The sequence below is a fragment of the Paenarthrobacter sp. YIM B13468 genome, from assembly GCF_042788025.1.
GTDB lineage: Bacteria > Actinomycetota > Actinomycetes > Actinomycetales > Micrococcaceae > Arthrobacter > Arthrobacter aromaticivorans.
In genome coordinates, this window is record NZ_JBHZPI010000025.1 from 1 (window position 1) to 57671 (window position 57671).

General features: G+C 61.8%; 52 protein-coding genes. 21 read left to right on the top strand and 31 right to left on the bottom strand.

Annotated features, from left to right (window positions below):
* Positions 1-12: 12 nt before the first annotated feature.
* Complete coding sequence (locus tag ACFX4T_RS20645; RefSeq protein WP_377653802.1) at positions 13-804, bottom strand: SDR family oxidoreductase; 792 nt, start codon at positions 802-804, stop codon at positions 13-15.
* A 125-nt stretch (positions 805-929) separates the two neighbouring features.
* Complete coding sequence (locus ACFX4T_RS20650) at positions 930-1655, bottom strand: beta-ketoacyl-ACP reductase (protein WP_223946041.1); 726 nt, start codon at positions 1653-1655, stop codon at positions 930-932.
* Between the two features lie 153 nt (positions 1656-1808).
* Between ACFX4T_RS20650 and ACFX4T_RS20655 the strand changes: the two genes are divergently transcribed.
* From ACFX4T_RS20655 to ACFX4T_RS20670, 4 genes are read left to right on the top strand one after another with little or no spacing between them, the layout of a single operon-like run.
* Positions 1809-2309, top strand: a complete 501-nt coding sequence (locus tag ACFX4T_RS20655; protein ID WP_223946042.1) for a DUF3099 domain-containing protein — start codon at positions 1809-1811, stop codon at positions 2307-2309.
* Entirely contained in the window at positions 2306-2581 is a 276-nt protein-coding gene (locus tag ACFX4T_RS20660) for a hypothetical protein (protein ID WP_216925759.1), read from the top strand. The genes ACFX4T_RS20655 and ACFX4T_RS20660 overlap by 4 nt, the downstream gene beginning before the upstream one ends.
* Positions 2582-3454: an SURF1 family protein gene (locus tag ACFX4T_RS20665; RefSeq protein WP_223946044.1), complete on the top strand. Its 873-nt coding sequence runs from the start codon at positions 2582-2584 to the stop codon at positions 3452-3454.
* Positions 3438-3923 carry a YbaK/EbsC family protein gene (locus tag ACFX4T_RS20670; protein WP_216925761.1) on the top strand — a complete coding sequence of 162 codons (486 nt, stop codon included), beginning with the start codon at positions 3438-3440 and terminating at the stop codon, positions 3921-3923. The genes ACFX4T_RS20665 and ACFX4T_RS20670 overlap by 17 nt, the downstream gene beginning before the upstream one ends.
* A 152-nt stretch (positions 3924-4075) precedes the next feature.
* Here the strand turns inward: ACFX4T_RS20670 and ACFX4T_RS20675 are convergent, their stop codons facing one another.
* Positions 4076-5674 (bottom strand): ABC-F family ATP-binding cassette domain-containing protein, encoded by a 1599-nt coding sequence (locus ACFX4T_RS20675; protein ID WP_377653805.1) that lies wholly within the window; start codon positions 5672-5674, stop codon positions 4076-4078.
* A gap of 278 nt (positions 5675-5952) precedes the next feature.
* Here ACFX4T_RS20675 and ACFX4T_RS20680 point away from each other — a divergent pair, with 278 nt between their 5' ends.
* Genes ACFX4T_RS20680 through ACFX4T_RS20690 form a run of 3 tightly spaced genes read left to right on the top strand, consistent with a single transcriptional unit; the run spans position 5953 to position 7979 of the window.
* Positions 5953-6567 carry a biotin transporter BioY gene (locus tag ACFX4T_RS20680; protein ID WP_216925763.1) on the top strand — a complete coding sequence of 205 codons (615 nt, stop codon included), beginning with the start codon at positions 5953-5955 and terminating at the stop codon, positions 6565-6567.
* A gap of 33 nt (positions 6568-6600) precedes the next feature.
* Complete coding sequence (locus ACFX4T_RS20685) at positions 6601-7353, top strand: energy-coupling factor ABC transporter ATP-binding protein (RefSeq protein WP_216925764.1); 753 nt, start codon at positions 6601-6603, stop codon at positions 7351-7353.
* The gene (locus ACFX4T_RS20690; RefSeq protein ID WP_216925765.1) at positions 7350-7979 is read left to right on the top strand and encodes an energy-coupling factor transporter transmembrane protein EcfT; all 630 of its coding nucleotides are present in this window, start codon (positions 7350-7352) and stop codon (positions 7977-7979) included. Before ACFX4T_RS20685 ends, ACFX4T_RS20690 begins: the two co-directional genes overlap by 4 nt.
* A gap of 57 nt (positions 7980-8036) precedes the next feature.
* Here the strand turns inward: ACFX4T_RS20690 and ACFX4T_RS20695 are convergent, their stop codons facing one another.
* Positions 8037-9257, bottom strand: a complete 1221-nt coding sequence (locus tag ACFX4T_RS20695) for a thiolase family protein (protein ID WP_216925766.1) — start codon at positions 9255-9257, stop codon at positions 8037-8039.
* A complete protein-coding gene (locus tag ACFX4T_RS20700; RefSeq protein WP_377653807.1) occupies positions 9229-10620 on the bottom strand; it encodes a class I adenylate-forming enzyme family protein in 1392 nt (463 codons plus the stop codon). Before ACFX4T_RS20700 ends, ACFX4T_RS20695 begins: the two co-directional genes overlap by 29 nt.
* 61 nt (positions 10621-10681) lie before the next feature.
* Here ACFX4T_RS20700 and ACFX4T_RS20705 point away from each other — a divergent pair, with 61 nt between their 5' ends.
* On the top strand, positions 10682-11581 hold the full coding sequence (locus ACFX4T_RS20705) for a neutral zinc metallopeptidase (protein WP_377653809.1): 900 nt from the start codon (positions 10682-10684) through the stop codon (positions 11579-11581).
* 91 nt (positions 11582-11672) lie between these two features.
* Here ACFX4T_RS20705 and ACFX4T_RS20710 read toward each other — a convergent pair whose 3' ends face one another.
* Genes ACFX4T_RS20710 through ACFX4T_RS20735 form a run of 6 tightly spaced genes read right to left on the bottom strand, consistent with a single transcriptional unit; the run spans position 11673 to position 16825 of the window.
* Positions 11673-12005 (bottom strand): metal-sulfur cluster assembly factor, encoded by a 333-nt coding sequence (locus tag ACFX4T_RS20710; protein WP_216925770.1) that lies wholly within the window; start codon positions 12003-12005, stop codon positions 11673-11675.
* 13 nt (positions 12006-12018) lie between these two features.
* A complete protein-coding gene (sufC, locus tag ACFX4T_RS20715) occupies positions 12019-12804 on the bottom strand; it encodes a Fe-S cluster assembly ATPase SufC (RefSeq protein ID WP_216925771.1) in 786 nt (261 codons plus the stop codon).
* A gap of 44 nt (positions 12805-12848) precedes the next feature.
* Positions 12849-13205: a non-heme iron oxygenase ferredoxin subunit gene (locus tag ACFX4T_RS20720; RefSeq protein WP_377653811.1), complete on the bottom strand. Its 357-nt coding sequence runs from the start codon at positions 13203-13205 to the stop codon at positions 12849-12851.
* Positions 13206-13224: 19 nt separating this feature from the next.
* On the bottom strand, positions 13225-14538 hold the full coding sequence (gene sufD / locus ACFX4T_RS20725) for a Fe-S cluster assembly protein SufD (RefSeq protein ID WP_377653813.1): 1314 nt from the start codon (positions 14536-14538) through the stop codon (positions 13225-13227).
* A 2-nt stretch (positions 14539-14540) separates the two neighbouring features.
* Positions 14541-16004: a Fe-S cluster assembly protein SufB gene (sufB, locus tag ACFX4T_RS20730; protein WP_223932865.1), complete on the bottom strand. Its 1464-nt coding sequence runs from the start codon at positions 16002-16004 to the stop codon at positions 14541-14543.
* Positions 16004-16825 carry a helix-turn-helix transcriptional regulator gene (locus tag ACFX4T_RS20735; protein ID WP_377653815.1) on the bottom strand — a complete coding sequence of 274 codons (822 nt, stop codon included), beginning with the start codon at positions 16823-16825 and terminating at the stop codon, positions 16004-16006. Before ACFX4T_RS20735 ends, sufB begins: the two co-directional genes overlap by 1 nt.
* 109 nt (positions 16826-16934) lie before the next feature.
* On the opposite strand from ACFX4T_RS20735, the gene ACFX4T_RS20740 reads away from it, so the two are divergent.
* The 3 genes from ACFX4T_RS20740 to ACFX4T_RS20750 are packed head-to-tail and all read left to right on the top strand — an operon-like array spanning position 16935 to position 19636.
* On the top strand, positions 16935-17900 hold the full coding sequence (locus tag ACFX4T_RS20740) for an ABC transporter ATP-binding protein (protein WP_377653817.1): 966 nt from the start codon (positions 16935-16937) through the stop codon (positions 17898-17900).
* Positions 17897-18661, top strand: coding sequence for an ABC transporter permease (locus tag ACFX4T_RS20745; RefSeq protein WP_216925777.1), 765 nt, complete (start codon positions 17897-17899; stop codon positions 18659-18661). The genes ACFX4T_RS20740 and ACFX4T_RS20745 overlap by 4 nt, the downstream gene beginning before the upstream one ends.
* A gap of 30 nt (positions 18662-18691) precedes the next feature.
* Complete coding sequence (locus ACFX4T_RS20750; RefSeq protein ID WP_377653820.1) at positions 18692-19636, top strand: heme A synthase; 945 nt, start codon at positions 18692-18694, stop codon at positions 19634-19636.
* A gap of 628 nt (positions 19637-20264) precedes the next feature.
* Here ACFX4T_RS20750 and ACFX4T_RS20755 read toward each other — a convergent pair.
* Positions 20265-21227 (bottom strand): heme o synthase, encoded by a 963-nt coding sequence (locus ACFX4T_RS20755; RefSeq protein ID WP_223946059.1) that lies wholly within the window; start codon positions 21225-21227, stop codon positions 20265-20267.
* 438 nt (positions 21228-21665) lie between these two features.
* Here ACFX4T_RS20755 and tkt point away from each other — a divergent pair, with 438 nt between their 5' ends.
* The 6 genes from tkt to pgl are packed head-to-tail and all read left to right on the top strand — an operon-like array spanning position 21666 to position 29880.
* Positions 21666-23783 carry a transketolase gene (gene tkt / locus ACFX4T_RS20760; RefSeq protein ID WP_377653892.1) on the top strand — a complete coding sequence of 706 codons (2118 nt, stop codon included), beginning with the start codon at positions 21666-21668 and terminating at the stop codon, positions 23781-23783.
* 22 nt (positions 23784-23805) lie between these two features.
* A complete protein-coding gene (gene tal, locus ACFX4T_RS20765) occupies positions 23806-24924 on the top strand; it encodes a transaldolase (RefSeq protein ID WP_223946062.1) in 1119 nt (372 codons plus the stop codon).
* A 6-nt stretch (positions 24925-24930) separates the two neighbouring features.
* Positions 24931-26562 (top strand): glucose-6-phosphate isomerase, encoded by a 1632-nt coding sequence (locus ACFX4T_RS20770; RefSeq protein WP_377653823.1) that lies wholly within the window; start codon positions 24931-24933, stop codon positions 26560-26562.
* A 15-nt stretch (positions 26563-26577) separates the two neighbouring features.
* A complete protein-coding gene (gene zwf, locus ACFX4T_RS20775; protein ID WP_216925782.1) occupies positions 26578-28134 on the top strand; it encodes a glucose-6-phosphate dehydrogenase in 1557 nt (518 codons plus the stop codon).
* Positions 28131-29072 (top strand): glucose-6-phosphate dehydrogenase assembly protein OpcA, encoded by a 942-nt coding sequence (locus ACFX4T_RS20780; protein WP_216925783.1) that lies wholly within the window; start codon positions 28131-28133, stop codon positions 29070-29072. The genes zwf and ACFX4T_RS20780 overlap by 4 nt, the downstream gene beginning before the upstream one ends.
* The gene (pgl, locus tag ACFX4T_RS20785) at positions 29062-29880 is read left to right on the top strand and encodes a 6-phosphogluconolactonase (RefSeq protein ID WP_216925784.1); all 819 of its coding nucleotides are present in this window, start codon (positions 29062-29064) and stop codon (positions 29878-29880) included. Before ACFX4T_RS20780 ends, pgl begins: the two co-directional genes overlap by 11 nt.
* Here the strand turns inward: pgl and ACFX4T_RS20790 are convergent.
* From ACFX4T_RS20790 to ACFX4T_RS20860, 15 genes are all read right to left on the bottom strand, one after another.
* A complete protein-coding gene (locus ACFX4T_RS20790; protein WP_216925785.1) occupies positions 29833-30228 on the bottom strand; it encodes an RNA polymerase-binding protein RbpA in 396 nt (131 codons plus the stop codon). The two genes, pgl and ACFX4T_RS20790, sit on opposite strands and share 48 nt — an antisense overlap.
* A 165-nt stretch (positions 30229-30393) precedes the next feature.
* The gene (gene secG / locus ACFX4T_RS20795; RefSeq protein WP_216925786.1) at positions 30394-30651 is read right to left on the bottom strand and encodes a preprotein translocase subunit SecG; all 258 of its coding nucleotides are present in this window, start codon (positions 30649-30651) and stop codon (positions 30394-30396) included.
* Between the two features lie 36 nt (positions 30652-30687).
* Positions 30688-31503 carry a triose-phosphate isomerase gene (gene tpiA / locus ACFX4T_RS20800; RefSeq protein WP_216925787.1) on the bottom strand — a complete coding sequence of 272 codons (816 nt, stop codon included), beginning with the start codon at positions 31501-31503 and terminating at the stop codon, positions 30688-30690.
* Positions 31504-31577: 74 nt separating this feature from the next.
* A complete protein-coding gene (locus ACFX4T_RS20805) occupies positions 31578-32804 on the bottom strand; it encodes a phosphoglycerate kinase (protein ID WP_223946065.1) in 1227 nt (408 codons plus the stop codon).
* A 9-nt stretch (positions 32805-32813) separates the two neighbouring features.
* A complete protein-coding gene (gene gap, locus ACFX4T_RS20810) occupies positions 32814-33824 on the bottom strand; it encodes a type I glyceraldehyde-3-phosphate dehydrogenase (RefSeq protein ID WP_224090226.1) in 1011 nt (336 codons plus the stop codon).
* Between the two features lie 270 nt (positions 33825-34094).
* A complete protein-coding gene (locus tag ACFX4T_RS20815) occupies positions 34095-34718 on the bottom strand; it encodes a superoxide dismutase (RefSeq protein WP_216925790.1) in 624 nt (207 codons plus the stop codon).
* A 173-nt stretch (positions 34719-34891) separates the two neighbouring features.
* The gene (gene whiA / locus ACFX4T_RS20820; RefSeq protein WP_377653827.1) at positions 34892-35872 is read right to left on the bottom strand and encodes a DNA-binding protein WhiA; all 981 of its coding nucleotides are present in this window, start codon (positions 35870-35872) and stop codon (positions 34892-34894) included.
* Positions 35873-35885: 13 nt separating this feature from the next.
* The gene (yvcK, locus tag ACFX4T_RS20825) at positions 35886-36902 is read right to left on the bottom strand and encodes a uridine diphosphate-N-acetylglucosamine-binding protein YvcK (protein WP_216925791.1); all 1017 of its coding nucleotides are present in this window, start codon (positions 36900-36902) and stop codon (positions 35886-35888) included.
* Positions 36903-37826 (bottom strand): RNase adapter RapZ, encoded by a 924-nt coding sequence (gene rapZ / locus ACFX4T_RS20830; RefSeq protein ID WP_216925792.1) that lies wholly within the window; start codon positions 37824-37826, stop codon positions 36903-36905. It lies immediately after the preceding gene.
* Between the two features lie 86 nt (positions 37827-37912).
* Positions 37913-39934, bottom strand: a complete 2022-nt coding sequence (gene uvrC / locus ACFX4T_RS20835; RefSeq protein ID WP_377653830.1) for an excinuclease ABC subunit UvrC — start codon at positions 39932-39934, stop codon at positions 37913-37915.
* Between the two features lie 44 nt (positions 39935-39978).
* Positions 39979-40647, bottom strand: coding sequence for a 1-acyl-sn-glycerol-3-phosphate acyltransferase (locus tag ACFX4T_RS20840; RefSeq protein ID WP_216925794.1), 669 nt, complete (start codon positions 40645-40647; stop codon positions 39979-39981).
* Positions 40634-41350 carry an HAD hydrolase-like protein gene (locus ACFX4T_RS20845; RefSeq protein WP_216925795.1) on the bottom strand — a complete coding sequence of 239 codons (717 nt, stop codon included), beginning with the start codon at positions 41348-41350 and terminating at the stop codon, positions 40634-40636. The genes ACFX4T_RS20840 and ACFX4T_RS20845 overlap by 14 nt, the downstream gene beginning before the upstream one ends.
* 112 nt (positions 41351-41462) lie before the next feature.
* Positions 41463-44390 carry an excinuclease ABC subunit UvrA gene (uvrA, locus tag ACFX4T_RS20850; protein ID WP_377653833.1) on the bottom strand — a complete coding sequence of 976 codons (2928 nt, stop codon included), beginning with the start codon at positions 44388-44390 and terminating at the stop codon, positions 41463-41465.
* 65 nt (positions 44391-44455) lie between these two features.
* Complete coding sequence (locus ACFX4T_RS20855) at positions 44456-44836, bottom strand: GntR family transcriptional regulator (protein WP_216925843.1); 381 nt, start codon at positions 44834-44836, stop codon at positions 44456-44458.
* 157 nt (positions 44837-44993) lie between these two features.
* Positions 44994-45773, bottom strand: coding sequence for a trans-aconitate 2-methyltransferase (locus ACFX4T_RS20860; protein WP_216925797.1), 780 nt, complete (start codon positions 45771-45773; stop codon positions 44994-44996).
* Positions 45774-45843: 70 nt separating this feature from the next.
* Between ACFX4T_RS20860 and ACFX4T_RS20865 the strand changes: the two genes are divergently transcribed.
* The 4 genes from ACFX4T_RS20865 to ACFX4T_RS20880 all read left to right on the top strand — a co-directional run bounded on the left by ACFX4T_RS20865 (position 45844) and on the right by ACFX4T_RS20880 (position 51713).
* Positions 45844-48378, top strand: a complete 2535-nt coding sequence (locus tag ACFX4T_RS20865) for a DEAD/DEAH box helicase (RefSeq protein WP_377653835.1) — start codon at positions 45844-45846, stop codon at positions 48376-48378.
* Positions 48379-48446: 68 nt separating this feature from the next.
* The gene (locus ACFX4T_RS20870) at positions 48447-49829 is read left to right on the top strand and encodes a CoA transferase (protein WP_377653837.1); all 1383 of its coding nucleotides are present in this window, start codon (positions 48447-48449) and stop codon (positions 49827-49829) included.
* Positions 49830-49858: 29 nt separating this feature from the next.
* On the top strand, positions 49859-50371 hold the full coding sequence (locus ACFX4T_RS20875; protein ID WP_216925800.1) for a GNAT family N-acetyltransferase: 513 nt from the start codon (positions 49859-49861) through the stop codon (positions 50369-50371).
* Entirely contained in the window at positions 50364-51713 is a 1350-nt protein-coding gene (locus ACFX4T_RS20880) for an alpha/beta fold hydrolase (protein WP_377653840.1), read from the top strand. Before ACFX4T_RS20875 ends, ACFX4T_RS20880 begins: the two co-directional genes overlap by 8 nt.
* 29 nt (positions 51714-51742) lie before the next feature.
* On the opposite strand, the gene ACFX4T_RS20885 is transcribed toward ACFX4T_RS20880, so the two are convergent.
* From ACFX4T_RS20885 to coaE, 4 genes are all read right to left on the bottom strand, one after another.
* On the bottom strand, positions 51743-53059 hold the full coding sequence (locus ACFX4T_RS20885; protein WP_377653842.1) for an MFS transporter: 1317 nt from the start codon (positions 53057-53059) through the stop codon (positions 51743-51745).
* A gap of 29 nt (positions 53060-53088) precedes the next feature.
* Complete coding sequence (locus tag ACFX4T_RS20890) at positions 53089-54117, bottom strand: TerC family protein (protein WP_216925803.1); 1029 nt, start codon at positions 54115-54117, stop codon at positions 53089-53091.
* Between the two features lie 166 nt (positions 54118-54283).
* The gene (gene uvrB, locus ACFX4T_RS20895) at positions 54284-56380 is read right to left on the bottom strand and encodes an excinuclease ABC subunit UvrB (protein ID WP_216925804.1); all 2097 of its coding nucleotides are present in this window, start codon (positions 56378-56380) and stop codon (positions 54284-54286) included.
* Between the two features lie 41 nt (positions 56381-56421).
* A complete protein-coding gene (gene coaE / locus ACFX4T_RS20900) occupies positions 56422-57651 on the bottom strand; it encodes a dephospho-CoA kinase (RefSeq protein ID WP_377653845.1) in 1230 nt (409 codons plus the stop codon).
* Between the last annotated feature and the right edge of the window lie 20 nt (positions 57652-57671).

The following is a 57671-nucleotide window of genomic DNA, read 5'->3' on the forward strand; positions in this document are numbered from 1 at the left end:
TGATGTCCGCCATCAGGTAATCCCGGGTGATGGGGTGCTGCAACGCTCCTGCCAGTTCCAGCGCGGCCTCGTGGGTGCTGCTCCGCCCACGTATTCGGTGTGGCCGGTTTCGACGTCGGCCGTCACCATCTTGGCGACCTCTGCCGCAAATTCTTCAACAGAATACAACTTGCCCGCTTCTGCACGGCGGGCCTCGATGGCGCCCGGGTTGGAGCGGTCAAGCAAGGTGGCCGTGACGGTGCCCTCGATCATGTCGCCGGAAACAACCACCAGCGAGATCCCTTTGTCAGCAAGGTTGGGCAGGAGTGCGCGCAATGCGTCCTCGCCGGCCCGCTTGCTCTTTGCCACGGGCTCGTATTCAGGCATGGTGGGAACGGTCTCCACGAAATGCGCCTGGTGGCTGGTCACGAAGACGACGCGCGAGCCTTCGCGCATGAGGGGAACAGCCGCATTGAGCATGTTGACCTGGGCGTCGCGGTTGAGCTTGAGGGCGTAACCCTCCTCCATTCCGGATTCCATGCCACCGGAAGCATTCAGTACCAGGACGTCCAGCGAACCGAACTGCTCCATGGCGGTGCTGGCAAGAGTGTGCACGCCTTCGTCGGTGGTGAGGTCTGCACCGACGGCCGCAGCGCGGCCGCCGGCTGCCTCGATTTCAGCAACTACCTTGTTGGCCCGCGGTGCCTTCTGACGGTAGTTGACGACGACGGCGGCGCCCTCACCCGCGAGGATCTTGGCGACTTCAGCACCGATGCCGCGGGAAGATCCCGTGACGATCGCGGTCTTGTTATCCAGCATTCCCATTCGTGCTCCTTTTGTTCACTTCGTCTAAAAATATGCGGGTCCGGGTTCCATCATGCCAGTGGTGGGAACGAACCCCTTTGTCGGGTGACGACAAAAACTGGCTGATAGCCTCAGTGCGTGCCGCTTTAGTGGCCCATCCCGAGACCGCCGTCAACGGGAATTACAGCGCCTGAAATGTAGGCGGCTTCATCGCTGGCTACCCAACGCACAACATTGGCTACCTCGGCAGCCTCGGCGAAACGACCTGCGGGCACGTTTGCCAGATACGACTTCTGGGTTTCCTCGGGCAGTTCTGCCGTCATGTCCGTGTTGATGAATCCGGGAGCTACCACGTTGGCCGTGATCCCCCGGCTGCCCAGTTCGCGGGTCAGTGAGCGTGCGATGCCCACCATGCCCGCCTTCGATGCGGAGTAGTTGATCTGACCCGGAGCTCCATACAGGCCGGACACGGATGAGATGAGGACCACGCGGCCCTTGCGGAGCCGGATCATGCCCTTGGAAGCACGCTTTATGACGCGGAACGCACCGGTGAGGTTTGTGTCCAGCACAGACGTGAAGTCGTCCTCGCTCATGCGCAGGAGCAGTGTGTCTTTAGTGATGCCCGCGTTGGCAACCAAAACCTCCACCGGGCCGTGCGCTTCCTCTACTGTCTTGAAAGCGGCATCAATCGAGGCTTCGTCAGTGACGTCGGCTTTGACTCCCAGGATGCCCTCAGGCAGTTCTGTTTCGCTTCGATAGGTCACTGCCACCTTGTCACCGTTTGCGAGGAAGGACTCGGCAATGGCCAGGCCGATGCCCCTGTTGCCGCCGGTAATGAGGACGCTACGGCCGGTGGATACTGTTTCAGACATACTTTCGCTCCAGGTTCTGCGGCATGGGTGTGCTGCGGTGAAGAGGGGATTTCCTGCCTCGATCTTATCGGGCACCTGCTCCAACCCGCGGGTAACCGGCCTGTCCCGCGGTTTGGGCGCCTACCGCCTTGGTGAGAGAATTGAGAGAAGCCTTTGGAGCGTGATGATTCAGCTGTGACACGAGAAAACAGTCCCCTGCAGCAGGTGCCCGGGGAACCGGACGCTTTCTCCGGCGACCCCGAAGTCCACAGCATCACCGATGCCGCAGCTGCCCACTCGGAGGACATGCGGGAGCGCATGATCAAGTACGCAGTGGCTATGGGTATTCGCATGGTCTGCATCATCCTGATCTTCGTGGTGGACGGCTGGTTGAAAATAATCGCCGTGGCGGGCGCAGTGTTCCTCCCTTGGATTGCCGTTGTCATAGCTAATGGCAGCGATAAGGCCGAGGACCACAGCGATTCCCTGCTGGACTACGTGGCATCAGCGGAAATCGAGGGCTCTTCGAACTCCACCGAAGACGAATCGACAGACAACGTCACGGTGCTGAAAGGCGAAGTGGTAGACGACGAGCCACCAGGTCAGGGAACAGAGCCTGACGAGACTCATACACCCAAGGCCGGCGATGCCGGCAACGAACGGGCGGCTTCATGAACATCTTTAACCTGGGCGGCGCCGGTTTGGGCAGCCAGGAGCCTGACCGCGCCACTGGCCCCGCTCTCTGCTCCCGTAAGGGATGCCGGGAGGGCGCAGCCTGGCAACTCCTGTGGAACAACCCGCGGATCCACACTCCTGAGCGGCGGAAAGTTTGGCTTTCGTGCAACGAGCACCGCGATTGGCTTGAGGACTACCTCCAGACCCGGGGCCTTTGGAAAGAGACCGTCCCTTTCGAGGCAGATGCCGCTGCCGTTGGCGAGGCCCGCTGAATGTATCGTTTCCTTTTCTCCAGCAAGTGGCTGGGCTATTTTGTTCTGGCCGTTATCTTCGCCACAGCATGCGTGTTCCTCGGCCGTTGGCAAATGGATCGGCGGGCAGAGACGCTGGCTGAGATCAACCGCGTAGTGAGCAATTACTCAGCGACACCGGTCCCTTTCGCTAACATCAAGGACCAGTTCCATACCATGGACCCCGAGCGGGAATGGACCCAGGTAGAGCTGCGCGGTAGCTACGACCTGAACGGCCAGCGCGTTGTGCGAAACCGTCCGTTGAATGGGCAGCCAGGTTACGACGTCGTGGTTCCTTTCCGCCTGAGCACCGGCGAAGCGGTGGTTATCGACCGCGGCTGGTTGCCAATTGGCAACAACACACCTGGCCGTCCCGACGTCGTTCCGGCACCTCCCGTGGGTGAGGTGACCGTGGTTGCCCGCCTCAAGCCAACGGAACCGAAGCTGGACCGCGGTGCGGTGGATGGACAGCTGCCATCCATTGACCTTGCCAGCTTTGCAAGCGAACTCCCCTACCCCATAGCGACGGGCGCCTATGGGCAGCTGGCAAGCGAGGATCCCGCGGTCCAGCCCATGCCGACGCCCTTCCCCAAACCAGCCACGGAAGAGGGCACGCACCTCTCCTACTCCCTTCAGTGGTTTGCCTTCGGCGTCCTGATGTTCATTGGCTTTGGTTACGCAGCCCGGCAGCAGGCGCGTAACGCTGCCATCGACGCGGAAGAGGACGAAGACGGCGAGGACGAAGTTATTGCCGTCAGTGGGCCGTCCAAGCGTCGTGTGCCTACAAGCCGAAAGAATAAGCGCCCCACGTCGGAAGAAGAGGAAGACGCAATCCTGGATGCCCAAGGTTACTGAAGCGATTCCGGACCCGGTGCTCAACGTGAAGTCGGCCCTCACGGCGGCAGGCGCCGAGGACACCGTCCGGATCTTCGAGGACAAAGTGCCCACCGCTGCAGCGGCCGCCTCGGTCCTTGGATGCGAGGTTGCGGCCATCACCAACAGCCTGATTTTCGAACTCGACGGCAAACCCTTGCTGATCCTCGCCAGCGGAGCCGCGAGAGTAGATACAACACTGGTAGCCAAACTACTGGGCACCGGAAAGATCCGCCGGGCGAAGCCTGATTTCGTGCTCAAACACACCGGCCAGGAAGTGGGAGGCGTCGCCCCTGTCGGTCACCCCAACCACATCCGCACCATTCTGGATATCTCGCTGAAGCAACACCCCGTCCTATGGGCCGGCGCCGGAGACCACAATTCAATGTTCTCCATCACCTACGGGGAGTTGGCTCACATCACTCACGCGGAGCCACTACAAGTCCGCTAACCGCCGTAATCGTGACGGGCCCCCGAGCGGCGCGACGCGGTTGAAGTGCGTAGCGTGCGTCTAAGCGAGGAACGAGCGAGCACGCGGCAAATCCGGCGCGCCGCGTAGCGAACGCAACCACGGCGCGCATCGGATGCAGAAGAGAACAGCCCCTACGCCAGCGTGATCAGGTCCAGGTAGTCCTCGTTCCAGTGATCTTCAACACCGTCCGGGAGCAGCACCACGCGTTCTGGATTCAGGGCCGAGACGGCGCCTTCATCGTGGCTGACCATGACGACAGCGCCACTGTAGTTTTTCAGTGCACCGAGGATTTCCGCACGGCTGGCTGGGTCCAGGTTGTTGGTGGGCTCGTCCAGGAGCAACACGTTGGCGCTGGATGCAACGATGGTTGCGAGGGCGAGCCGGGTCTTCTCGCCACCGGACAGAACACCGGCCGGCTTCTCGACGTCGTCACCTGAGAACAGGAATGACCCCAGAATGCCGCGAACTTCGACGTCCTTCATGTCCGGTGCGGAGGAACGCATGTTCTCAAGGACTGTGCGATCGTGGTCCAGGGTTTCGTGCTCCTGGGCGTAGTAGCCCACCTTCAATCCGTGTCCCGGGATGATGTCGCCGGTGTCCGGCTTGTCAACGCCTGCGAGCATTCGCAGGAGGGTGGTCTTGCCCGCACCGTTGAGGCCAAGGATGACCACCTTGGAGCCGCGGTCGATCGCCAAGTCCACGTCAGTGAAAATCTCCAGGGAGCCGTAGGACTTGCTGAGCCCTTCGGCGGTCAGTGGGGTCTTGCCGCAGGGTGACGGGTCCGGGAAGCGCAGTGCGGCGACGCGATCGTTTTCACGAACGGCTTCCAAACCGCCAAGGAGACGTTCTGCACGCTTTGCCATGTTCTGCGCTGCGACGGCTTTCGTTGCCTTTGCGCGCATCTTGTTGGCTTGGTCGATAAGGACCTGGGCCTTCTTTTCCGCATTGGCCCGTTCGCGCTTGCGGGCCCTTTCATCCGTTTCGCGCTGCTGGAGATAGCGCTTCCAACCCATGTTGTAGTAGTCGATCTGGGCCCTGTTGGCATCAAGGTGGTAGACCTTGTTGACTGTGGCCTCCAACAATTCAACATCGTGGCTGATCACGATCAACCCACCCTGGTGGTCCTTGAGGAAGTCGCGCAGCCAGGTGATGGAGTCGGCGTCAAGGTGGTTGGTGGGTTCGTCCAGGAGCAAGGTTTCTGCCGAGGAATAAAGAATGCGCGCGAGTTCCACGCGACGGCGCTGGCCACCGGAGAGGGTCTTCAGCGGCTGGTTAAGGATGCGTTCCGGGAGCGCAAGGTTGGAGGAGATCGCGGCCGCCTCAGCTTCAGCGGCGTATCCGCCGCCAGCCAGGAACTCAGATTCCAGGCGATCGTAGCGGTTCATGGCCTTGCGCTGTACAGCTTCGTCCTCGCTGGCCATCTCGGCCTGCGCCTTCTTCAGCTTCCCCACCACCACGTCCAAGCCACGTGCAGAAAGGATGCGATCACGGGCGAGCTGCTCCATGTCCGGGGTGCGGGGATCCTGGGGCAGATAGCCGATCTCACCGCTGCGGGTCACTTTGCCGCCTGCCGGAAGGCCTTCGCCGGCGAGGACGCGGGTCAAAGTGGTCTTGCCCGCGCCATTGCGTCCAACAAGGCCGATCTTGTCGCCTTTGTCCACCCTGAAGTTGACCTTGTCCATGAGCAGGCGTGCGCCGGCGCGGAGTTCGAGTTCCTGGACGGTAATCAATTCGGGTGATGCCTTTCAATGGGGAACGCCTGCTTGACCGGTTGGCCCGGTAGTAGCGGCGGGGACGGCCGTGAGAACAGCCTGTCCAAGTCTACCGGCACCCCGCCCTCCCCCGGACCTCACGTCGCCCGGGCGGCACGTTGTGCCATCCCACACAGAATTTTTACCCCCACTTGTTGAGAGGCTCCAAAAATGAGCCTTTCCAAGCTCCGTATCCTCACTATTGGGGGAATAAAACTTCGACCTCGCACCCACAGCATTTCCTGATAGGACCCGTCATGAGCCAAACCACCTCCGCCTCCGTGGAGCGCAACTCCTCGCGTAAGCGATGGACCGCCACAGACCTCGGCCTCATTGCCGTCTTCGCAGCCTTGGTGGCCGCGTCCGCGATCGTTCCCGGCATTCCGGTTGGCGCCCTTGGCGTGCCGATCACTTTGGTAACCCTCACTGTGATGCTTAGTGGCCTGGTGCTTGGCCCCGGGCGGGGATTCGCCGCCGTCGGACTCTATGTCCTCCTTGGCCTGGCCGGGTTGCCGATCTTCAGCGGGGGGCGCAGCGGACTGGGCATCCTCGCTACAGCTTCGGCAGGGTACATCATTGCCTTCCCCCTTGCGGCGGCGGCCACCGGCTATCTGGCGGCTTTGGTTATCCGCAAGACGGTAAGGAACCGTTCCCTGCTCCTGTTTGCTGCCGCGATGGTCAGCAGCATCGTCCTCATACACGGCCTGGGCGTTCTGGGCATGATGGTCAACGGCAAACTGGACTTCACCAAAGCCTTCATTGCTGATCTTGCGTTCTACCCCGGGGACATCCTCAAAAACGTCCTCGCCGTGATCATTGCCGTGGCTATTCACAAGGCCTTCCCGGATGTCCTGGTCCGCAGGGTCAAATAGCCTGCGTCACGCAAAGTCGGAAACAATATCTCTATGAACTCCATCAGCTTCAGCAGGGTCTCGGTTCGTGTAGCCATTGACGGCAGCAGCACGTCCAAGACCCTGCTGGAGGATGTTTCCTTGAGCCTTACAGAGCGGCGAATCGGCGTCATCGGAGCCAACGGTTCCGGAAAGTCCACGCTGTTGCGGCTGTTGAACGGATTGGTGGAGCCAAGCGAGGGAACCGTTGAAGTCCACGGCGATGACACAGTCAAAGCTGTGCGTAGGGTTCGTGCCAACGTCGGATTCGTCTTCACTGATCCTTTGTCGCAACTGGTGATGCCTACCGGCCGTGAAGACGTTGAACTCTCCCTGCGGCGCTCCATTAAGAACACCCGCGAACGAGCCGCACACGCGGAAGCAGTTCTTGACAGGTTTGGCCTGCTGCCCCTGGCAGACCAGAGCATCTATGAGCTCTCCGGCGGGGAGCGTCAGCTGCTCGCCTTGGCGGCAGTCATCGCCGTCAATCCCAAGGTGCTGGTCCTTGACGAGCCATCCACCCTCCTTGACCTGCGTAATCGCGAGCTACTCCGGCGCACCCTGACGGGCCTGGAACAGCAAGTCGTCATGTCCACCCACGACCTCGACCTCGCCCTGGAGATGGACCGCGTGCTGGTAGTGGAGTCGGGGCGGATAGTATTCGACGGCGATGCCGCCGAAGGTGTCGCCCGGTACCGGGAGCTGTGCGCAACTGCGCTCGACGAGGTTCCCGGCCTTGGCGAACGTCCGGGGAGAGGCCAGTCATGAGGGGCCACGGCTTCCTGATCGCAAACTATGTGCCGGGCAACTCGCTCATCCACCGAATCCCGTTGTGGCTGAAGTTCCTGGTGGTTGCAGCGTGCGGGACCGCGTCGTTCCTGATTGTCGACTGGCAAGTCTCGCTGTTGGTCTTCGCCATGATGTGCGGCTTGTTCTTGCTCAGCGGGGCCGGTTTGCGCCGCCTGACGCGGGCCATATGGACGGTTACGCCCGTCCTCGTGGTGATTGGATTGTTTCAATGGTGGCAATTGGGTGCCCCCACGGCTGCGCGCATCGTCCTGAATGTCCTGGTGTGCGTCGTCGCAGCCTCAGTCCTGACTGCCACCACACCCGTCCAGGACCTCTTGGACGGCGTTGTCTCCCTGGCCAAACCCTTCCAGCGCTTCGGTGCCGATCCTGAGCGTTTCGCGCTCACTATCGCCGTGATGCTCAGGAGTATCCCCTTCATTGCAGGAGCGTTTTCGGACGTCAGGGATGCGGCCCGCGCCCGTGGACTTGAACGCAACCCGAGGGCACTCATACTCCCGGTCTTTATCACGACGGTCGCTTATGCGCGCCAAACCGGCGACGCCTTGGCCGCCCGGGGACTCGGGGAACCGGACGTGCCCAACTAGGTCGCAGCTGAGCGCGTTTTGACGGCTCTAAACGCGCTCTAATGCGACGCAGTTGGGTCAGAGCCGGGCGTAGCGCAGGAGTGCTGCCGTGCCCATTCCCCCGGCAATGCTGATCATCGCCAAACCCAGCGGTGCGCCACCAGAGTTTTCGGATAGGTTTCGAGCCTGGGTGAGCAGGCGCGTCACCAAGACAGCCCCCGAAGCACCGTAGCCGTGGCCGAGCGCCAGCGCTCCGCCCTCTGCATTGGCTTTCCCAGGATCGATGCCCAGATGATCAAGGCAAGCGATGCTCTGGGAGGCAAAAGCTTCGTTGAATTCGATGAGCTCTACGTCCGTGGCAGCCACACCGTGCTGCGCCAACAACCGTTCCGCGGCGTGCGCCGCCCCGATGCCGAGCAACTCCGGATGCACTCCCGTTGTCTCACAACCCAAAACCAGCAAGCCGTCAACCGCGCCCATCTCCCGGGCACGCTTCAGGGAAGTAATAACGACGGCGGCAGCCGCGTCGGCGTCGAAACATGAGTTAGCTGCCGTGACAGTTCCGTCGGGGACGAAAACTGCCGGGAACCGTGACATCAGCGAAGCGCGCAACGAACGCTTGGGGCCGTCGTCGGCGTCGACGATCGTCCCGGCATTTTCAAGCGGCACGATTTCGCGCGCGAGCTTGCCCGCTGCAGCAGCCCCAAGAGCCCGACGATGGCTGCGGAGTGCGTACTCATCCTGCCGCTCACGGCTGATACCAAACGTGCGGGCCACATTTTCCGCGGCTACACCCATGTCGGGGTCACCAAACCCGGGTGGCACAAAGGTGGCCCGCGAATAAAAGTCCAGGCCGCCGTCGTCGGTCCTGTGGGCGCGCGCTGGAGCGGTACTGATGCTTTCCACCCCGCCAGCCAGATACAGCGGATCTCCACCGGCGCCAACCAGACGCGCGGCAAGTGCAATAGCATCCAGGCCGGAACCGCACTGCCGATCAACCGTGAGCCCGGGCACTGAGATGGGCAGGCCGGCCTGCAATGCGGCGAATCGCGCTACGTTTCCACCGCCACCAACAGCATTGCCCATGATGACGTCGTTCACACCGGCCGGGTCAATGCATGCCGACTCAATGAGGGAACGGATGACCGGCGCCAGGAGGTCCGGCGCCCGGAGATGCCTCAGCTGCCCGTTTGCACGGCAGATCGGAGTCCGCAGAGCCGCGATGATGACAGGCTGGCGGGACTCGTCCACTTCCGGCATGGAAGAGCCGCTACCCAAGGGGACGCGCCCGGGCATCATGGTTTTTGATCCAGTCGAGTAGCACCATCCGGCTGACCTTTCCGCGATCCGTAATGGGTAACTCGGACAGGACGTAGTACTGCAGCGGCCACTTGTCCCGCGCGAGCAGGCCGTCAAGGCCCGTGCGGAGCTGGGTCGCCGTGACTGCGCCATAGGCCGGAACGACGCCGGCAATCACCCTTTGACCCCGGATGTCATCCGGAGCGCCGGCCGCCACCGCAACTTCGATGCCTGGAACGGAGGCGAGGGCAAGCTCCACCTCGTGCGGGTACACGTTCTTTCCCGCGGTGATGATCATGTCCGAACGACGTCCCAGGATGTGCAGGGTCCCGTCGGCGAGATACCCTTGGTCCCCCACGGTGTACCAGCCGTCCAAGCAGCGGAGGGCCTGGCCGTCGTCTCCCCAAAGGTAGCCGTTGCTGACCATTCCACTGCGAACGCTGATGTTGCCGTGCTCCCCGTCCGGGAGGTTCTGGCCATTGTCGTCCAGGATTCGCAATTCCACACCAGGAAAAGGCCGGCCAATCCCCGTACCCCCGACGTCAAGGGGTTCTCCCGCAGCCAAGCGTGTGCCGGAGACGAAGCTCAATTCCGAGGCTCCGTAATACTCAAAGATGGCAGCATGCGGGGCCCAGCGGCGCGCCGCTTCCAACGTACGGCCATCGAGCTTGGAACCCGCGCAGATGATGCTGCGGATTCCGGAAGCATCCACGTCTCCCGCCAGGCCCCGTTCGCTCAGCAAACGAAGCATGGTGGGCGTAAGAACCAGTCTTGTGATGTTGTCATGGCTGATCGAAGCGTGGGCGTCGCCGACGTCGAAGGACTCCAGCGTGTGGAATGCAGAGCCCGCGTACAGGCACTCAGACAGGGCGTAGAGGTTCAAGCTGGAGGAGAGTGGACCTGCCGCCAGGGTCCGGTCTTCCTGCGAGAGCCCAAAGAACTCGATCGACGCCTCGAACGAAACCTGCCACGAACGGCGGGACCGCGTGAACGCCTTGGGCACTGAAGTGGTGCCGGAAGTGAGCCCAATCAGGAAGGTGGTGGAAAGGTCACCGTCAGTAAGTTCAAGGTGGGATGAGACGGTAGAGTCGGCGATTCGTGAGGTCACCTCTTCTACCATTGCTGCCGGCCACTGTGGGTCCAGCACCGCACAACGGCGCTCCCCCGCCACCGCCGCCGTGAACTTCGCGACGAAGTCAGTGGAGTTGGGTTCGGCAAGCACAGTGGTGGCCATCGCACGGCCAAGCAGGCCCGCCGCGGCGTCGCGGAGCTCGGCCCAGTTGAGCCGGTTGCGGCCCACAACGACGGCGGTGTCGTGGGGACGCTCATCGGCCCAGAGCTGAATTTTGTCCAGGAAAGGCATCCCCGCAATTTTACGGCAGTGTTCGCCCTCCGGCACCAATGGTGACGTCTATTCTGACTGTATGAGTTTCAATGACGGTGCGCAGCTTGACCCATCCCAAGTAGAAGACCGACGCGGCGGAGGCATGGGCCGCGGGACGAAAATAGGTGGCGGGATTGGTGGTGGCATCGTCGTGCTGCTTCTGGCCCTCTTCGGAATCAACCCCAACATCCTTGGTGACCTTACGGGCGGCGGAACCCAGCCGCCCGCCGTCGATGGCGGGAGCGGCGGTGTGCAGGAGTGCCAGACTGGCGCTGACGCGGACAAACGACTCGACTGCCGAATCACAGGCACTGTTAACAGCCTTAATGCCTTCTGGCCCGAATACCTGGCCCAGTACAACGTGCAGTACTCCCGGCCCGGAACGGTCATCTTCGACCAAGGAACCCAAACAGGATGTGGCCCTGCCACCACTGCTGTAGGACCCTTCTATTGTCCGGTGGACACCAAGGCATACTTCGACCCCGGGTTCTTCGATGAGCTCGTGACCCGTTTTGGTTCATCAGGGGGACCACTGGCGCAGGAGTACGTGGTGGCCCATGAATTCGGCCACCACATCCAGAACATCCTGGGCAATCTGGACCGGGCACAACAGGATCCCCAAGGGCCGCAGTCCGGTGCAGTCCGTGTCGAATTGCAGGCAGACTGCTATGCGGGACTCTGGGTTCGCCACGCAAGCACCCAGAAAGACCCGGCAACGGGCAAGCCGTTCCTTGACCCCATCACCGAGCAGGACCTGCAGGACGCGCTGTCCGCTGCGTCCGCCGTCGGCGATGACCGCATCCAGGAAGCCGCAACCGGACGGGTCTCACCGGAATCCTGGACCCATGGCTCCAGTGAACAGCGGCAGAAGTGGTTCTACCAGGGCTATTCCACGGGCGATATCAATAAATGCGACACCTTTGGTGTGGCAGCGCCCTGACCGCGTTTAACGTCGCCCGGTAAACGCAGAAATGGTTCCGGACCTAAGGTCCGGAACCATTTCTTTGCCCCTGGAGGGCGAAACCTGCTGATCAGATGTTGAAGCCCAGGGCCCGCATCTGGTCCTTGCCGTCGTCAGTGATCCGTTCGGGACCCCATGGCGGCATCCATACCCAGTTCAAGCGCCATTCATCCACTACGCCGTCGAGGGACTTGCCTACCTGCTCTTCCAGCACGTCCGTGAGCGGGCAAGCCGCCGTTGTCAGTGTCATGTCGATCAGGAGTGCGCCGTCCTCATCCGAGTACTTCAGGCCATAGAGGAGGCCCAAGTCCACGACGTTGACACCGAGCTCCGGGTCAATGACGTCCTTGAGCGCTTCCTCGACGTCCTCGAGGCTGGTGCGCGCCGCGTTGATTTCGGTCATGGAACGATCCTAACTAGCCCTGTACGGCAGGAGCAACGGCAACGCCTGCGCCTGCGGCGTAGCGGTCGTAGCCCTCTTCTTCAAGACGGTCGGCCAGCTCGGGGCCGCCCTCTTCAACAACCTTGCCGTCGACGAAGACGTGGACGAAGTCCGGCTTGATGTAGCGCAGGATGCGGGTGTAGTGGGTGATGAGCAACGTGCCCATGTTTCCCTCTGCATGTGCGCGGTTGACGCCTTCGGAAACTACCTTGAGGGCGTCGACGTCCAGGCCTGAGTCGGTCTCATCCAGAACGGCGAACTTCGGCTTGAAGAGCTCGAGCTGAAGGATCTCGACGCGCTTCTTCTCGCCACCGGAGAAGCCTTCGTTGACGTTGCGCTGTGCGAAGTCGGCGTCGATACGCAGCTGCTGCATGGCAGCCTTGACATCCTTGGTCCACGTGCGAAGGGCGGGTGCTTCGCCGTCGATGGCCGTCTTGGCGGTACGCAGGAAGTTCGTCATGGTGACGCCGGGAACCTCTACCGGGTACTGCATGGCGAGGAAGACGCCTGCACGGGCGCGCTCGTCAACGCTCATTTCGAGGACGTTTTCGCCATCGAGAGTGATGGTGCCGCTGGTCACCGTGTAGCGGGGGTGGCCGGCAATGGTGGAAGCGAGGGTGGACTTGCCCGAGCCGTTGGGGCCCATGATGGCGTGCGTTTCACCGGTCTTGATGGTGAGGCTGACGCCCTTCAGGATCTCCTTGGTGCCCTGCTCCGTCTCGATGCTGACGTGCAGGTCCTTGATCTCAAGAGTAGACATGCTCTTCTTTCTTTTCCGTTCGTAAGTCTGGTGATACTGGGCGCTCAGTAGTTGTCTACCGAAGCACCGTTCACAACGTTGGTCACGTCCACGTAGACGTCGTCACCATCGATGGTGACGGCGAAAACGGGAACGGGGTCGTAGGCAGGCAGCTGGAGAGGCTGTCCGCTGCGGAGGTCGAATTGGGAACCGTGGCCCCAGCACTCAATCGCACAGCCTTCAATCTCGCCTTCGGACAACGAGATGTCCGCGTGCGAGCAGGTATCGCCGATGGCATGGATCTCACCCATCGAGTCCCTCACGATGGCTACGGGGTAGTCATCGATCAGGACGCGCAGCGCCTGCTTGACCTGGATGTCATTGGCGTTGCATACCAGTTCGCCTTTGGTTTGTTCACTCATCGTTGTCCTGCCTGGTCTGCTAGTTGTCGGTCGCGGCGAGTTCGCGCTCAACAGCAGCGGTCAGGCGTTCTTCGATTGCCGGGACGTTGATCTGCTGGATGATCTCGTTGAGGAAGCCTCGAACCACCAGGCGGCGGGCAACCTTTTCCGGGATGCCGCGTGCCATGAGGTAGAAGAGGTGCTCGTCGTCGAAACGGCCGGTGGCGCTGGCGTGGCCGGCACCCTCGATGAGTCCCGTCTCGATTTCCAGGTTCGGCACAGAGTCCGCACGCGCGCCGTCCGTCAGGACCAGGTTGCGGTTGGCCTCATAGGTGTCGGTGCCTTCTGCTTCCTTACGGATCAGGACGTCGCCCACCCACACAGTGTGGGCATTGCGGCCCTGCAGCGCACCCTTGTACAGCACGCGCGACTTGCAGTTGGCCACTGCGTGGTCAACAAACAGGCGCTGCTCAAGGTGCTGACCGGCATCGGCGAAGTACAGGCCGAACATTTCGACGTCGGCACCAGGAGCGGTGAAGCGGGTGGACGGCGTAACGCGCACGACGTCACCGCCGAGGCTGACCACAATGTGCTTGAACTTCGCGTCGCGGCCGATCCTGGCCTGCTGCGCCGATGCGTGAACGGCGTCGTCTGCCCATTCCTGCAGGGACACGACAGTCAGCTCAGCGCCATCTTCGACGATAATTTCAACGTTCTCGGAAACAACAGCGGTGCCCTGGTGGTCCAGGACCACGACGGCCTTGGAGAATCGCTCTGCCACAATCACGATGTGCTGCGCGGACGGAGCGTCGCCGGAGCCGGTCACCAGGACGGAAACTTCGCTCTCGGCCTGCAGCTCAGCCGGAACCGTTACAACGGTAGCCTCGGCAAAGTTCTCCCAGCCGTTTGCGGACACGCGGTCCTCCGGGATGCCGGCCTGGCCGATGCGCTTGTCGTCGCGGCCAACGGTCTCGACGACGACGCCGGCCGGTGCGGTCACACTGACAGCCGGAGCTGCACCGTCAAGGACCTCGGTGTGGAGACCGCGCAAGCGCTTCAGCGGTGTGAAACGCCAGTCTTCTTCAAGGCCGGTCAGCGGCTTGAAGTCCTCCAGCTTGTAAGACGTGAGGCGGCCGGCGCGGGAGCTGTCCGGGATACCGACGCCGCCACCATGCGAGTGGCTCTTTACCGATGCGCCACCGAGCGGACCAGCAGCAGGCTGCTCCGACGTCGTGCTGGCGTTTGTTCCGGAGTTTAGAGGCGAAAGGTTTTCGCCTTCCTCGGTGAAGCCGTTGATAAACGGCTGGGCCGAGGGCGCGCCGATGCGCGCCTTTTCAGTAGTGATATCAGTCATTGTTAACCGACGGACCCTTCCATCTGCAGTTCAATCAAGCGGTTCAGCTCAAGGGCATATTCCATGGGCAGTTCACGGGCGATCGGCTCAATGAAGCCGCGCACGATCATGGCCATGGCCTCGTCCTCAGGCATGCCGCGGGACATCAGATAGAAGAGTTGCTCTTCGCTGACGCGGGAAACGGTGGCCTCGTGACCCATGACGACGTCGTCCTCGCGGATGTCGATGTACGGGTACGTGTCCGAGCGGGAAATGGTATCCACCAGAAGGGCATCGCAACGGACCGTGTTGGCCGAGTGCTTTGCACCTTCGCGGACCTGGACCAAGCCGCGGTAAGCCGCGCGGCCACCGCCGCGGGCCACGGACTTGGAAATGATGGAGCTCTTGGTGTTCGGTGCGATGTGCACCATCTTGGAGCCCGTGTCCTGGTGTTGGCCCTCGCCCGCAAAAGCGATGGAGAGGGTTTCACCCTTGGCGTGCTCGCCTACCAGGTAAACGGCCGGGTACTTCATGGTCACCTTGGAGCCGATGTTGCCATCGATCCATTCCATGGTGGCGCCCTCTTCGCAGATGGCACGCTTGGTGACGAGGTTGTACACGTTGTTGGACCAGTTCTGGATGGTCGTGTAGCGGACGCGGGCGCCCTTCTTCACGATGATCTCCACAACGGCGGAGTGCAGGGAGTCCGAGGTGTAGATCGGAGCCGTGCAACCTTCGATGTAGTGAACGTAGGAGTCCTCATCGGCGATGATCAGAGTGCGCTCGAACTGGCCCATGTTCTCCGTGTTGATACGGAAGTATGCCTGGAGCGGGATGTCGACGTGCACGCCCTTGGGCACGTACACGAACGATCCACCGGACCATACTGCCGTGTTCAGGGAGGCGAACTTGTTGTCGCCCACGGGGATGATGGTGCCGAAGTACTCCTGGAAGATCTCCGGGTGTTCGCGCAGGGCGGTGTCCGTGTCCAGGAAGATAACGCCCTGGGCTTCGAGGTCCTCGCGGATCTGGTGGTAGACAACTTCGGATTCGTACTGGGCTGCGACGCCTGAAACGAGCCGGCTGCGCTCAGCTTCCGGGATGCCGAGCTTTTCGTAGGTGTTCCGGATGTCTTCCGGCAGGTCTTCCCACGTTGCCGCCTGCTTCTCAGTGGAACGCACGAAGTACTTGATGTTGTCGAAGTCGATGCCCGAGAGGTCTGCGCCCCACGTAGGCATGGGCTTACGGTCGAAGTACTTCAGGCCCTTGAGGCGCAGATCGAGCATCCATTCGGGCTCGTTCTTCTTCGAGGAGATGTCGCGGACAACCTCCTCGTCGAGGCCACGACGGGCATTCGCGCCTACGTCGTTCTTGTCGGCCCAGCCGTACTCGTAGTTTCCGATACCGTGCAGTTCGGGATTCTTCTCCAGAATCTCCGAGATCACAGTGCCGTCAGCTACCGCTTTCTCTGCTAGTTGGTCCGTCATCACGGCCTTTCTTGCTGGTTGTTTGATTCCTGGTACGGGTTCCCGGACTGCTCTGCGATGCTGTGATGCACCGTGGCAGCTGGTCGCCCGGTAGGTATGTGGGTGGTGCAGACGTGCCCGCCTTGCGCCAGGGTTGAAAGACGCCGGACATCGACGCCCACCAAGCGGGAAAAGACTTTGGTTTCGCTGTCACAGAAAACAGGAAACTCTGCTGCGAGCTGCTGGATGGGGCAATGTCCCTGGCACAGCTGGACACTGGAAAATTCTGCTGGCAGTGGGGCTTTGGCCTCAATGGAATGGGCAGAGGCAACATAGCCGTCCCGGCTGAGGGCCTTGGACAAGGCCAAGGAGCGGGCCGCGATATCCTGCCCGGCGGCCGCAACTTCCGGCGCATAGCGGCGCTCCATTTCAGAGAAGCGCTCTTCAGCATATTCACGGACTGCATCCTCGCCGGCGATCTCCTGGAGTCGGCGGAGCGCGGAGCTGGCGATGTTCAAGTAGTCGTCGCCAAGCTTGGATTGCCCTTGCGAACTCAGGACATAGCGGCGCGCAGGGCGTCCCGCCCCGGCTCCCGCCTTGGCGACGCGCTTGACTTCAATTACGCCATTTCGCTCAAGGTGATCCAGGTGGCGGCGGACCGCTGCGGGCGTGAAACCAAGGAGGTCGCCCAGTTCGGCGGCACTTACGGGGCCGTTTTCCAACACTGCGCTCAGGACGCGGTCCCTGGTGCGGTCTTCCGCGTCCGGCAGCGCCGACGAAGGCGCGAAGGCCTCTGCCGCTGCGGCATGCCGCCTTGATGGCATGGAGATTGGACTCGTCATGGAATACACAACACAATCATGTCGTAATTTGTTTCATGCATCCAGTAAGGCAAGACTGACCTTAGCCACCCGCCAAATGCGACCGTACTACTTCCCGTAGAATACTCTGGTGCGATCCACCGATTCCCCTGTCCTCACTATAGACGGACTCATAAAGGATGTAGGCCCCCTGGCCTCCCTTGACGGCAAAATGCTCCGGGTTGTCAGTGGGCTGTCCATGACGGCCGGGCGGGGCCAGATTACGGCCCTTCTCGGGGCTAACGGTGCTGGCAAGACCACCACCTTGGAATGTGCCCAGGGCCTGCAGAAACGTACCGGGGGAACAATCTCCCTCCTGGGCGCAGACCCGGATACTGCGGGCGCAAACCTAAGGTCCCTGGTAGGTGTCATGCTTCAGGATGGCGGCCTCCCGCCGTCGGCCCGTCCAATCCCTTTGTTGCGTCATGTTGCCGGCATGTACCGCAATCCGATGGACGTCGACGCCCTCGTAGAGCGTCTTGGCATCGCCCAATTCAGCCGCACCAGTGTGCGGCGCTTATCAGGTGGCCAAAAGCAACGGGTGGCCTTGGCTGCCGCATTGATTGGCAACCCGGAGGTCCTCTTCCTCGACGAACCCAGCGCTGGACTGGATCCGCATTCGCGGCAGGTGGTTTTCGACCTTATTGCCGAACTGCGCGACGCCGGCATGGGCATCATCCTCACGACGCACCTGATGGATGACGCCGAGCGCTTGGCTGACTACGTCTACATCATCGACGGCGGACACAACGTCGCCGAGGGAACGGTCGCCGACCTTCTGCGGCACGATCATTCCACCGACACCGCAATCACTGACCGGACCCTCTTCTTCGATGCGCCGCCGGGACTCGAGTTCAAAGACGTCCTTGGCGCAGGTCTGCAGGTCCTGGAAACCCGGGCTGGCAGCTACTCGATCACCGGCGCACTGGGGCCCGACGACCTTGCCGCCCTGACCGCCTGGTGGGCCGCACGGAACATCATGCCGGCGTCACTCAGACTCGAGGCGCGGAGCCTCGAGGACGTTTTCCTGGACATTTCCGGAAGGGACCTCCGATGAGCAAGCTACTGTCCCCCAACGCCGGCCCCGCTTCCTTGCCTCGCCGTATTCTGCAGCAAGGCCGCTACGAGACCATCACAATGCTGCGGAACGGTGAGCAACTGATTCTTGCAGTCGTCCTGCCTCTGCTTGCTTTGGCCGGGCTGACTGTTACTCCGCTCCTCGATGGGCTCGGAGGCTCTCGTGTCGACGTGGCCACGCCGGGAATCCTCGCCCTGTGCGCAATGTCCACCGCTTTTACTGGCCAGGGCATTGCCACGGGATTTGACCGGCGTTACGGCGTTCTCCGCTTCCTCTCAACCACCCCCCTGGGACGTGGTGGCCTGATCGCCGGCAAGATACTCGCTGTGCTCGTCGTCCTCTTCCTTCAAGTGCTGGTGGTCGGGGTAGTCGCCGGACTCCTGGGCTGGCAGCCCCGGCCCGAAGCATGGCTTCCGGGCCTTGGGATCCTTGTCCTTGGTGCGGCATCGTTCACTGCGCTGGGACTCCTCGTTGCGGGAACGGTTCGGCCTGAAGCTACCCTGGCCATCACCAATCTTCTGTGGATCCTTCTCGGAGCGCTGGGCGGGATAGTTGTCCCGGCAGAAAGGCTTCCTGCCGTAGCCCAGGGCATCGTGCATTTCCTGCCCTCTGGCGCCCTCGGCCAGGCATTGCGGGATGCATTCCTGCTGGGCATTGTGCCCTTCCCCGCCGTCCTGGTCCTCCTGCTGTGGACATTGCTGGCCGGCGCCGCAGCCATTCGCTGGTTCAAGTGGAACTGACAACAAGCAGAACTGAGAGTTGAGCAAACTGTGAGCACGGCATCACGCCTCCCTAAATCCGTCCAGCGATTCACCGCCAAGCTGCCAACGGAGGTAAATCGCACTATCCAACGGCTATCGGTCCTCTCCCTGATCGGACAGACAGTGCTCGTGGTGACCGGTGGCGCAGTTCGCCTTACGGCGTCGGGCCTTGGTTGCCCCACGTGGCCGCGATGCACCGATAACTCCCTCGTCAACACGCCTGAAATGGGCATTCACGGTTTTATCGAGTTCGGAAACCGTATGCTCACGTTCGCGTTGGCGGCGGTTGCTGCACTCATGCTGGTCTACTTGTGGAATCTCCGCAAGGAACGTCGCGACCTCTTCATGCTCGCCCTTGGCCTGCTCGCGAGCATCCCTGCTCAGGCCATCATCGGCGGAATCACGGTTCTTTCCAACCTCAACCCCTGGGTTGTGGGCCTGCACTTCCTGGTATCCATGGCCTTGGTTGTCTTCGCGACTCTGCTCGTGAACCGTGCCTTCGGCCGCACCGGCCGATTCATGAAGCAGGTACTGCCTGCACTGCCTTCCGTTGCCCGCCCCGTTATGCTGGCCGTCGCCGTTTTCTCGGCAATAGCAGTCATGCTCGGCGTAGTAGTCACAGGCGCCGGTCCGCACGCAGGCGACGCAGACGCGCCGCGCAATGATCTGGACTGGGACCTTTTCTCACACATTCACGCCGTGCCCGCCTACCTGATCACAGCCGGGACACTATTGGCTGTATACCTTGTGGTCCGGCACAAGATTGGCGGCCCGTTCCGGACCGCTTCATTCCTGCTGCTCGCCGTGACGTTGCTCCAAGCCGTTATCGGGTTCACCCAGTACTACAACGGAATTCCTGCGCTTCTCGTGGGCGCACACATGCTTGGCGCAGCCCTGCTAATGAGCGCATCGACCAACGCGGCTGATATCGCCAAGTACAGCCCCGCCAAGTAGCCCCCTCTCACATCCCGACGGCTTAGGTCGGTTGCTCGATCACATCCCGACGATTCAGGGCGGTTGCTCGATCACATCCCGACGATTCAGGGCGGTTGCTCGATCACATCCCGACGGCTTAGGTCGGTTGCTCGCTCACATCCCCACGGCTTAGGTCGGTTGCTCGATCACTTTCGGACGACAAAGGCATTTGACCGCAAACGGGCCAACCGTGTCCGGACTCTATGCGACTCCCAGCACGCCTGGAGGTAGTTCGCGCCTTACCACGACAGCGGCGCGGGGATTGGGCGGGGCTATCTGGCCAGCGGCTCCCTTTGCTGGCCCTTTTACGCATTCTTCATCTGCTTCGAAGGAAGCGGTCATAGCATCCGTGCTGGCATCCACGGTCAAACGAACACCCCCGACCAGGTCAGTGGGATGTGAGCGAGCATCAGTGAAAACGCAGCGGGTTGTGCGCGAGCATCCGCCGAAAGCCCGGTGGGATGTGACAGAGCATCGAGGGGAAACGAAAGGCACGACGCCGGTACCCGGGGTGGGATGCGGCGTCGCGCCTTATTTGTGGTCGCGCCTTATTTGTGGTCGTGCCTTATTTGTGGTCGTGCCTTATTGGTGGAAGCGGCCGCGGAGGTTAGCCGCCGATGATCGGTGAGCCGATGAACGGGTCTACTGCCAGCGCGATGAAGAGTAGCGTCAGGTAGCTGATGGAGCCGTGGAAGACCTTCATGGCGCCCTTATTGGAGACGTCGCCACCCTGGGCTCGCTTGTAGAGGGCGTGGCTCTCGTACAGGAACCAGGCCCCAGCAGCGACAGCGGCAATTGTATAGACCCAGCCGGCGCCGCCAACGGGAATCATCAGGAGCGAGCAGGCAACCATTGCCCAGGCGTAAAGGACCACCTGGACGGACACAACTTTGGCCCCTGCAATTGCTCCGAGCATGGGCACCTTGGCGTTGCGGTAGTCCTCGCCGTAGCGCATGGACAGCGGCCAGTAGTGCGGGGGCGTCCATAGGAAGATAACCATGAACAGCACAATGGCAGGCCACTCAACGGTGTTGGTGACCGCGGCCCAGGCGATGAGCACCGGGAAGCAGCCGGCTGCCCCGCCCCAAACGATGTTCTGTGCGGTGCGGCGCTTCAGGATCATGGTGTAGATGACCACGTAGAAAACGATGGCACCCAAGCCAAGCCATGCGGACAACGGATTCGCGCCGAACCACAGGATGGCAATCGACGCGGCGCCGAGAATCCAGGCAAAAACCAAAGCCTCCCGTGGCGATACTTCGCCAGTAACCAGCGGCCGCTTCTCAGTGCGGTGCATCAATTTGTCGATGTCCCGGTCGATGTAGCAGTTGAACACGCCGGCGCTGCCTGCAGCGAAGGCACCCCCCACGAGAGTCGCCAGAATCAACCCGATGGATGGGAAGCCGCGCTGGGCAAAGATCATGGTGGGGAGGGTGCTGACCAGGAGCAGCTCGATGACACGGGGCTTGGTGAGAGCCAGATACGCCTTTAATTTACGGGACATTCCGATGCTTCCCCGGGCCGGGGACGCGTTGAGGGGCGTATCAGTTGTGCTCACGGCGGCAGTCACTCTGTTCTATGCTCTGGGGTTCTCGCAGCGGCTGCAGTCCGGGTTTCCGAGATGGAACCGCAGGCGCATGAACCGCTGGTGGCCTCCAGATATCATACCGTGGCTGGAAGTGCGTCCATGTCCGCAAAATACGCCAATGTTTCGGAAAGTTCACTCCGTGGCGGCGCCATCGTGATTCATATAAGGGAATTTCTGTCCAGTTAGTGGGATTCCCTGAGTCTCAGGACACGTTTGGGGCTAAGCTGTTGAGCAGATCAGCACACGTTGACAATCCGGGAAACCGTATTCTCGGAGGAGCCGTGCGTCTGGATGAAGGATCAACGTTTCAATGGTGAACGGCTGGTAGACACATTGCAGCGGGCGCCATCCTGTGCTTCCTGCGTGCCGTGTCCTACGCCTGCCGTCAGCACAGAGAGGGGCTCGGTTTTCGTGCCACATTTGGAAGAGCAAGAACTGTCATGGACCGATCTGGACCGGAAGGCTGTTGACACCGTTCGCGTGTTGGCTGCTGACGCTGTGGAGAAGGTTGGAAATGGCCACCCCGGCACGGCTATGAGCTTGGCGCCGGCAGCGTACCTGCTGTTCCAGAAGCTGATGCGCCATGACCCGAAGAACCCTGATTGGATTGGGCGTGACCGGTTCGTCCTGTCCCCCGGTCACACGTCACTGACTCTTTACATCCAGCTGTTCCTGTCCGGTTATGGACTGGAATTGAAGGACCTTGAGGCACTGCGTACCTGGGGTTCGCTAACCCCTGGCCACCCCGAGTACAAGCACACCGCTGGTGTGGAGATCACTACCGGCCCGTTGGGCCAGGGCTTGGCTTCGGCTGTTGGTTTCGCTTACTCCCAGCGCCGCCAGCGTGGATTGTTCGACGCCGATGCTCCCGCCGGTGAATCACCGTTTGACCACACGATCTGGGTTATCGCTTCCGACGGCGACCTGCAGGAAGGCGTGACGTCCGAGGCGTCCTCGCTGGCCGGCCATCAGGAACTGGGCAACCTCGTGGTGATCTACGACGAGAACCACATTTCCATTGAAGATGACACCGACGTCGCGTTCACGGAAGATGTCCTGGGCCGCTACGAAGCTTACGGCTGGCACACCCAGCGTGTGGACTGGACCAAGACCGGGGAGTACGTCGAGGACGTCCAGGAACTCTACACAGCATTGCTGGCCGCGAAGGCCGAGACGAACAAGCCGTCCATCATTTCGCTGCGGACCATCATCGGCTACCCGGCACCGAAGAAGCAGAACACGGGCAAGATCCACGGCTCGGCCCTGGGTGCCGAGGAAGTCGCAGCACTGAAGACCGTGCTCGGTTTCGATCCTGCAAAGTCCTTCGATGTTGACGAAGAGGTCCTGGCACACGCCCGCAAGGTCCTGGACCGTGGCGCCGAGTCCCGCGCTGCCTGGCAGTCCTCGTTCGAGTCCTGGCAGTCAGCCAACCCGGACGCTGCTGCCCTGTTGGAGCGCGTTGAGGCCAAGAAGCTCCCCGTGGGCATCGACGCGGCACTGCCGGTGTTCGAAGCCGGCAAGGATGTTTCCACCCGTGCAGCATCGGGCAAGGTCCTGAACGCCATCGGCCCGGTCCTTCCCGAGCTGTGGGGCGGTTCCGCCGACCTCGCCGAGTCCAACAACACCACGATTGAAGGCTCGCCCTCGTTCATTCCCACCTCGCGCTCCACCGACGCGTGGAAGGGCAATCCGTACGGACGGGTCCTGCACTTCGGTATCCGAGAGCACGCGGCTGCGTCGATCGTGAACGGCATCTCCCTGCACGGACGCACCCGTGCGTTCTCGGGCACGTTCCTGATCTTCTCGGATTACCAGCGCCCGGCCATCCGCCTCGGCGCGTTGATGGGTGTGCCGTCCCTGTACGTGTGGACGCACGACTCCATCGGCCTGGGCGAAGACGGTCCCACCCACCAGCCCGTGGAGCAACTCGCTTCGCTGCGCGCCATCCCGGGCCTGGACGTCGTCCGCCCCGGTGACGCGAACGAGGTCTCGGCAGCGTGGAAGACGATGCTGGAGAACCACGAGAACCCGGCCGGTATTGTCCTGACCCGCCAGAACATCCCCACCTACGCCCGCGGCGAAGGCACCGCAGAAGGTGACACCTTCGGTTCCACCGCTGGTGTGGCCAAGGGCGGTTACGTCCTGGCTGAGGCTTCCAAGGACGGCGAAACCGTTGACGCGCAGGTCATCCTGATCGGCACGGGCTCCGAGGTCCAGCTCGCCGTCGCGGCCCGCGAAGCGCTCCAGGCTGAAGGCATCGCCACCCGCGTTGTTTCCATGCCGTGCGTGGAATGGTTCAACAAGCAGGACGAGGCCTACCGTGAGTCCGTGCTCCCCGCCGAGGTGAAGGCACGCGTTTCCGTCGAAGCCGGCCTCGCCCTGGGATGGCGCGAATTCGTCGGTGACGCCGGACGTTCGGTCTCACTTGAGCACTTCGGTGCCTCGGCAGACTACAAGCGGTTGTTCCAGGAATTCGGCATCACTGCCGAAGCCGTCGCCGCCGCTGCAAAAGACTCCCTCGCAGGCCTGAGCGCCTGATACCTCTATCAAGGAGAAAACAATGACCAGCACCCCCACGCAGCAACTCTCCGACGCCGGCGTTTCCATCTGGCTCGATGACCTTTCCCGCAACCGCCTCCAAACGGGGACGTTGCAGAAGCTCATCGACGAAAAGAACGTCGTTGGTGTCACCACCAACCCCTCCATCTTCCACGCCGCCATCACCACCGGCACGGACTACGACGCCACCATCGCAGCCAAGGCCGAAGCCGGTGCCAGCGTCGAAGAGACCATCTTCGAGATCACCACCACGGACGTCGCCGACGCCTGCGACCTCTTCGCACCGATCGCTGCCGCGACCAACGGCGTGGACGGTCGCGTGTCCATCGAGGTGGATCCGCGCCTGGCATGGGACACCCAGGCCACGATCGCCGAGGCCAAGCACCTGCACGGCAAGGTCAACAAGGACAACGTCCACATCAAGATCCCGGCAACCCTGGAAGGCCTGGAAGCCATCACGGCAACCCTGGCCGAAGGCATCAGCGTCAACGTGACCCTGATCTTCTCCCTGGAGCGCTACCGCGCCGTCATCAACGCCTTCCAGTCCGGCCTGGAACAGGCCAAGGACAACGGCCACGACCTCTCCAAGATCCACTCCGTGGCATCCTTCTTCGTCTCCCGCGTGGACACCGAGATCGACAAGCGCCTGGATGCCATCGGCACCGACGAAGCCAAGGCCCTCAAGGGCAAGGCCGGCGTCGCCAACGCACGCCTGGCCTACCAGGTCTACGAAGAACTGTTCTCCACCGAACGCTGGGCCTTGCTCGCAGAAGCCGGCGCCCTCCCCCAGCGTCCGCTCTGGGCCTCCACCGGCGTCAAGGACCCGGCCTACCCCGACACCCTGTACGTCACCGAACTCGTCGCCCCCGGCGTGGTCAACACCATGCCGGAGAAAACCCTCGACGCAACGTTCGACCACGGCGTAGTCACCGGAGACACCATCACCGGCACCTACGCAGAAGCGAACCAGACCCTCGACGCACTCGAAGCACTCGGCGTTTCCTACAACGACGTCGTAGCCGTGCTTGAGTCCGAAGGTCTCGAGAAGTTCGTGGCCAGCTGGAAGGAACTCCTGGCCGACGTAGAAGGCGCCCTCGCCACCGCACGGAAGGCTTCCTAACCAACCATGAGCACAATCAGCTACGACGCCAGCGGTGCCGCGCAGCAGGCCATCGCCCAGAACATCACCAGCCTGGTAGACGACAAGGTCGCCACGAGGATTTTCGCCAAAGACCACACGCTGTGGGGTCCAGAAGCGGAGTCCGAGTCGGCCATCCGTCTGGGCTGGGTTGAGGCTGCCGCCGTATCGCAACCTTTGGTGGAGAGCATTCTCGAACTTCGCGATGCTCTCCGCGCCGAGGGCGTATCCCGTATTGTCCTCTGTGGCATGGGTGGCTCCTCCTTGGCTCCCGAGGTCATCGCCGGCACCGCCGGCGTCGAGCTGACTGTGCTGGACAGCACAGATCCTGAGCAGGTCAGCGCTGCTTTGACGGACCGGTTGGCGGCGACTGCAATCGTCGTGTCCTCCAAGTCCGGTTCAACTGTTGAGACCGATTCCCAGCGCAGGGTTTTCGAGAAAGCGTTCAACGACGCCGGTATCGATGCCAAGAGTCGAATCATTATCGTGACGGACCCGGGTTCTCCGCTGGACAAGGCATCCCGCGAAGCCGGCTACCGTGCGGTCTTCAACGCCGACCCGAACGTCGGCGGCCGGTTCTCCGCCCTTACCGCGTTCGGCCTGGTCCCGTGTGGCCTGGCCGGTGTGGATATCCAATCTTTCCTGGACGAGGCAGAGGAAGCGGCAGAAATCCTCAATGAGGATTCCGAGGACAACATTGGTCTTGCCTTGGGCATCGCCCTGGGCGGCACCAGTCCTCTGCGCAACAAGATCGTCATCGCCGAGGACGGTTCCGGCATTGTGGGCTTCGCTGATTGGGCCGAGCAGCTCATCGCGGAGTCCACGGGCAAGCTCGGCACGGGTGTGCTGCCTGTTGTCGCGGGCCCGGATTCCCCCGAGGCTCTTGGCGGCGCTGAGGACGTCCTGGTGGTCCGGCTGGTCAGTGCGGACGCCGACGTCGAACTTCGTGAAAACGAAGTCGCCATCGCAGGTGGCCTGGCTTCCCAGATGTTCCTTTGGGAATTCGCGACCGCCGTTGCAGGCCGGCTCCTGGGCATCAACCCGTTTGACCAGCCCGACGTCGAGGCTGCCAAAGTGGCCGCGCGCGGCCTGCTGGATGCCCGGCCTGAGCCCACTCCGGCCGCGTTCACCGACGGCGTCGTGGAAGTTCGCGGCGGCGATTGGCTCGGTAGTGCTTCCACGGCAGCCGAGGCCGTCCAGGCACTTCTGGCCCAGCTCGGCTCTGACGGCTACTTGAGCGTCCAGGCTTACCTGGACCGCATCTCCCATGCACCCCTTGAAGGCATCCGTGACGAACTCGCCGCTGTTTCCGACCGTCCGGTGACGTTCGGCTGGGGCCCTCGGTTCCTGCATTCCACGGGACAGTTCCACAAGGGCGGCCCGGCAATTGGTGTGTTCCTTCAGATCACCGCAGCATCGTCTTTGGACCTGGAAATTCCTGACCGCCCCTTCACGTTCGGGGAGCTCATTGCTGCACAGGCCTCGGGCGATGCCCAGGTCCTGGAAGGCCATGGCCGTCCCGTGTTGCGCCTGCACCTCACCGAACGTGCTGCCGGCGTAGCCCAGCTCAAGGAAGTCGTCGCTGCACTGGCCGGCCAGGCCAGCGCGCTCGAAAGCTAAGGCACAAAACCAAACATGCCAGAAACTGAAAACGGCAGGAAGAACGCCGGCCTGCGGAACCCCTTGCGGGATCCGCGGGACCGGCGCCTGAACCGCATCGCCGGGCCGTCCTCGTTGGTGTTCTTCGGAGTCACCGGCGACCTCGCCCGTAAGAAACTCATGCCGGCCGTCTATGACCTTGCCAACCGCGGCCTGCTTCCGCCCAGCTTTGCCCTGGTGGGATTCGGACGCCGTGAGTGGGACAACGCCGACTTCGCGGCGGAGGTGAAAGAGAACGTCAAGGCCCATGCGAGGACCAAGTTTGATGAGGCCGTCTGGGAACAGTTGGCTTCGGGTATTCGCTTTGTCCAGGGCGAGTTCGACGACGACGACGCCTTTGAGCGCCTCGGTGACGTCCTGGAGGAACTGGACGAGACCCGTGGCACGCGTGGCAACCACGGGTTCTACCTCTCTATCCCGCCCAAGGCGTTCGAGCAGGTGTGCCGCCAGCTGTCCAAGCATGGCCTGGCCCAGGCGAAGCCCGGGCAATGGCGCCGGGTGGTCATCGAAAAGCCGTTCGGTCACGACCTCGAGTCAGCCCGTCAGCTCAACGACATCGTCGAGTCAGTGTTCCCGCCGGATGCCGTGTTCCGGATTGACCATTACCTGGGCAAGGAAACGGTCCAGAACATCCTGGCCCTGCGCTTTGCAAACCAGCTGTTCGAACCTCTCTGGAATGCCAACTACGTTGACCACGTCCAGATCACCATGGCCGAGGACATCGGTACTGGCGGCCGTGCCGGCTATTACGACGGCGTGGGCGCGGCCCGTGACGTGATCCAGAACCACCTGTTGCAGCTCCTGGCCTTGACGGCAATGGAAGAGCCTATTTCCTTCAACGCCGATGACCTGCGTGCCGAGAAGGAAAAGGTCCTCGCGGCCGTCAAGCTGCCCGATGATTTGTCCACGCATTCCGCCCGGGGACAATTTACCGGTGGTTGGCAGGGCGGCGAGGAGGTACTCGGTTACCTGGACGAGGACGGCATTCCTGCTGATTCCAAGACCGAAACCTATGCCGCGATCCGTGTGGACATTAACACCCGCCGCTGGGCCGGGGTTCCGTTCTATCTGCGTGCCGGAAAGCGCCTGGGCCGCCGCGTGACCGAAATCGCGGTTGTCTTCAAGCGTGCACCCAACCTACTGTTCCGCGATCACAACGATGACGACTTCGGTCAGAACGCCGTAGTTATTCGTGTCCAGCCTGATGAGGGCGCCACGATCCGTTTCGGTTCCAAGGTGCCGGGCACGCAAATGGAGGTCCGCGACGTCACGATGGACTTCGGCTACGGCCACTCGTTTACCGAATCCAGCCCCGAAGCCTACGAACGGCTCATCCTGGACGTACTCCTGGGCGAACCGCCGCTCTTCCCGCGCCACCAGGAAGTTGAGCTGTCCTGGAAGATCCTGGACCCGTTCGAAGAGTACTGGGCGGGCCTGGAAGAACAACCGCAACCGTACGCACCCGGTAGCTGGGGACCGGCTTCTGCCGATGAACTCCTTGCCCGTGATGGACGAACCTGGAGAAGGCCATGATCGTAGATCTTCCCGACACAACCACCTCCAAGATCTCCAAGAAGATCATGTCGCTGCGGGAACAGGGCGGCGTGATCGCCCTGGGCCGGGTGCTGACCTTGGTGGTTGTCACGAAGTCCGGGCAGGAAGAAGACGCCATCGAGGCGGCCAACGAGGCCAGCCGCGAACACCCCTGCCGCATCATCGTGCTTGCCGATGCCGGGGCAGAAGCACCGGACCGCCTCGACGCGCAGATCCGCGTTGGCGGCGACGCCGGTGCTTCCGAAGTCATCGTCCTCCGGGGGTTCGGACACATGGCCCACGAAAGCGAGTCCCTGGTATCAGGCCTCCTGCTTCCGGACGCACCGATTGTGGCCTGGTGGCCCCACGGCGCACCGGAAAGCGCCTGCGAGACGTCCATCGGGCGTATTGCGCACCGTCGCATCACGGACTCCGCGAACGAGCCCGACCCCGCCCTGGCACTGGAGAACATTCGCCGGACTTACAAGGCAGGCGACACGGATCTCGCATGGACCCGTCTGACGAACTGGCGCATGCAGCTTGCTGCCGTGTTCGACCAGGTGGACGGGGACCCCGTCTCGGCCGTAGCGGTGGAAGGTGCTTCGGACTCTCCCAGCACTCTGCTCCTGGCAGCCTGGTTGAGCCTTGCCCTGCAAGCGCCTGTGACGATCGTTGCCGATCCGGCTGGTACCGGAATCCGCCGCGTCCGCATGACGCGTGCCAGCGGTGACGTCCAGCTTTTCCGCCCGGGATTGTCCGTGGCCGAGCTAACGCAGCCGGGTCAGCCTGCACAGCGCATCACCCTCCCCCGACGCAGCCTGAAGGATTGCCTCGCCGAAGAACTCCGTCGGCTGGACCCCGACGAAGTCTTCGGAGAAGTGATTACGATGGGACTGCCATTAACCAGTCAGAGGAGAGTCCAGACCAGTGCACGCTGATCCCAGAGTAAGTATCCACCCCGATTCCAAGGTGCTCATGGCGGCTATTGCGGCGCGCCTTATCACCAAGCTTGTGGATGTCCAGGACAAGCACGGTGAGGCCACGGTGGTCCTGACCGGAGGAACTGTCGGGATCGGTACCCTGAAGGCGGTGGCGGATTCTGCCGCGGCACCAGCTGTCGACTGGTCAAAGGTGAATTTCTGGTGGGGGGATGAGCGTTTTGTTGCAGCAGACAGCGATGACCGCAACACCCGCCAGGCACACCAGGCTTTGCTCGCCCACCTGCCGGTTGACCCTGCCCGGGTCCATGAGCCCGGTTCTTCGGACGAATTCGCATCGGCTGATGATGCTGCGGCTGACTATGCCGACAGGCTGAAGGCAGCAGCTGAGGCAGAGCATGCAGCTGACATGTCCGATACCCGTCCGGAGGAGCCCGGCGTCCTTCCGCGTTTCGACGTACTCCTGCTCGGTGTAGGTCCTGACGCGCACGTCGCTTCCCTCTTCCCGGAACAGGCCGCCATCAGGGAGAAGAACCGTACAGTGGTGGGTGTTGAAAACTCGCCCAAGCCGCCGCCGTCGCGCATCTCCTTGACTTTGCCTGCCATCAACACGGCGCAGGAAATCTGGATGGTGGTAGCGGGCGAAGACAAGGCCGGCGCTGTGGGCCTTGCCTTGGCAGGGGCCAACCCTGTTCAGGTTCCTGCAGCAGGCCCGGTTGGGCGTTCAAGGACCCTTTGGCTCATCGACGAAAACGCGGCGTCACGTGTCCCCCAGCAGTTGGTCCGGAAGGACCCCGCGGGCGCGTAACCGCTCCAACGCTCCGGCCAGGACGATTTCGGCATCCTGGCTGGAGCGTCTTTCTTTAACGTAATCCAAGTGCGACTTGAAGAGGTCATCTTCCGGCCGGGTTTCCGTAACCTGGCCTGGGTCTCTCGATGCAAGGAGGCCGCACTTGGGACAGTCCCAGTTCTTGGGTATTTGTTCGTCCGGCAGCTTAAGGAAAACAAGCCGCGTCTCGTGTCCCTTGGCGCACCAATACGGGACACGAATACGCGGCAGTTGTTCACCATCGCCGTGGTCGCTTTGATGTCGAGGAGCAGTTCCGAGTGCTACACCAACGCGGGTGCCCCGGTAACCAGGCGTGCCATGAACCATATTCGAACCCCTAGCGACTCGGTGGTTGGCCGTCACGGCCCGTAGGCCTTACGGCCAACAGGCCCAGTCTAATCCGAGGGGTACGACGGCGGCACTGGTGTTTGGTGCCGAATGGTTCCGAAATTCTGGGAAGGCTCCCTTGCAGGAGCCTTCCCGCGCGAACTATTAGGAATCGCCACCTGAGGTGAAGCGCATGATCAGGCCCAGGCCGATGATGACGACTCCCCACGTCACGCCAAGAATGATGGTGAAGCGGTTCAGGTTCCGCTCAGCGACGCCGGAAGAGCTCAATCCGGAGCTCATTCCTCCACCGAACATGTCGGACAAACCGCCTCCACGTCCTTTGTGGAGAAGAATGAGCAGCGTCAGCAGAAGGCTGGTTACGCCCAGCAGGATCTGCAGGATGACATGAAGAACGTCCACGACGGCCTTTCGAAGAAGCGGAAAACGGGAGCCGGACTAGTCCGTGACGAGGTGGCTCTCGAACCTGACAATGTTAGCAAACTCAGCTGGGTCCAAACTGGCGCCACCCACAAGCAGGCCATCAACGTCGTTTTCTGCCATGATGGCGGCAGCGTTGTTGGCCTTGACCGAGCCACCGTACAGAAGGCGCGTCTTTTCAGCCACGCCCTCGTCGAAGAGCTTGGCAAGTTCGGCGCGGATGGCAGCACACATTTCCTGTGCATCGTCCGGACCTGCAACTTCACCGGTTCCGATAGCCCACACGGGCTCATAGGCGACAACGAGCTCAGCGGCCTGTTCCGGAGTGAGGCCTTCGACACCGGCGCGCAACTGGGCCAGCGTGTGCTCCACGTGCGTGCCTGCCTGACGAATTTCGAGGCCCTCACCCACACAAAGGACCGGTGTGACACCGTGGCGGAACGCGGCTTTGACCTTTGCATTCAGGACATCGTCGGACTCGTTGTGAATGGTCCGGCGTTCACTGTGCCCTACCAAAACGTATGCGCAGCCCAGCTTGCTCAGGAACTGGCCGGAGATGTCACCGGTATAGGCGCCAGAGTCGAACTGGGACAGGTCCTGGCCACCGTAAACAACGTCGAGTTCGTCGCCCTGTACGAGCGTCTGCACCCCGCGGAGATCGGTAAACGGCGGAAAGACGGCAACCTCTACGCGGTTGTAATCGTGCTTTGCGTCCGAGAGGGTCCAGACGAGCTTCTGTAGCAAAGTGATGCCCTGGACGTGGTCCATGTTCATCTTCCAGTTGCCTGCGATGAAGGGCTTTCGGACAAAGTTGCCGTTGGCAGAGGTAGTCACATGAACTCCAAGAATGCGTTGATAAATGGAACAGCCGGCAGGACGCGTGGGCGTCCTGCCGGCCGGATTGCTGTTTAGCGGTCCAGGACGCTGAGGCCCGGAAGTTCCTTGCCTTCAAGATATTCCAGGCTGGCCCCACCACCGGTGGAGATGTGGCCAAACTGGGAATCCTCGAAGCCGAGGGTCCTTACTGCTGCGGCCGAGTCGCCGCCACCGACAACCGTGAAGGCCACAGTGTCAGTCAGGGCCTGCGCGATGGCCCGCGTGCCGCTGGAGAATGCCTCGAATTCGAAGACGCCCATGGGGCCATTCCAGAAGACGGTCTTGGCTCCTTCGATCTGCGCCGCAAAAGCAGACGCCGATTCGGGCCCAATGTCCAAGCCAATGCCGGAGGCACCAAAGGAGCTTTCCTCGATGGCATCCGCGCGGACAACTTCATGCTCGGCATCCGCTGCGAAGCGGCTGGCGACCACGACGTCCGTGGGAATCACGAAGGATGTACCGGCGTCCGCAGCACGCTTCAGGTAGTCCTGCACTACGGGAATCTGATCTTCTTCCAAGAGGCTGCCAGCTACCTTGTGGCCTTCGGCGGCAAGGAAAGTGAACAGCATGCCGCCACCAACCAGGATGGTGTCTGCCTTGCCAAGGAGGTTGTCGATGACTGCCAGCTTGTCCGAAACTTTGGAACCGCCCAAGACAACGACGTAAGGCCGCTGCGTGTCTGCGGTGAGCTTCCGGAGAACTTCCACCTCGGTGTGCACGAGGTCGCCGAGGTAAGAGGGCAGCCGCGTGGCGACGTCGTAGACGCTGGCGTGCTTGCGGTGGACTGCGCCGAAGGCGTCGTCCACGAACGCGCCGTTGTCACCCGTCAGGGCAACCAGTTCGTCAGCGAATGCGCCACGCTCGGCGTCGTTCTTGCTGGTCTCGCGGGCATCGAAACGCACGTTTTCCAGGATGAGTACTTCGCCATCCTGCAAAGCAGCTGCCAGTTCCTTGGCGGAGTCGCCAACCGTATCAGCGGCCAATTGGACGTTGAAGTCCGCAAGTTCCGCCAGGCGGGTGGCTGCGGGCTTCAATGAGTACTTTTCCTCAGGGGCGCCCTTGGGGCGGCCGAGGTGGGCGGTTACGAGCACACGGGCACCGGCGTCCGAGAGCTTCTTAAGGACCGGGAGCGAGGCCTTGATGCGGCCGTCGTCGGTCACTGTAGAGCCGTCGAGCGGCACATTAAGGTCACTTCTGACCAGAATGTACCGCCCGCGGACACCTTCAGCGATGAGTTCGTTGAGGGTGTGAGATGTCATGTGTCTACCCTAGCCCAGCTTGGATGCGACGAGCTCCGTGAGGTCGACGAGGCGGTTCGAGTAGCCCCACTCGTTGTCATACCAGGAAACAACCTTGACCTGGTTGCCGATCACCTTGGTCAGGCCGGAGTCGAAGATCGACGAAGCGGGGTCGCCAACGATATCCGAGGAGACGATGGGAGCATCGGTGTAGCTCAGGATTCCGGCAAACTGATCGGACTCAGCAGCGGCCTTGACCGCGGCATTGACTTCCTGGACCGTAACTTCGCGGGAAACAGTGACCGTGAGGTCCGTTGCGGAACCGGTGGGGACGGGGACGCGGATTGCATAGCCATCCAGCTTGCCCTTGAGCTCCGGCAGGACCAGGCCGATGGCCTTTGCGGCACCGGTGGAGGTGGGGACCATGTTGATAGCGGCAGCGCGGGCACGGCGGAGGTCTCCGTGGGGGCCGTCCTGCAGGTTCTGGTCAGCCGTGTAGGCGTGAACCGTGGTCATCAGGCCACGCTCGATGCCGAAGGCGTCGTTGACAACCTTGGCCAGCGGGCCCAGGCAGTTGGTGGTGCAGGATGCGTTGGAAATGATGTGGTGCGCCGCGGGATCGTAGAGCTCGTGGTTCACACCCATGACGATGGTGATGTCTTCGTCGCTGGCAGGAGCCGAGATGAGGACCTTCTTGGCGCCGGCGTCGATGTGCTTCTGCGCTGCTGCTGCCTTGGTGAAGAACCCGGTGGACTCGATGACGATGTCCACACCAAGCTCGCCCCAGGGAAGGTTTGCGGGATCGCGTTCAGCAAGGACCGTGATGGACTCGCCGTTAACAACCAGGTTGCCCTCTTTGACTTCCACGGACTGGGTCAGACGGCCACCGACGGAGTCGTACTTCAGGAGGTGGGCGAGAGTCTCAGGGCTGGTGAGGTCGTTCACTGCGACGATCTCAAGGTCTGCGCCCTGGGCCAGTGCTGCGCGGAAGTAGTTACGGCCGATGCGGCCGAAGCCGTTGATACCAATACGGGTGGTCACTATGTGTCAATCTCCTTGGTGCTCTTGCAAGCACGCCTAGTGAGTCGGATCAATATTTCCAACTAACAGACCCCGCACGTCATTGGGCAGAGGTGATTATCAGATCGGAGGGCGACCAGCCACGTTGCTGAAGGCTAACCGCCTTCCGTGACCCATCTTACGTTTAACTAAGCCTGCCCCCGCAACTGCGGGGGCAGGCTTTCCAGTATTTGGTCCCATTTCAGCGTTAATGTGACTTTTGTTACATCAACGTGAATCGGGCCTCACCAGCTACAGGACGATGAGGCCCGTAGCGTTGGCGCGGGCTGCTTCGAAGCGCTTGGCGACATCTGCCCAGTTGGCGATGTTCCAGAACGCCTTGACGTAGTCAGCCTTGACGTTGACGTAGTCCAGGTAGAACGCGTGCTCCCACATGTCCAGCATGAGCAGCGGAGTGGTGCCAACGGCGACGTTGCCCTGCTGATCGTAGAGCTGCTCGATGACCAGGTTGCCACCGATGGGCTCGTACGCCAGGAAGGCCCAACCGGAACCCTGCAGACCCAGTGCGGCAGCGGTGAACTGGGCACGGAAAGCGTCAAAGGACCCGAAAGCGTCCTCGATGGCGGCTGCGAGTTCGCCTTCAGGCTTGTCGCCGCCGTCCGGGGAGATGTTGTTCCAGAACACGGAGTGGTTGATGTGGCCGCCGGTGTGGAACGCGAGGTCCTTGGAGAGGCGGTTGATGTTGGCGAAGTCACCCGATTCGCGGGCCTCAGCGAGTTGCTTGAGGGCGTTGTTGGCGCCTGCAACGTAAGCAGCGTGGTGCTTGCTGTGATGCAGTTCCATGATCTTCGCTGAAATGTGCGGCTCAAGCGCTGCGTAGTCGTAGCCGAGCTCGGGCAGAACGTACTCTGTCACGAAATCCTCCAATGTAATGGACCGAAGTCCGGTTTGGTAACTCTCGTTGTGTTCATCCGGCCGGCAGGCCAGCCGGAAATCCTTGGGGAGGAAGCTTGCTCCTGCCGCCAACGGGAACAACCCGCGGCGACCTCGCAGTATTTCCTCCGCGCTCTCGATTCTATGGGCGGGAACTACTCGTCCATCATTTCCGGAGTCACATTTGCTTCAGTACCCGGAATTCCCAGATCCAGCGCGCGTTTATCGGCCATCGCGAGCAAGCGGCGGATCCGGCCGGCAATAGCGTCCTTGGTCATGGGGGGATCGGCAAGGCGGCCCAATTCATCCAGGCTTGCCTGCTTGTGGGCGACCCGGAGTTCCCCTGCATACTTCAGGTGATCCGGAACATCATCGCCCAGGATCTCAAGTGCGCGGTCCACCCTGGCGCCGGCGGCTACGGCAGCCTGCGCCGAGCGGCGCAGGTTGGCGTCATCAAAGTTGGCCAGCCTGTTGGCAGTAGCCCGGACTTCCTTGCGCATGCGCCGCTCCTCCCAGACCATCAAGGCGTCATGTGCGCCCATCCTGGTAAGGAGCGCGGCGATCGTGTCACCGTCACGGATAACCACGCGGTCAACACCGCGGACTTCGCGGGCCTTGGCCTGTATGCCCAGCCGGCGGGCGGCACCCACCAGTGCCAGCGCGGACTCCGGCCCGGGACAGGTTACTTCCAGGGACGAGGAACGTCCTGGTTCGGTCAGGGATCCATGGGCCAGGAAAGCTCCGCGCCAGACGGCTTCCGCATCGGCCGCAGACCCATTGACGACGACAGAAGGCAGGCCGCGTACCGGGCGGCCGCGACCGTCCAGGAGTCCTGTTTGGCGGGCCAAGGCCTCGCCGTCGCGGACAACGCGCACCACGTAGCGGCTACCGCGGCGCAGGCCGCCACCCGAAACCACGATGATCTCGCTCTGGTGTCCGTAAACCTCGGCAATCGCGGCGCGCAGACGCCGCGCCGTGGAGGCCAGGTCCACCTCAGCTTCGATGACGATTTGTCCCGAAATAATATGCAAGCCCCCTGCAAAGCGGAGCATCGCCGAAACCTCAGCTTTACGGACTGAAGATTTCTTGATGTCCAGCCGGGACAGTTCGTCCTTGACCGACGCGGTAAGTGCCATCGCGTGTGTATTCCTAACTGTTCCCGAAAATATCGTGGTACGCCGCTGCCAAGAGCAGTGGATCATGGACGGGGCGGCGCCTCGAAGCCCCTACTCTACCCAACACCACTTCCGCGCCGATCATCCCCGCAGCTTTCTCAAAAGCCTTCAGGTCCTGGATCGCGGCGGGGTCGGCGAGGACGACGTCGACGCTGAACTCCGGCGCGTAGCGTCGCAGGACATCCAAATGGTCGGCAGCCGTCATGCCGGACGTTTCCTTGGTTTCGACGTCAAGATTCATGGTGAGGCAGCGTTTGGCCGCAGTATCGCCAAGGGCCTGCCGAAGCTCGGGGAGCAACAAATGGGGCAATACCGAGGTGTACCAGGACCCTGGTCCGAGGATGACCCAATCGGCGAGCTCGATCGCAGTGAGCGCCTCAGTGCAGGCTCGGGCGTCCTCGGGCAGCAGCCGCACTTCCTCGAGTTTTCCGGCAACCGCGCACTTCGCCTGTCCGCTGACGGTCTGCAGTTCATGTCCGCCGCCAGGCAGTTCCACCCGGGCTTGGCCCTCGATGGTCAAAGGAACACTGGACATCGGCAGTACCTGACCCCGCGCGCCCAGCAATGCCCCGGCCCATTTGAGGCCGGCCACGGTATCCCCCAGCAGCTCCCAGAGCGTGACGATGAGCAGGTTGCCCATCGCGTGATGGTCCAGGGAACCACCTTTGGCGGTTCCCGCAGCGAAGCGGTGCTGCATGACGTCCCGCCATGTCCGCCCCCAGTCGGTGTCGTCGCACAGCGCACTCAACGCCATCCGCAGGTCACCGGGCGGGAGGACGCCGTACTCGTCCCGTAGGCGCCCGGAGGAGCCGCCGTCGTCAGCTACCGTGACGATCGCCGTCAGCTCCGACGTCAACAAACGAAGTGCCGAGAGCGAAGCCGCCAGGCCGTGCCCGCCGCCGAGGGCAACTACTGAAGGACTCTTGTGTTGCTGGCTGCCCGGAACGCCTTTCGGCGGGATGAGGGGCAACGGTCCTGTAAGGACTCCCATTTACTCACGCCCCAGGTCGCGGTGCGTCGTTGTGACGGTTACGCGCGGATATTGCGCGAGGCGTTTGGAGAGCTCGACGGCGACTGCCACCGAACGGTGCTTGCCACCGGTGCACCCCACAGCCAGGGTGGCGTAATGCTTGTTCTCTTGCCGGTAGCCGTCCAGGACAGGCTCCAAGGCCTTGACGTAACGGTCGACAAACTCCTGGACCCCATCAGCGGAGAGCACGTAGTCGCTGACGTCCTCGTCCAGCCCTGTGTGGGGACGAAGCTGCGGCACCCAGTGGGGGTTGGGAATGAAGCGGGCGTCGGCCACGAAGTTGGCGTCTACGGGCAAGCCATATTTGAATCCAAAACTCATGACATTCAGCCGAAGCGTCACGGGTCCGGTGTCGCTGAACAACTCAGTGATGGCTGTTGCCAGGCCGTGCACATTGAACTCACTGGTGTCCAGGACGACGTCAGCATGCTCCCGCAGTTCGCGCAGGACCTCGCGCTCTATGCCGATTCCGTCCAGGATCCGGCCGCCGCCCTGAAGTGGATGCGGACGCCGGCCTTGTTCGAACCGGCGGACCAGGACTTCATCGCTGGCATCAAGGAACAGTACCCGGAACGTGATGCCAGTGGCGCTCAAGGCGCCCAGGGCAGTCTGGATGTCAGTAAAGAGGTCCTTGCTTCGGACATCCACCACTACGGCCAGTTTGGGGATGGATTTAGGCGCGTGCGAGACGATTTCCGCCAAGGTGCCAAGCATCTGGGGAGGAAGGTTGTCCACAACGTACCAACCGTGGTCCTCCAAGGCGTCCGAAGCGGTACTGCGGCCTGCCCCCGACATGCCGGTAACCACCAGCAGTTCCGCCTCCGCCGGCTTGACGGGCGTTAGTCCGTCCTGCTCCGCGCCGGCTCCTGCCGTTGCCTCATCCATCAGTGGTCCCCGTTTCCTTGGAAGTGGTTGTTACAGCTTGACCGGCGGCATCGCAGTTGCGGCCACCGGTCAAGTTCTTACCCTAGCTAAGATTCGAGGATTTCGCCGGTCGTCATGTTCACCGCAGGAGCGGCTTCACCTGCGTCTTCGCTGGAACCCAGGTGCAGCACGACGGCAGCTGCCAACGCCGGACCGATACCCTTGGCGGAGGTGAGTTCCTCCACACTGGCCGCCCTGATCTTCTTGAGGGAGCCAAAGTGTGCCACCAAAGCCTTGCGTTTGGCTTCCCCCAGGCCCGGAACGCCGTCCAGGGCAGAGACCGTCATGGCCTTGCCGCGCTTTTGCCGATGGAAGGTGATGGCGAAGCGGTGGGCTTCGTCGCGGATGCGCTGGAGCAGGTACAAGCCCTGCGACGTCCGGGGAAGGATCACCGGGAAGTCGCTGTTGGGAAGCCAGACTTCTTCAAGGCGCTTCGCCAGGCCGACCACGTAGACGTCGTCGATGCCCAACTCAGCCAAAGCACGCGCTGCAGCATTGACCTGCGGCTGCCCGCCGTCCACAACCACCAGGTTGGGCGGGTACGCGAACTTGGCTTTGGGAGCCGGCATGGTGGGGTCCGACGGCGTCGCTTCAGTTCCGTGCGTAGCCGCGGCGGTGCCCGCACGGGTTGGATTGATGATTTCGCCGGAGACGGGCACCTGGGCGGCCTTATCGGTGAGGTAGTGGCGGAAGCGGCGCGTCAAGACATCATGCATGGCGGCGGTATCGTCGGCTGCCGCCGCCCCCGTGATGGAGAACTTACGGTAATCGGACTTCTTGGGCAAACCGTCTTCCACCACCACCATGGACGCCACCACGTTGGTTCCTTGGACGTGCGAGATATCGAAGCATTCGATCCGAAGGAGCGGAACCGGAAGCTCAAGGGCCTCCTGAAGCTCCTGAAGGGCAAGCGAGCGGACGGTGATGTCCCCGGCGCGGCGGGTCTTGTGCAGCTTTAGCGCCTGCTCGGCATTCTCCCGGACCGTCGACATCAGCGCAGCCTTGTCACCTCGCTGGGGCACACGGATATCCACCTTTGCCCCGCGGAGCCCGCCCAGCCATTCACTCAGCTCGGCATGGTTGCTCGGATTCTCCGGAACGAGTACTTCCCGCGGGATCCGGCCCTGGACCTCGCTGTCTTCCCCGTAGACCTGTTGCAGTAGGTGCTCGATGAGTTCCGGCGTCGTGGCGTCTTCAACTTTCTCCACGACCCAGCCACGCTGTCCACGGACCCGGCCGCCGCGGACGTGGAACACCTGCACGGACGCCTCGAGCTCGTCTTCATGCAGCGCAAAGACGTCGGCGTCCGTATCCTCAGCGAGGACTACGGCGTTGCGTTCGAAGACCTTTCGCAAAGCGATGATGTCGTCCCTGAGCCGTGCTGCGCGCTCATAGTCGAGTTCCGCGACGGCGGCCGACATTTCCTTTTCAAGCCGGTTGATGAAGCGCTTGGCTTCCCCGCCCATGAAGGCACAGAAGTCCTCCGCAAGTTGCCGGTGCTCCTCCGGCGTCACCCGGCCGACACAGGGTGCTGCGCATTTGTCGATGTAGCCAAGAAGGCAAGGCCGCCCACTGGCTTGTGCGCGCTTGAAGACGCCCGCGCTGCAGCTGCGGACCGGGAACACGCGAAGGAGGGTATCCATGGTTTCGCGGATAGCGCCCGCCGTGTAGGGGCCAAAATACCTGGTGCCCTTCTTGCGTTCGCCACGCATGACCTGCACCCTGGGGTACTTCTCCCCCATGGTGACGGCCAGATAGGGATAAGTCTTGTCGTCCCGGAAGACCACGTTGAAACGCGGCTTGAATTCCTTGATCCAGGTGTACTCCAGCTGTAGCGACTCCAGCTCGCTGGCCACAACGGTCCACTCCACGCTGCTCGCGGCATGGACCATGGCATGCGTCTTGGGTGGAAGCCCGGACGGGTTCGCAAAGTAGGAATTCAGCCTGGAACGGAGGTTCTTGGCCTTGCCCACGTAAATAACGCGGCCGTGCGGGTCGCGGAAACGGTAGACGCCCGGGGTGGTGGGAATTTCACCCGTCTGGGGCCGGTAACTTGCTGGATGTGCCACGATTCCAGTCTAGTGAACAGGACCGACAGCCTACGCCACGTGGCTCAGTCCACCGACTTGCTTTGGTTGTAGCTTGAGGACCGTTCCTGTCCGCTGAGGGCAGCTATGGCGTCCATGATCTTGTCCGTCACCTGGCGGCGTGCGGGAAGGGAATGGTCCGGGCCTGTCTTGTCGAAGTAGAGCGGCTCGCCGACCTTCATGGTGAAGTGCTGGGGGCGGACGGCGTTCTTGTCCGCCGGCTGCAGTTTCTCCGTGCCTATCAGTCCCACGGGAATGACGGGTGCGCCCGTGGTGAGCGCCAACCAACCGACGCCGGTGCGGCCGCGATAAAGGATGCCGTCGCGGGACCGGGTGCCCTCCGGGTAAATTCCAATGCCCTTGCCGGACTCCAGGATGTCCAGCAGGGTCTTCAGAGCCTGCACGCTGGCGGCCTGTTCACCGCGTTCCACGGGGATGGAACCGACGGCTTCGAAGAAGGACTTCATCACAGCGCCCTTAACACCTTTGGTGGTGAAGTACTCCGCCTTGGCGAAGAACGCTACTGGACGAGGCATCAGTGCCTGGACAATCACGCTGTCCAGGAAAGAGAGGTGGTTCGGCGCCACGATGAACGGGCCTTCTTTGGGCACGTTCTCCAGTCCAATGACCGTGGGCCGGCACGTGGTGGAGATCAGTCCACGCGTAGTCCAGCGGATCGCATCAAAGACTGCCATCGTTTTGTACCTCGCTCAGGGCCGCCGCGCGGACAGCGTCAAGTTCTTCAATTTTGGTTCGCAACTCAAGGGCGGTGCCGACCACGGCGACCGCACCGGCTTCCTCCAGCTCGCCGTCCGGAGCGAAGCCCCAGCGAACACCAATGCAATCCAAGCCGTTGGCCATTGCTCCGGCGACGTCCTGGTGCCGGTCCCCCACCATCACAGCAGGCTGGGAGTGCAGATCCGCCAAGGCTGCGCCAACAATCCCGATCTTGCCAGGCGCGGAATTGGCCGCCAGCGATTCGTCGTCGGCAGATCCCCTAATCGACACAAAGAAATCCGCAATACCGTGATGCTCGAGGACAATTCGGGCAATACCTTGAGGCTTCTGGGTTGCAACGGCAACGGCCCGCCCCGTTTCGGCAAAGAATTCAAGGAGATCGAAGATTCCCGGATACAACTTGCTCTGGCCAATACCGGTTTCCCTGTAATGCCGCCGGTAACGGGAAATGGTTTCATCTACCAATTCGGCCGGAACATTCGCTAAATGCAGGAGTGCATCGCTGAGCTTGGGGCCAACCATGGCATTCAGCACGGCCTGTTCCGGAACCGGGAGGTCCATTTCGCGCAGGGCCGCGGATATTCCTCCTGTGATACCGCCGGCTGGATCGACAAGGGTGCCGTCCAGATCGAAAATTACGGGCACCGTTGTTTGAGTCACCGGGTTAGTTTCTCATGAGTAGCGGCATGCCTGAAACTCGCATGCCGCTAACGGAATACTTCTGCCGTGCTGAGGATATTCTTTAGACATCCGGCGAGGCAGCTCGGGACTCTTAGCGCAGAATTTCCGCAAGGAAGGTTGCGGTGTGGCTGTCAGTGGACTTGGCTACCTGCTCAGGTGTGCCTGTTGCGACGATCTTGCCTCCACCTGAACCACCGTTCGGCCCGAGGTCCACGATCCAGTCCGCGGACTTGATGACGTCCAGGTTGTGCTCAATGGTGATCACCGTGTTGCCCTTGTCCACCAGCCCCTGGAGGACCATGAGCAGCTTGCGGATGTCCTCGAAGTGCAGGCCGGTGGTGGGTTCGTCCAGAACGTAGATGCTGCGGCCGTTGGACCTCTTCTGGAGTTCTGCTGCCAACTTCACGCGCTGGGCTTCACCACCGGAGAGGGTTGTGGCCGGCTGGCCCAGCCTGACATAGCCCAGGCCCACGTCCACCAAGGTATTCAGATGCCGCGCGATGGGAGTGAAGGCAGCAAAGAATTCAGCGCCTTCCTCAATGGGCATGTTAAGGACATCGGCAATCGTCTTTCCCTTGTAATGCACTTCAAGGGTTTCACGGTTATACCGGGCGCCGTGGCATACCTCACAGGGAACGTAGACGTCGGGCAGGAAGTTCATTTCGATCTTCAACGTGCCGTCTCCAGAGCATGCTTCGCAGCGGCCACCCTTGACGTTGAACGAGAACCGGCCGGGCTGGTAACCGCGGACCTTTGCTTCGGTGGTTTCAGCAAACAGTTTCCGGATGTTGTCGAACACGCCTGTGTACGTTGCCGGGTTGGAGCGCGGTGTGCGCCCGATGGGGCTCTGATCGACGTGGACCACCTTATCCAGGTGCTCCAGTCCATTCACGCTCCGGTGCCGCCCGGCAACCTGCTTGGCGCCATTGAGCTTGTTGGCGAGGACCTTGTAGAGGATCTCGTTCACCAGCGTTGACTTGCCCGAACCGCTGACACCAGTCACTGCCGTAAAGAGCCCCAGCGGGAACGTGGCATCCACATTGTCCAGGTTGTTTTCCCTGGCGCCCACAACCTTCAACTCACGTTTTTTGTCGTACTTGCGGCGCTTGGCCGGGATATCGATCTTGCGGCGGCCTGACAGGTAGTCGCCTGTCAAGGACTCCTTGTTCTCCAGCAGTTCCTTGTATGTACCTGAATGCACCACTTGTCCGCCGTGCTCGCCGGCGCCAGGTCCAATGTCAACCACCCAGTCCGCTTCATGGATGGTGTCCTCGTCATGCTCCACCACGATCAGTGTGTTGCCGAGGTCCCGCAGGCGGGTCAGCGTCTCGATCAAGCGGCGGTTATCGCGCTGGTGCAGGCCGATGGATGGCTCGTCCAGGACGTAGAGGACGCCCACGAGGCCGGAACCAATTTGCGTGGCCAGGCGGATGCGCTGGGCTTCACCGCCGGACAAGGTCCCGGAAGGACGTTCCAGGTTCAAGTATTCAAGTCCCACGTCCAAAAGGAACGTCAAGCGGGCCTGGATTTCCTTCAGGACCTGGTGGGCAATCTGTGCCTCGCGATCGGTCAGGGTCAGGCTACCCAGGAACGACGCACATTCACGCATGGGTAGGGCCGCGACTTCAGCGATCGACTTGCCATTGATCAACACTGACAATGAGGCAGGGTTGAGCCGCGCACCGTTGCACTCGGGGCAGGGAATCTGGCGCATGTACTCTTCGTACCTGTCCCGCGCCCAATCCGAGTCAGTTTCGCCGTGCTTGCGGTGAACATATTGGATGGCGCCCTCAAAGCCGGTGCTGTACTTGCGTTCCCGGCCGAACCGGTTCCGGTACTGGACCACAACCTTGTGGTCCTTGCCATGCAGCACGGTGTTCCGGACATCCTTGGGGAGCTTTTCCCACGAGGTGTCCATGGAGAAGCCGAGCTCGTGGGCCAGGCCCTCCAGGAGGCGGTTCCAGTACTCGGTGGTGGCGGTGCCCAGGGACCAGGGAGCGATGGCGCCCTGTGCCAGGGAAAGCTCCGGGTTGGGAACAATCAGTTCCTCGTCCACTTCAAGCCTGGTTCCGATGCCACTGCACGCTGAGCAGGCGCCAAAGGGGTTGTTGAACGAGAAAGAGCGTGGCTCGATTTCATCGATGGCCAGGGGGTGCTCGTTGGGGCAAGCGAGGTTCTCGGAGAAAGCACGGATACGTGCGGGGTCCCCGGCCTCAAGGTCCACGAATTCAATCAGCACCCGGCCTTCTGCCAGGCCCAGGGCAGTTTCAATTGAATCGGTGAGCCGCTGGCTGATGTCTTCCTTGACCACCAAACGGTCCACGACCACCTCGATGGTGTGCTTGAACTGCTTGCCAAGCTTGGGCGGCTCGCTGAGCTGTACGAGTTCACCGTCCACCCGGGCGCGCGAATAGCCTTTGGCCGTCAGTTCCTTGAAGAGGTCAACGAATTCACCCTTGCGCCCGCGAACCACCGGAGCGAGAACCTGGAATCGTGTGCCCTTTTCCAGTTCCAACAGCTGGTCAACGATCTGCTGCGGGGTTTGCCGGGCGATGGGCTCGCCACAAACCGGACAGTGCGGACGGCCTACGCGCGCCCAGAGCAGACGCATGTAGTCGTAGATTTCCGTGATGGTGCCTACGGTGGAGCGAGGGTTCTTGCTGGTGGATTTCTGGTCGATCGACACCGCCGGCGACAGGCCCTCAATGAAGTCCACATCCGGCTTGTCCACCTGGCCCAGGAACTGGCGGGCATAGGCGGACAACGATTCCACGTAGCGCCGCTGTCCCTCGGCAAAGATCGTATCGAAAGCCAAGGAGGACTTGCCCGAACCTGAGAGGCCCGTGAACACGATCATCGCATCCCGGGGGAGGTCCAGATCTACATTGCGCAGGTTGTGTTCCCGCGCGCCCTTGACTACCAGCCGGGACAGGTCCGGCCGGGTGGGCTTGATATCGGAGACGACGGCTACGCTCTTCAGGGCATCGATGGCTGCATCTTCAGCTAAGGCTTTGGGCACCTACCAATGCTAATCGAAAACTTCTTCGAATTTCCATGTCGTGCCTCACATGCTACTGATCAGTATCAATCAGCGTCATATGCGGCCGCAAGAAGCTGTACAGCTTCCGCGAACGACGCTCCTTGGGCCTTGGCCGCAGCAGCGTACTGGGCGGCAACTTCAGCAAGCGCGCCCCAGCGGTCATCCCGGGCACACACGATGGTGCCGTTGCGTCCCCTGGTAGCGACGACGCCGGCAGCCTCGAGTTCCTTATAGGCGCGGGCCACCGTATGTGGGGCCACATCCAACACTCCCGCCAGGTTGCGCACCGGCGGGAGCTTCGCTCCAACTGCGAGGACGCCGGAGTCTGCGAGTTCGATGATGCGCAGCCTCAGCTGCTCAAAAAGGGCAACTCCGCTGCTGGTGTTGGGCCTCCAGTTCCCTGGAAAGCCGTCCATGGCAGTCATCGCGAACACCGGCCAGGTACCGGAAGCCATCCGGGCGATTGCTGCTCAATGAAGCGTCTATGGTCCATGCCGAGAATTAGACCAGCGACGCGGAAAGGGTACAAGCCACCGACGGTTTGAAATTGAATTGCTACGCCCGGCAACAGGTCCTGCCGGCTCATGCGTCTTTCCGGGCCACGGCGAAGATGCGCCGGAACGGGAACACCGTCCCGTGGCTTGTGGCCGGATATGCCTCGCGCAGCAAAGCAGAATATTCTTGCTCGAAGTCGGCGGCATCGCCAGGAGACAGGACTGCCAGCACCGGCCGAAGTCCCGTGCCCCTCACCCATTGAAGGACCGGGTCCTTGCCCGGCAGCAGCTGCTGGTAGGTGGTTTCCCAAGCGTCAGCTGCACACCCGGCGTCGAGCATAATACCCAGGTAGTCCGCGGGACTGCCCACGACGCCATCATGCCGAAGAACGCCGCCAAGGCGGGAGGACCACTTGGGTGACTCGGCGAGCTCCCTCATGAGCGCGTGCGAAGGGGATGTGAAGTTTCCCGGCACCTGAAGGGCGAACCAGGCACCCGGTTTCAGTGCACCTAGCCAGTGACCGAGCATGGCTTGGTGCCCGGGAACCCACTGGAGCGCGGCATTGGATACCACGACGTCGGTCTCCTGGTCAGGCTGCCAGTCAGCAATATCTGCCTGCTCGAATTCCAAGTTGGCGAATTTCCGGGCCTGTCCAGCTGCCTTCGCCAGCATCTCGCCAGAGGAATCGAGGCCGATTACGCGGGCATCTGGCCAGCGGACAGCCAGTGTGGATGTGAGATTACCGGGGCCGCATCCAAGATCCACCACTTTCCGCGGCGACGCAGCTTGGATTCTGGCCACCAAGTCATGGAACGGCCTGTCCCTGTGATTGCCGAACTCCACATACTTGGACGGATCCCACTTCATATAAGCCTCCTGGCGTTTGGCAACAGTCCTGGGGCGAGCCTAAACCGTCCGGGGACTAAGCTGGAAACCAATGAAACTTCTTGAGCAGCTCCCTGGTTCCACCCCCTCCAACCCGTTGGGTCCGGACGAGATCTATACCCGTTTCGTTGAGTGGACAGAAGGCCGCGGCTTGCAGTTGTACGCTGCTCAGGACGAGGCCATCATGGAGCTCGCCTCCGGCGCCAACGTCATCCTGGCTACACCCACTGGCTCGGGTAAATCGCTTGTCGCCATTGCAGCCCACTTCGAGGCCATGGCCCGTGGCCAACGCAGTTACTACACCGCTCCCATCAAGGCTTTGGTCTCGGAGAAGTTCTTCGCGCTGTGCGACATCTTCGGCGCCGAAAACGTTGGCATGATTACGGGTGACTCCGGCGTAAACCAAGATGCGCCGATTATTTGCTGCACCGCTGAGATCCTGGCCAATATTGCCCTCCGCGAGGGAGCTTCCGCGGAACTTGGCGCTGTGATCATGGATGAATTCCACTTCTACTCCGATCCCCAGCGCGGATGGGCCTGGCAGGTTCCCCTCCTTGAACTTCCCCAGGCCCAGTTCCTGCTCATGTCCGCGACACTGGGCGACGTCAGCCGTTTCGAAGCCGGCCTCACTGAACTCACCGGGCGGCCTACCACTACCGTTAGCTCTGCCGAGCGTCCGATTCCCCTGCATTACTACTATCACCTCACTCCGGTCCACGAGACCCTGGAAGAACTGCTCTCCACCAAGCAGGTCCCCGTGTACGTTGTGCACTTCAGCCAGGCAGAAGCGATCGAGCGTGCCCAGAACCTGATGAGCATCAACATGTGCAGCCGGGAGGAAAAGGACCGCATTGCAGAGCTCATCGCAGGCTTCCGGTTCGCCGCGGGCTTCGGAAAGACACTCAACCGGCTGGTCCGCCATGGCATCGGCGTCCATCACGCCGGCATGCTGCCCAAGTACCGCCGCTTGGTGGAGCAACTCGCACAAGCCGGGCTCCTGAAGGTCATCTGCGGCACCGATACCCTGGGTGTAGGCATCAACGTGCCCATCCGGACGGTTCTGTTGACGGCCTTGAGCAAATACGACGGCGTACGCACACGGGTGCTCAACCCGCGTGAGTTCCATCAGATTGCCGGACGTGCTGGTCGCGCTGGGTACGACACCGCCGGCACCGTGGTGGTCCAGGCTCCGGATCACGTAGTGGAGAATACCAAGGCCATGGCAAAGGCCACGGCAAAGTTCGGCGACGACCAGAAGAAGCTTCGCCAAGTGGTAAAGAAGAAGCCACCGGAAGGTTTCGTTTCCTGGGGCGAATCAACCTTCAAGCGGCTGGTGGAGTCGGTCCCGGAGCCCCTGACTTCAAGCTTTACGGTCACCCACGCGATGCTCCTTAATCTCATGGAGCGCCCGGGAGATCCTTTCCATGCAACCCGGCGCTTGCTCAGTGAAAACCACGAGAACCGCCCGGCGCAGTTGAAACTCATGAAGAAGGCGTTGGGCATCTACCGCGAACTGCTGGCCGCGGGTGTGGTTGAACGCATTCCCGAAGATGAACAAGAAACCGAAGGCCGTTCTGTCCGCTTGACGGTCCACTTGCAGGCCAACTTCGCCCTCAACCAACCGCTTTCGCCGTTTGCGCTTGCCGCGCTGGAACTGTTGGATCCAGAGTCGCCGTCGTATGCGCTGGACGTTGTTTCAGTGATTGAGGCCACGCTGGAGAAGCCGCGCCAGATTCTCTCTGCGCAGCAGAAGAAAGCCCGTGGCGAGGCGGTTGCCGCCATGAAGGCTGACGGCATCGAATATGAGCAGCGCATGGCCATGCTCGACGACGTCACGTACCCGATGCCCTTGGCGGAGATTCTCGGCGAAGCCTTCGAGGTGTACCGAAAAGCTGCCCCATGGGTGGGCGACTTCGAGCTTGCGCCCAAATCAATCATCCGCGACATGTATGAACGTGCCATGAACTTCGGAGAGTTCGTGCAGTTCTACGGACTGGCCCGCTCCGAAGGCATCGTCCTGCGCTACTTGGCGGATGGATTCCGTGCACTCAGGCAGACGGTGCCCCAGGACTTGCTGCGCGAGGACCTTGAAGACCTCACCGCCTGGCTGGGTGAACTTGTCCGGCAAGTGGACTCCAGCCTCCTTGATGAGTGGGAGGAGCTCACCTCAGGGCTAATGCCGACACCACATGACGCTCCCCCGCCACCGCCTCCGCTTCTGACCTCGAACATCAGGGCGTTCCGGGTCATGGTCCGGAACGAAATGTTCCGCAGGGTGGAGCTCTTTGCGGACGAAGACTCTGCCGCCCTGGGTGAGCTGGACGCCGACGCCGGCTGGGACGCCGAGCGCTGGGAAGAGGTTCTGGACGACTACTTCGATGAACACGACGACATCGGCACGGGACCCGATGCCCGGGGCCCCGGATTGCTCATAATCACCGAAGAACTCGGCACGTGGCGGGTACGCCAGATCTTCGATGACCCCGCCGGAAACCACGATTGGGGAATCTCCGCCGATGTGGATCTAGCGGCTTCCGATGAGACAGGCACCGCTGTGGTCCGCGTGACGAACGTCAACCGGCTCTAGGCCAACCGGCTCCCAAGTCCGGGTCAACCGGCCCCCAAGTCCAGCTCCACCGGCTTAAAGGAAGTCCCATGGAATCCGTCCCCGATCTCGGCAGCAGCTTGCGGGCGCTGGAGGTAATGAGCGCACAACCCACGGCTTCTTGGACCGGATCGCGACGATGGTGGGGCTCCCCAGATGGCATTCCTGCATTGGACGTGGAAGGGCTGGCTTTGGGCGCGGTACAGGCTGCGGCTACGGCTCTGAACGCCTTGACGGGAACGATGCATAGGTATTCTGTCGCCGCCGGGCCCACTGCAGCTGCGTTCGATTCCCTGGGGCACCTGCGCATAGGTGGCCAGAAACCTGAAGGTTTCGCTCCCTTGTCCGGTTTTCGAAGAACCGCTGATGGCTGGATCCGCCTCCACGCCAACTACCCGCACCACGCGGCCCGACTGATGGAAGCGGTCTCGGCCAGCGAACCTGCCGACGTGGACCGCGCGTTACTGGCTATGACGTCTTTGGAAGCCGAACACCTAATTACTGGCAACAACGGCGTAGCTGCCGCCGTCCGTACCAGGGAAGAGTGGACAGACTCCCCTATGTTTGAAGCGGCCAGTGAGGGGCCGTGGATCAGTTTCGATCACCTTGGACCGTCCACGAAAGCAACCCGACGGTCGTCGTGGGTTCCTTCCGCGGTTCCAGACCGCCCCTTGACAGGTCTGAAAGTCCTTGACCTGACCCGGGTCATTGCCGGCCCTGTGGCAACCCGGCTACTTGGCGCGCTGGGCGCGGACGTCCTCCGGATAGACCCTCCGCACCTCCCGGAGCTGACAGACGCCTTCATTGACTCGGGCTTTGACAAGCGCAGCGCTGAAGCAGACTTCCGGAATCCGGATGATCTGACCGCGGTCATGGGTCTCCTGGAGACGGCAGACGTCGTGGTCATGGGGTATCGCGACGGCGGTCTGGATCGTTTTGGATTGACGCCTGGTGCGCTGCTGCTGCGCCGCGCCGACCTCGTAGTAGTGACCTTGAGCGCATGGGGCCACGCAGGTCCCTGGCAGGGACGACGTGGTTTTGACAGCCTGGTGCAGGCAGCATGCGGCATAGCTGATCGATATGGCCATTTCGACGACGGCGGGTGGAGGCCTGGCGCGCTACCGGTGCAGGCGCTGGATCACGCCACGGGTTACGGCCTGGCGGCGGCAGTGTTCGCTTTGCTGGCCCAGCGACTCGGTACGGGACGTGGTGGAACTGCCCGGCTTTCACTGGCCCGGACAGCGGAAGAGCTACTTCTCCTTTCGACGGTCAGCGCGACTGACGTCGACCTGCCCGAGCCCGAGTACCACGAGGTAGACAGCCCCTACGGCCGTCTCCGGTACGTCGGCCCGCCCATCACGGTGGACGGCGTCCCCGTTGGTTATCAAGAACCGCCCGTCACGTACGGTTCCTCCGCACTACGTTGGCGGTAGGCGGTCCAGCCCCTAGTAAGCTCGGAAGCATGAGTGTAATCCGCCCTGCCACCGTTGAAGACGTTCCCACAATACTGCGCATGATCCACGATCTTGCGATCTACGAAAAGGAACCCGACGCCGTCAGGAATACCCCCGAACTGCTGACCGAGGCACTGTTCGGAGAAAATCCGCGGGTATTCGCGAACATGGCCTCCAATGACGCTGGTACGGTGCAGGGCTTTGCCCTGTGGTTTCTGAATTACTCAACGTGGGAAGGTGTTCACGGCATCTACCTGGAAGACCTCTACGTGGTTCCGGACGCGCGTGGCGAGGGTCACGGCAAGGCGCTCCTGCAGCATCTGGCTGCGACCGCCGTCGAACGCGGCTATGCCCGGGTGGAATGGAGCGTCCTGGACTGGAACGAACCGTCCATCAAGTTCTACAAGAACCTTGGCGCCTTCCCCATGGAGGAGTGGTCTACGTTCAGGCTGACCGGCGAAGCGCTGGAAGCGTTCGGGGCAGGTGCCAGTAACGGTAACAAGGCTCTTGCCCATGGCTGAAGTGCGAGCCTTGGCCGACACCCACCGCATCCGCGCCCGGCACGAATTCCGAGGCCTCCGGACCGCCGAGCACTACTTCACGGTCCCCCTGGACCATGGTTCGGCTAATTCCGCCACGGATGACCAGACGGCTGGCGAAACGATCACTGTGTTTGCACGGGAGTATTCCTCCACCGAGTACTCGGAGGAGGAGGCCGCCAAGCTCCCATGGTTGCTGTTCCTCCAAGGTGGACCTGGCGGGCGCGGAAACCGCGTCACTTCCCTTTCAGGTTGGATGAAGGCAGCGGCCAAGGATTTTCGGATCCTGATGCTGGACCAGCGCGGTACAGGCCTTTCCACGCCTGTGGAGCGACAGTCATTGGCGCTCCGGGGCGACGCCGCAGCCCAGGCCGACTACCTTACGCATTTCCGGGCTGATTCGATCGTGGCAGACGCCGAGTTCATCCGCCATGCCTTGAATTCCGGACCGTGGTCAGTGCTGGGTCAGAGCTTTGGCGGATTCTGCGCGTTGACGTATTTGTCGTTCGCCCCGAAAGGGCTGCGGGAGGTCCTCATCACGGGAGGACTTGCTCCGCTGCACGGCCCGGCCGAGCGCGTTTACCGTGCCACTTTCCGCCGGGTGGCGGAGCGGAACGCGGAGTACTTCGCTTGGTATCCGGAAGACCGGGAAACCGTCACCAGGATCGTCCGCCACCTCGAACAGCATGAGGAGTTCCTGGCCAGCGGAGAACGGCTGACGCCCGAGCGATTCCAGATGGTGGGATCGTTCCTCGGCGGCAACACCCGGGTTGACTCCCTGCACTACCTCCTGGAGGACGCTTTCATCGAAACACCTTTGGGTGATCGCCTGTCGGAGGCGTTCCTGGAGCAAGTGCGGAGCCTGGTCAGCCGGGCAGGGAACCCCTTGTACGCGGTACTTCATGAATCGATCTACGGGCAGGGCGAGGCCACGGACTGGGCAGCGTGGCGTGTGCTGGAAGAATTCCCCGAGTTCAAGCCGGGAGCTGAAGCCCCGCTGCTCACGGGAGAAATGGTCTACCCCTGGTACTTCGAACAGGATCCGGCACTGATCCCGCTCCGCGACGTCGCGGCCATGCTGGCGGCCAAGTCCGATTGGTGTCCCCTGTATGACCACCAGCAATTGGCGGTCAACAAGGTTCCAGTAGCGGCCGCCGTCTACAAAGACGATATCTACGTGGACCATGACCTCTCAATGGAAACCGCCGCGGCAGTCCGTGGGCTTCAGACCTGGGTCACGGACGACTTCCACCATGACGGCATCGGGGAAGACGGCGAAGGCATCTTCAGGCGGCTATTCGGGCTGGTGCGGAGTTCCCGCTAACCCAACGCGTTCCTCCACAGGGACTGTTCCTACACGGGGATTGAACGGCGCACCCGGGCCGCGGTGGCGGCCGTCAAGGCCAGCATTACGGCTGCCAGCAGACCGGCGGCTATATTCAGCCCTTCATAGCCGAGCCAGGCGAGGACAAGTCCGGACGTAGCCCCGCCCGTTGCACCCGCCGCGCCCATGAGCGTATCGGAAACGCCTTGCACGGTTACCCTTTGTTCTTCGGCGATGCTCTCCGCAAGGAGGGTGGACCCGGCAATGGTCGCGGCGGACCACCCAAGTCCCAGGATGATCAGCCCAGTGGTGACCAGCACGGGCTCCTGCTGGCCGATTCCAGCGATCAGCACTGCCACCAGCAGCAGTCCGTGGCCTATGACGATGGTCTGGATGCGGCCGGCCTTGTCAGTCAGCCAACCCCAGAGCGGCGACAGGGCGAACATGCCGGCGACATGCAGCGAAATGGTCAGCCCAATGAGCACCAGAGCATCCGTGCTGTCAGTTGTTCCGCCGTGATGGCCGGCATGTGAACCGCCCACCAGCTGCTGCAGGTGCAAGGGGGTCATGGACATGATGGCCACCATGACGCCGTGGGCAGCGACCACGGCTGCAAGCGCAAGGATGGCCCGGGACGAGGAACGAACAGCCTGAAGGCCGGATCGGATAGTGCCCCTAACTGGGAGCGTCCCAATTCCTGCGGACTCCGAGGCCAACCGCCGTGCCAGCAGCAACGGGTCGGGCCGCAAACCGGCAAAGAGCAGCACTGCCGCCAGGAGCAGACCTGCAGCCGAGAAAACGAAAGGCCCGGCAATGGGCGGCAGGCCCAACGCGGCCCCTACCGCTGCACCAGGTTGGACGAGGTTTGGACCGGCCACAGCGCCAATAGTGATTGCCCAGACAACAGTGGACAGTGACCTGCCGCGGTGCTCAGCGTGGGCGAGGTCGACGGCGGCGAACCTCGATTGAAGGTTGGCGGCTGTACCAAGGCCGAGAAAACCGGCCGCGAGCAGGAGCAGGGGGAAAGATTCACCCACCACGGATGCCATCACCAGAAGCGCCCCGATCATGGCGGCGATCAGGCCCGAGACGAGGCCAACCCGCCGTCCACGCGCCTCCGCCAGCCGGGCCAACGGTAAAGCAGACAATGCGGCCGAGAGCGTCAATACAGTAGTGATCGATCCCGCCCACGCCTCGGATCCGGACAGATCCACGGCCAGGAGCGATCCAATGGATAACGTGGCGCCGTTACCAATTCCGCTGAGGAGCTGGGCCGAGCTGAGCAGGAAAACAGTACGGCGCTGAACCCGTTGGGGGTCCAGCGCCGTAGTAGATGTGGTAGTCACTTCAAGAGACTACAACGTTCACAGTATGGTTACTCTGCTTCGCTCAAGCTCTTCTTCGCGTCCTCTTCCAACCGCGCGTCCAGCTTGGACTGGCGGGCGGCCGGGCTGAGCAAGCTGGCCACGACGGCCACGACGATCGTGCCGATAATGACCGCCAACGAAACGAAGGTGGGAATCTCCGGAGCCCACTCGATGTGGTGGCCGTTGTTGATGAAGGGAAGCTCGTTGACATGCATCGCATGCAGGACGAGCTTGACACCAATAAAGGCAAGAATGACTGACAGGGCGTGCTTCAAGTAGATCAGACGGCTCATCAGTCCACCCAGCAGGAAGTACAGCTGGCGCAGGCCCATGAGGGCGAAGATGTTGGCGGTGAACACGATGAAGGCGCTTTGGGTCAGGCCGAAGATCGCGGGAATTGAGTCCACTGCGAACAGGAGGTCGGTCATGCCGATGGTCACGAAGACAATCAGCATCGGGGTGAAGACCTTCTTGCCGTTTACCGTGGTCCGCAGCTTGCCGCCGTCGAACTTTTCAGACATCGGCAGGACCCTGCGCAGCCGCGCAACCAGCGGGTTTTCGGCACCTTCTTCTTCGTCTTCACCTGAATCCGTGGCCTGCTTCCAGGCCGTCCACAGCAGGAACGCGCCGAAGATGTAGAAGATCCAGCTGAACTGCTCGATGACCACCGCGCCCAAAGCGATGAAAATACCGCGGAGGACCAGTGCGATGATGATGCCCACCATCAGCACTTCCTGCTGGTATTTCCGGGGCACGGAGAAGCGGGCCATGATGATGATGAAGACGAAGAGGTTGTCGATGCTCAGGCTGTATTCAGTAACCCAGCCGGCGACGAACTGGCTGCCATATTCGGGGCCAGTGAAGTAGAACATGGCACCGGCAAAGACCAGGGCCAAGGCAACGTAGAAGGCAACCCAGAGGCCGGCTTCCTTCATTGATGGTTCGTGGGGACGCTTGACCACCAGGAGGAGGTCGATGAGCAGGATAATTCCGAGGGCGACGAACGAGCCGACCTCAAACCAGATTGGAAGCTCCATTAATGTGGGCCTTTCGCAGGGTACGGGAAAGCGGTGTAAGTCTCTCCGGCCTGCCAGTGCGGTGAATGCACATTCAGCGGCCCACTAAGTCCGGCGAGGCATCTATGCCTTGCGTGCTGACGGACGTAGCGCTTGGGATACTCCCCTACGTGACCACAACCTTACCTTAGGCGTGCCCTGCAGACTGCATTTGGCGCAATTCCCGCTTCAACTCCCCCACTTCGTCACGGATTCGGGCTGCGACCTCGAACTGCAGCTCGGCAGCGGCACCGTGCATCTGTTCCGTGAGTTGTTCTATAAGGCCAACCAGGTCTTCCGCTGGAGCCGCGGCCAGCCCGTCCTTCCGGACCGTGGCTGCGCCCTTGCTGCCCGACGTACGTTTGGCTCCCTTGGCCAGCCTGTTGTTGTTCAGGAGCTCCTGGGTATCGGCGTCTTCGCGTGCCAGCTGGTCCGTGATATCAGCGATCTTCTTCCGCAGCGGCTGTGGGTCCACGCCGTTGTCGGTGTTGTATTTGACCTGGATGGCGCGACGCCGGTTGGTTTCCTCGATGGCGTGGGCCATGGAGTCCGTGATCTTGTCCGCATACATGTGGACCTGGCCGGACACATTTCGAGCGGCACGGCCAATCGTCTGGATCAGCGAGGTTGAGGAACGCAGGAAGCCTTCCTTGTCCGCATCCAGGATGCTGACCAGCGAGACCTCGGGCAGATCCAGGCCTTCACGCAGAAGGTTGATGCCGACCAGGACGTCAAAGACTCCCATCCGCAGCTCACGCAGTAGCTCGACCCGGCGAAGAGTGTCCACGTCCGAGTGAAGGTACTGGACTTTTACGCCGTGGCCCAGGAGGTAGTCCGTGAGGTCTTCCGCCATCCGCTTGGTCAAAGTGGTGACCAGGACGCGTTCATCGCGTTCAGTACGTTGGCGGATTTCACCCAGGAGGTCATCGATCTGTCCCTTGGTAGGCTTCACGATCACTTCGGGGTCGATGAGGCCTGTGGGCCGGATGATCTGCTGGACGTAGCCGTCCGCCTTCCCGAGCTCGTACTTTCCAGGCGTGGCCGACAAGTACACGGTCTGCCCGATGCGTTCAAGGAACTCGTCCCACTTCAAAGGCCGGTTGTCCATGGCCGAGGGCAGCCGGAAGCCGTGGTCCACCAGCGTGCGCTTGCGGGACATGTCCCCTTCGTACATAGCGCCGATTTGCGGGACGGTGACGTGGGATTCGTCGATGACCAGGAGGAAGTCGTCAGGGAAGTAGTCCAGCAGGCAGTGTGGTGCCGTACCGCCTGCGCGGCCGTCAATGTGCCGGGAGTAATTCTCGATGCCGTTGCAGAAACCCATCTGCTGCATCATTTCGAGATCGTAGGTGGTCCGCATCCGCAGGCGCTGGGCTTCCACCAGCTTGTTCTGGCTCTCCAGCACCTTCAGGCGTTCGGCGAGTTCGTCTTCGATGGCGGTGATCGCACGGCCCATTCGCTCCGGGCCTGCCACATAGTGGGAAGCCGGGAAGACGTACATTTCGGTTTCCTCGCGGATGACTTCGCCGGTGACCGGATGCAGTGTGTAGATGTTCTCGATCTCGTCACCGAAAAATTCGATTCTGAGTGCGAGTTCCTCATACATCGGAATGATCTCTACGGTGTCTCCACGGACGCGGAAGGTGCCCCGGTGGAAGTCGGTGTCATTGCGCGTGTACTGCATGGAAACGAACTTGCGAAGGAGGTGGTCACGGTTCATTTCCGCGCCTTTGGTGAGCGTCACCATGCCCGCAATGTATTCTTCGGGTGTTCCCAGGCCGTAGATGCAGGAGACTGTGGCCACCACGATGACGTCGCGCCGGGTCAGCAGTGCATTGGTGGCCGAGTGCCGAAGGCGCTCGACTTCCTCATTGACCGAGGAGTCCTTTTCGATGAACGTATCCGTCTGGGGTACGTACGCTTCGGGCTGGTAGTAGTCGTAATACGAGACAAAATATTCCACTGCATTGTTGGGCAGGAGTTCCCTGAACTCGTTGGCCAGCTGGGCTGCCAGGGTCTTGTTCTGAACCATGACCAGTGTGGGACGCTGCACCTGCTCAATAAGCCAGGCTGTAGTGGCGCTCTTGCCCGTACCCGTGGCGCCGAGAAGGACAACATCCTTCTCGCCGTTATTGATGCGTTCTGTCAGTTCCGCAATGGCTGCCGGCTGGTCCCCGGCTGGTTTGTAATCGCTGACGACTTCGAAGGGCGCGACGACACGGTTGATCTCCTGGGCAAGGCTCATGACACCAATCTACCCCCGCACCCCGACAGTTTTTGTCCGGATTAATGTCCCGCTGCGACAGAAGAATACGACGGCGGTTGCCAGCCGGTGTGGTTTGCCCACTCATCCATCAGCGGCCAGGCCACATCCGTGAACCAGGGTTCTTTGGCATCGGCATAGGCAGCGGTGCCGGGGTCAGTGGCATGCTGCGCAGCAAGGTGGCGCTTGTGTGCCTCATACAGGGCAACCGCAGAAGGTTCCGCCCTCAACCAGTCGCGGAACAGCAGGGCGTATCTCCATCCGGGCGAGCCGGCAACCCGCACATGCAGGTTGGCCGGGCGTCCCGGATCCGCGTTGGCATGGAAACGCTTCTGCCATTGGGCTGGATCAGGTTCCGACGGCTTCGGGGTGTCAGCGAAAACGCCCGGAACACGTGGGTATCCTGCTGCGGCCAGACGTGGGGCAATGCGATCCGCCACCTCAAGGTCGGCAACAGTCAGTTGAAGGTCTATCACATCCTTGGCAGCCAACCCGGCCACCGACGTAGACCCAATGTGGTCCACGGCAAGGATGTCCTCCGGTGCTGCCGCCTGGATGCGCGAGGAGAGCCGGGCTGCTTGCAGGCCCCATTCGGATCTCGAGGCGGACAGGACCGGACCATTTGTCCGCCGGGCACGAACTCCACGCCGGCAATTGTCCGCGAAAGGCACCAGTCGTCCGAACCACAAGGCATCCACTTTGGCGAGCAGTTCCTCCCGACTACCTGAATTCTCCAGGACGATGTCCGCGGCAGCGTTTCTTGCCTCCTGGCTGGCTTGGGCCGCCATTCTGGAACGCGCGTCCTCCAGGCTCATTCCGCGCAGGTCCACCATCCGTTGGATCCGCACGTCATCGGGAGCATCCACCACAACCACCAGATGGAATGCGCTCCCCTGGCCTGTCTCGACCAAGAGGGGAATGTCCTGGACGAGAATGTCTTCGTCGGCGGCCTCCGCGACGATTGCCGCTGCTGACTCCCGGACCAACGGGTGGATGATGCCATTAAGCACCTCCCGCCGAGCGGGATCCTGGAAAACTATGGCGCCAAGAGCAGGGCGGTCGAGCCTGCCCTGCCCGTCCACGATTCCGGGTCCAAAGGCCTCCACTACACGGGCAAGGCCCGGAGTTCCAGGCTCCACCACTTGCCTGGCGATGAGGTCAGCATCAATGAGCACGGCACCCAACTCTTGCAGCCTGGCCGCCACCAGCGATTTTCCTGAGGCGATGCCGCCCGTCAGCCCGATCTTCAACACCCCTCCACACTAGACTGAAG

Excerpts from the sequence above, each read along its gene's own strand:
- ACFX4T_RS20645 (WP_377653802.1), bottom strand. The coding sequence starts at position 804 with ATGGGAATGCTGGATAACAAGACCGCGATCGTCACGGGATCTTCCCGC.
- ACFX4T_RS20650 (WP_223946041.1), bottom strand. The coding sequence starts at position 1,655 with ATGTCTGAAACAGTATCCACCGGCCGTAGCGTCCTCATTACCGGCGGC.
- ACFX4T_RS20660 (WP_216925759.1), top strand. The coding sequence starts at position 2,306 with ATGAACATCTTTAACCTGGGCGGCGCCGGTTTGGGCAGCCAGGAGCCT.
- ACFX4T_RS20665 (WP_223946044.1), top strand. The coding sequence starts at position 2,582 with ATGTATCGTTTCCTTTTCTCCAGCAAGTGGCTGGGCTATTTTGTTCTG.
- ACFX4T_RS20670 (WP_216925761.1), top strand. The coding sequence starts at position 3,438 with ATGCCCAAGGTTACTGAAGCGATTCCGGACCCGGTGCTCAACGTGAAG.
- ACFX4T_RS20680 (WP_216925763.1), top strand. The coding sequence starts at position 5,953 with ATGAGCCAAACCACCTCCGCCTCCGTGGAGCGCAACTCCTCGCGTAAG.
- ACFX4T_RS20685 (WP_216925764.1), top strand. The coding sequence starts at position 6,601 with ATGAACTCCATCAGCTTCAGCAGGGTCTCGGTTCGTGTAGCCATTGAC.
- ACFX4T_RS20690 (WP_216925765.1), top strand. The coding sequence starts at position 7,350 with ATGAGGGGCCACGGCTTCCTGATCGCAAACTATGTGCCGGGCAACTCG.
- ACFX4T_RS20695 (WP_216925766.1), bottom strand. The coding sequence starts at position 9,257 with ATGATGCCCGGGCGCGTCCCCTTGGGTAGCGGCTCTTCCATGCCGGAA.
- ACFX4T_RS20700 (WP_377653807.1), bottom strand. The coding sequence starts at position 10,620 with ATGCCTTTCCTGGACAAAATTCAGCTCTGGGCCGATGAGCGTCCCCAC.
- ACFX4T_RS20705 (WP_377653809.1), top strand. The coding sequence starts at position 10,682 with ATGAGTTTCAATGACGGTGCGCAGCTTGACCCATCCCAAGTAGAAGAC.
- ACFX4T_RS20710 (WP_216925770.1), bottom strand. The coding sequence starts at position 12,005 with ATGACCGAAATCAACGCGGCGCGCACCAGCCTCGAGGACGTCGAGGAA.
- sufC (WP_216925771.1), bottom strand. The coding sequence starts at position 12,804 with ATGTCTACTCTTGAGATCAAGGACCTGCACGTCAGCATCGAGACGGAG.
- ACFX4T_RS20720 (WP_377653811.1), bottom strand. The coding sequence starts at position 13,205 with ATGAGTGAACAAACCAAAGGCGAACTGGTATGCAACGCCAATGACATC.
- sufD (WP_377653813.1), bottom strand. The coding sequence starts at position 14,538 with ATGACTGATATCACTACTGAAAAGGCGCGCATCGGCGCGCCCTCGGCC.
- sufB (WP_223932865.1), bottom strand. The coding sequence starts at position 16,004 with ATGACGGACCAACTAGCAGAGAAAGCGGTAGCTGACGGCACTGTGATC.
- ACFX4T_RS20735 (WP_377653815.1), bottom strand. The coding sequence starts at position 16,825 with ATGACGAGTCCAATCTCCATGCCATCAAGGCGGCATGCCGCAGCGGCA.
- ACFX4T_RS20745 (WP_216925777.1), top strand. The coding sequence starts at position 17,897 with ATGAGCAAGCTACTGTCCCCCAACGCCGGCCCCGCTTCCTTGCCTCGC.
- tal (WP_223946062.1), top strand. The coding sequence starts at position 23,806 with ATGACCAGCACCCCCACGCAGCAACTCTCCGACGCCGGCGTTTCCATC.
- ACFX4T_RS20770 (WP_377653823.1), top strand. The coding sequence starts at position 24,931 with ATGAGCACAATCAGCTACGACGCCAGCGGTGCCGCGCAGCAGGCCATC.
- zwf (WP_216925782.1), top strand. The coding sequence starts at position 26,578 with ATGCCAGAAACTGAAAACGGCAGGAAGAACGCCGGCCTGCGGAACCCC.
- ACFX4T_RS20780 (WP_216925783.1), top strand. The coding sequence starts at position 28,131 with ATGATCGTAGATCTTCCCGACACAACCACCTCCAAGATCTCCAAGAAG.
- ACFX4T_RS20790 (WP_216925785.1), bottom strand. The coding sequence starts at position 30,228 with ATGGTTCATGGCACGCCTGGTTACCGGGGCACCCGCGTTGGTGTAGCA.
- ACFX4T_RS20805 (WP_223946065.1), bottom strand. The coding sequence starts at position 32,804 with ATGACATCTCACACCCTCAACGAACTCATCGCTGAAGGTGTCCGCGGG.
- whiA (WP_377653827.1), bottom strand. The coding sequence starts at position 35,872 with ATGGCACTTACCGCGTCGGTCAAGGACGAACTGTCCCGGCTGGACATC.
- yvcK (WP_216925791.1), bottom strand. The coding sequence starts at position 36,902 with ATGGGAGTCCTTACAGGACCGTTGCCCCTCATCCCGCCGAAAGGCGTT.
- rapZ (WP_216925792.1), bottom strand. The coding sequence starts at position 37,826 with ATGGATGAGGCAACGGCAGGAGCCGGCGCGGAGCAGGACGGACTAACG.
- ACFX4T_RS20840 (WP_216925794.1), bottom strand. The coding sequence starts at position 40,647 with ATGGCAGTCTTTGATGCGATCCGCTGGACTACGCGTGGACTGATCTCC.
- ACFX4T_RS20855 (WP_216925843.1), bottom strand. The coding sequence starts at position 44,836 with ATGACTGCCATGGACGGCTTTCCAGGGAACTGGAGGCCCAACACCAGC.
- ACFX4T_RS20860 (WP_216925797.1), bottom strand. The coding sequence starts at position 45,773 with ATGAAGTGGGATCCGTCCAAGTATGTGGAGTTCGGCAATCACAGGGAC.
- ACFX4T_RS20865 (WP_377653835.1), top strand. The coding sequence starts at position 45,844 with ATGAAACTTCTTGAGCAGCTCCCTGGTTCCACCCCCTCCAACCCGTTG.
- ACFX4T_RS20870 (WP_377653837.1), top strand. The coding sequence starts at position 48,447 with ATGGAATCCGTCCCCGATCTCGGCAGCAGCTTGCGGGCGCTGGAGGTA.
- ACFX4T_RS20875 (WP_216925800.1), top strand. The coding sequence starts at position 49,859 with ATGAGTGTAATCCGCCCTGCCACCGTTGAAGACGTTCCCACAATACTG.
- ACFX4T_RS20880 (WP_377653840.1), top strand. The coding sequence starts at position 50,364 with ATGGCTGAAGTGCGAGCCTTGGCCGACACCCACCGCATCCGCGCCCGG.
- ACFX4T_RS20890 (WP_216925803.1), bottom strand. The coding sequence starts at position 54,117 with ATGGAGCTTCCAATCTGGTTTGAGGTCGGCTCGTTCGTCGCCCTCGGA.
- uvrB (WP_216925804.1), bottom strand. The coding sequence starts at position 56,380 with ATGAGCCTTGCCCAGGAGATCAACCGTGTCGTCGCGCCCTTCGAAGTC.